The sequence below is a fragment of the Wenzhouxiangella sp. XN79A genome, from assembly GCF_012272825.1.
Taxonomy (GTDB): domain Bacteria; phylum Pseudomonadota; class Gammaproteobacteria; order Xanthomonadales; family Wenzhouxiangellaceae.
In genome coordinates this window covers 1-57,251 of the sequence record NZ_JAAWWS010000157.1, presented here as the reverse complement: position 1 = coordinate 57,251, position 57,251 = coordinate 1, and the positions used below count along the sequence as shown (strand labels likewise).

The 57,251-nt window shown below is 67.6% G+C and carries 48 protein-coding genes, 1 tRNA gene and 1 pseudogene (1 of these 50 running past the window's edge); 16 read left to right on the top strand and 34 right to left on the bottom strand.

Annotation, left to right across the window (positions count from 1 at the left end; genetic code table 11):
• From purF to prmB, 13 genes are all read right to left on the bottom strand, one after another.
• Positions 1-682, bottom strand: partial view of an amidophosphoribosyltransferase gene (purF, locus tag HFP89_RS12180; protein WP_168717937.1) — the start only. It extends 797 nt beyond the left edge of the window; 682 of the gene's 1,479 nt are visible here — the first part of the coding sequence; it begins with the start codon at positions 680-682; its stop codon lies off the left edge, out of view.
• Positions 683-1,249, bottom strand: coding sequence for a CvpA family protein (locus HFP89_RS12175; protein ID WP_168717936.1), 567 nt, complete (start codon positions 1,247-1,249; stop codon positions 683-685).
• A 37-nt stretch (positions 1,250-1,286) separates the two neighbouring features.
• A complete protein-coding gene (locus tag HFP89_RS12170) occupies positions 1,287-2,252 on the bottom strand; it encodes an SPOR domain-containing protein (RefSeq protein WP_168717935.1) in 966 nt (321 codons plus the stop codon).
• Positions 2,253-2,262: 10 nt separating this feature from the next.
• On the bottom strand, positions 2,263-3,537 hold the full coding sequence (locus tag HFP89_RS12165; protein WP_206212357.1) for a folylpolyglutamate synthase/dihydrofolate synthase family protein: 1,275 nt from the start codon (positions 3,535-3,537) through the stop codon (positions 2,263-2,265).
• A gap of 13 nt (positions 3,538-3,550) precedes the next feature.
• Entirely contained in the window at positions 3,551-4,483 is a 933-nt protein-coding gene (gene accD / locus HFP89_RS12160) for an acetyl-CoA carboxylase, carboxyltransferase subunit beta (RefSeq protein WP_168717934.1), read from the bottom strand.
• On the bottom strand, positions 4,480-5,322 hold the full coding sequence (gene trpA / locus HFP89_RS12155) for a tryptophan synthase subunit alpha (RefSeq protein ID WP_168717933.1): 843 nt from the start codon (positions 5,320-5,322) through the stop codon (positions 4,480-4,482). Before trpA ends, accD begins: the two co-directional genes overlap by 4 nt.
• Positions 5,323-5,326: 4 nt before the next feature.
• On the bottom strand, positions 5,327-6,562 hold the full coding sequence (trpB, locus tag HFP89_RS12150; RefSeq protein WP_168717932.1) for a tryptophan synthase subunit beta: 1,236 nt from the start codon (positions 6,560-6,562) through the stop codon (positions 5,327-5,329).
• Complete coding sequence (locus tag HFP89_RS12145; RefSeq protein ID WP_168717931.1) at positions 6,555-7,163, bottom strand: phosphoribosylanthranilate isomerase; 609 nt, start codon at positions 7,161-7,163, stop codon at positions 6,555-6,557. Before HFP89_RS12145 ends, trpB begins: the two co-directional genes overlap by 8 nt.
• A 40-nt stretch (positions 7,164-7,203) precedes the next feature.
• Positions 7,204-8,034: a tRNA pseudouridine(38-40) synthase TruA gene (gene truA / locus HFP89_RS12140; protein ID WP_206212356.1), complete on the bottom strand. Its 831-nt coding sequence runs from the start codon at positions 8,032-8,034 to the stop codon at positions 7,204-7,206.
• Positions 8,024-10,597 carry a FimV/HubP family polar landmark protein gene (locus HFP89_RS15850; protein WP_206212355.1) on the bottom strand — a complete coding sequence of 858 codons (2,574 nt, stop codon included), beginning with the start codon at positions 10,595-10,597 and terminating at the stop codon, positions 8,024-8,026. Before HFP89_RS15850 ends, truA begins: the two co-directional genes overlap by 11 nt.
• A 122-nt stretch (positions 10,598-10,719) precedes the next feature.
• On the bottom strand, positions 10,720-11,745 hold the full coding sequence (locus HFP89_RS12135) for an aspartate-semialdehyde dehydrogenase (protein ID WP_168717929.1): 1,026 nt from the start codon (positions 11,743-11,745) through the stop codon (positions 10,720-10,722).
• Between the two features lie 16 nt (positions 11,746-11,761).
• Positions 11,762-12,853 (bottom strand): chorismate synthase, encoded by a 1,092-nt coding sequence (gene aroC / locus HFP89_RS12130; RefSeq protein ID WP_168717928.1) that lies wholly within the window; start codon positions 12,851-12,853, stop codon positions 11,762-11,764.
• Positions 12,854-12,859: 6 nt separating this feature from the next.
• Positions 12,860-13,810: a 50S ribosomal protein L3 N(5)-glutamine methyltransferase gene (gene prmB / locus HFP89_RS12125; protein WP_168717927.1), complete on the bottom strand. Its 951-nt coding sequence runs from the start codon at positions 13,808-13,810 to the stop codon at positions 12,860-12,862.
• Positions 13,811-13,843: 33 nt separating this feature from the next.
• Between prmB and HFP89_RS12120 the strand changes: the two genes are divergently transcribed.
• The 3 genes from HFP89_RS12120 (at position 13,844) to HFP89_RS12110 (ending at position 16,212) form a co-directional block, all read left to right on the top strand.
• Complete coding sequence (locus tag HFP89_RS12120) at positions 13,844-14,503, top strand: SCO family protein (protein ID WP_168717926.1); 660 nt, start codon at positions 13,844-13,846, stop codon at positions 14,501-14,503.
• Positions 14,496-15,389, top strand: a complete 894-nt coding sequence (asd, locus tag HFP89_RS12115) for an archaetidylserine decarboxylase (RefSeq protein WP_346775240.1) — start codon at positions 14,496-14,498, stop codon at positions 15,387-15,389. The genes HFP89_RS12120 and asd overlap by 8 nt, the downstream gene beginning before the upstream one ends.
• A 76-nt stretch (positions 15,390-15,465) precedes the next feature.
• Positions 15,466-16,212, top strand: coding sequence for a hypothetical protein (locus HFP89_RS12110; RefSeq protein WP_168717925.1), 747 nt, complete (start codon positions 15,466-15,468; stop codon positions 16,210-16,212).
• A gap of 30 nt (positions 16,213-16,242) precedes the next feature.
• On the opposite strand, the gene ppnN is transcribed toward HFP89_RS12110, so the two are convergent.
• Both ppnN and HFP89_RS12100 read right to left on the bottom strand, forming a co-directional pair.
• Positions 16,243-17,646, bottom strand: coding sequence for a nucleotide 5'-monophosphate nucleosidase PpnN (ppnN, locus tag HFP89_RS12105; protein WP_168717924.1), 1,404 nt, complete (start codon positions 17,644-17,646; stop codon positions 16,243-16,245).
• Between the two features lie 520 nt (positions 17,647-18,166).
• Positions 18,167-21,445, bottom strand: coding sequence for a TonB-dependent receptor (locus HFP89_RS12100; RefSeq protein ID WP_168717923.1), 3,279 nt, complete (start codon positions 21,443-21,445; stop codon positions 18,167-18,169).
• Positions 21,446-21,718: 273 nt separating this feature from the next.
• Here HFP89_RS12100 and HFP89_RS12095 point away from each other — a divergent pair.
• A tRNA-Pro gene (locus tag HFP89_RS12095) sits at positions 21,719-21,795 on the top strand.
• 103 nt (positions 21,796-21,898) lie between these two features.
• Here HFP89_RS12095 and pepQ read toward each other — a convergent pair.
• Complete coding sequence (gene pepQ / locus HFP89_RS12090) at positions 21,899-23,245, bottom strand: Xaa-Pro dipeptidase (protein ID WP_168717922.1); 1,347 nt, start codon at positions 23,243-23,245, stop codon at positions 21,899-21,901.
• A 102-nt stretch (positions 23,246-23,347) separates the two neighbouring features.
• On the opposite strand from pepQ, the gene cysS reads away from it, so the two are divergent.
• Both cysS and HFP89_RS12080 read left to right on the top strand, forming a co-directional pair.
• Positions 23,348-24,736, top strand: coding sequence for a cysteine--tRNA ligase (cysS, locus tag HFP89_RS12085; RefSeq protein ID WP_168717921.1), 1,389 nt, complete (start codon positions 23,348-23,350; stop codon positions 24,734-24,736).
• On the top strand, positions 24,733-25,179 hold the full coding sequence (locus tag HFP89_RS12080) for a SufE family protein (protein WP_168717920.1): 447 nt from the start codon (positions 24,733-24,735) through the stop codon (positions 25,177-25,179). Before cysS ends, HFP89_RS12080 begins: the two co-directional genes overlap by 4 nt.
• A 620-nt stretch (positions 25,180-25,799) precedes the next feature.
• Here the strand turns inward: HFP89_RS12080 and HFP89_RS12070 are convergent.
• Positions 25,800-26,813, bottom strand: coding sequence for an OmpA family protein (locus tag HFP89_RS12070; RefSeq protein WP_168717919.1), 1,014 nt, complete (start codon positions 26,811-26,813; stop codon positions 25,800-25,802).
• A gap of 145 nt (positions 26,814-26,958) precedes the next feature.
• Positions 26,959-27,387: an RNA polymerase-binding protein DksA gene (gene dksA / locus HFP89_RS12065; RefSeq protein ID WP_168717918.1), complete on the bottom strand. Its 429-nt coding sequence runs from the start codon at positions 27,385-27,387 to the stop codon at positions 26,959-26,961.
• A 149-nt stretch (positions 27,388-27,536) separates the two neighbouring features.
• Here dksA and yidD point away from each other — a divergent pair.
• Both yidD and HFP89_RS12055 read left to right on the top strand, forming a co-directional pair.
• Positions 27,537-27,743: pseudogene (gene yidD, locus HFP89_RS16050) on the top strand (membrane protein insertion efficiency factor YidD); the annotation flags it as partial.
• A gap of 113 nt (positions 27,744-27,856) precedes the next feature.
• The gene (locus tag HFP89_RS12055; protein ID WP_168717916.1) at positions 27,857-28,429 is read left to right on the top strand and encodes a DUF2937 family protein; all 573 of its coding nucleotides are present in this window, start codon (positions 27,857-27,859) and stop codon (positions 28,427-28,429) included.
• A 374-nt stretch (positions 28,430-28,803) separates the two neighbouring features.
• On the opposite strand, the gene HFP89_RS12050 is transcribed toward HFP89_RS12055, so the two are convergent.
• Genes HFP89_RS12050 through HFP89_RS12040 form a run of 3 tightly spaced genes read right to left on the bottom strand, consistent with a single transcriptional unit; the run spans position 28,804 to position 30,969 of the window.
• Positions 28,804-29,679 carry a DMT family transporter gene (locus HFP89_RS12050; RefSeq protein ID WP_168717915.1) on the bottom strand — a complete coding sequence of 292 codons (876 nt, stop codon included), beginning with the start codon at positions 29,677-29,679 and terminating at the stop codon, positions 28,804-28,806.
• Positions 29,672-30,199 (bottom strand): queuosine precursor transporter, encoded by a 528-nt coding sequence (locus HFP89_RS12045; protein WP_168717914.1) that lies wholly within the window; start codon positions 30,197-30,199, stop codon positions 29,672-29,674. Before HFP89_RS12045 ends, HFP89_RS12050 begins: the two co-directional genes overlap by 8 nt.
• A complete protein-coding gene (locus tag HFP89_RS12040) occupies positions 30,196-30,969 on the bottom strand; it encodes a phytanoyl-CoA dioxygenase family protein (protein ID WP_168717913.1) in 774 nt (257 codons plus the stop codon). Before HFP89_RS12040 ends, HFP89_RS12045 begins: the two co-directional genes overlap by 4 nt.
• A gap of 196 nt (positions 30,970-31,165) precedes the next feature.
• Here HFP89_RS12040 and HFP89_RS12035 point away from each other — a divergent pair, with 196 nt between their 5' ends.
• The 5 genes from HFP89_RS12035 to HFP89_RS12015 all read left to right on the top strand — a co-directional run bounded on the left by HFP89_RS12035 (position 31,166) and on the right by HFP89_RS12015 (position 37,924).
• Positions 31,166-32,104 carry an alpha/beta fold hydrolase gene (locus HFP89_RS12035; RefSeq protein ID WP_168717912.1) on the top strand — a complete coding sequence of 313 codons (939 nt, stop codon included), beginning with the start codon at positions 31,166-31,168 and terminating at the stop codon, positions 32,102-32,104.
• A 256-nt stretch (positions 32,105-32,360) separates the two neighbouring features.
• Positions 32,361-34,658, top strand: coding sequence for an AAA family ATPase (locus HFP89_RS12030; protein WP_168717911.1), 2,298 nt, complete (start codon positions 32,361-32,363; stop codon positions 34,656-34,658).
• A gap of 286 nt (positions 34,659-34,944) precedes the next feature.
• The gene (gene rpsO, locus HFP89_RS12025; RefSeq protein ID WP_168717910.1) at positions 34,945-35,214 is read left to right on the top strand and encodes a 30S ribosomal protein S15; all 270 of its coding nucleotides are present in this window, start codon (positions 34,945-34,947) and stop codon (positions 35,212-35,214) included.
• A gap of 158 nt (positions 35,215-35,372) precedes the next feature.
• Positions 35,373-37,466, top strand: a complete 2,094-nt coding sequence (gene pnp, locus HFP89_RS12020) for a polyribonucleotide nucleotidyltransferase (RefSeq protein WP_168717909.1) — start codon at positions 35,373-35,375, stop codon at positions 37,464-37,466.
• Positions 37,467-37,528: 62 nt separating this feature from the next.
• Positions 37,529-37,924: a DUF6165 family protein gene (locus HFP89_RS12015; protein WP_168717908.1), complete on the top strand. Its 396-nt coding sequence runs from the start codon at positions 37,529-37,531 to the stop codon at positions 37,922-37,924.
• A gap of 237 nt (positions 37,925-38,161) precedes the next feature.
• Here the strand turns inward: HFP89_RS12015 and ubiB are convergent, their stop codons facing one another.
• From ubiB to HFP89_RS11970, 9 genes are all read right to left on the bottom strand, one after another.
• Complete coding sequence (gene ubiB, locus HFP89_RS12010) at positions 38,162-39,805, bottom strand: ubiquinone biosynthesis regulatory protein kinase UbiB (protein WP_168717907.1); 1,644 nt, start codon at positions 39,803-39,805, stop codon at positions 38,162-38,164.
• Positions 39,802-40,419 carry an SCP2 sterol-binding domain-containing protein gene (locus tag HFP89_RS12005; protein WP_168717906.1) on the bottom strand — a complete coding sequence of 206 codons (618 nt, stop codon included), beginning with the start codon at positions 40,417-40,419 and terminating at the stop codon, positions 39,802-39,804. Before HFP89_RS12005 ends, ubiB begins: the two co-directional genes overlap by 4 nt.
• A complete protein-coding gene (ubiE, locus tag HFP89_RS12000) occupies positions 40,419-41,153 on the bottom strand; it encodes a bifunctional demethylmenaquinone methyltransferase/2-methoxy-6-polyprenyl-1,4-benzoquinol methylase UbiE (RefSeq protein ID WP_168717905.1) in 735 nt (244 codons plus the stop codon). The genes HFP89_RS12005 and ubiE overlap by 1 nt, the downstream gene beginning before the upstream one ends.
• Positions 41,154-41,261: 108 nt before the next feature.
• Positions 41,262-42,005: a 4'-phosphopantetheinyl transferase superfamily protein gene (locus tag HFP89_RS11995; RefSeq protein ID WP_168717904.1), complete on the bottom strand. Its 744-nt coding sequence runs from the start codon at positions 42,003-42,005 to the stop codon at positions 41,262-41,264.
• A complete protein-coding gene (locus HFP89_RS11990; protein WP_168717903.1) occupies positions 42,002-42,979 on the bottom strand; it encodes a Nudix family hydrolase in 978 nt (325 codons plus the stop codon). The genes HFP89_RS11995 and HFP89_RS11990 overlap by 4 nt, the downstream gene beginning before the upstream one ends.
• A 1-nt stretch (position 42,980) precedes the next feature.
• Complete coding sequence (gene tgt, locus HFP89_RS11985; RefSeq protein ID WP_168717902.1) at positions 42,981-44,084, bottom strand: tRNA guanosine(34) transglycosylase Tgt; 1,104 nt, start codon at positions 44,082-44,084, stop codon at positions 42,981-42,983.
• Positions 44,081-46,036, bottom strand: a complete 1,956-nt coding sequence (locus HFP89_RS11980) for an ion channel DMI1 (RefSeq protein WP_168717901.1) — start codon at positions 46,034-46,036, stop codon at positions 44,081-44,083. The genes tgt and HFP89_RS11980 overlap by 4 nt, the downstream gene beginning before the upstream one ends.
• Positions 46,033-47,706: a fatty acid CoA ligase family protein gene (locus tag HFP89_RS11975; RefSeq protein WP_168717900.1), complete on the bottom strand. Its 1,674-nt coding sequence runs from the start codon at positions 47,704-47,706 to the stop codon at positions 46,033-46,035. The genes HFP89_RS11980 and HFP89_RS11975 overlap by 4 nt, the downstream gene beginning before the upstream one ends.
• An 82-nt stretch (positions 47,707-47,788) precedes the next feature.
• The gene (locus HFP89_RS11970) at positions 47,789-49,096 is read right to left on the bottom strand and encodes a flavohemoglobin expression-modulating QEGLA motif protein (protein WP_168717899.1); all 1,308 of its coding nucleotides are present in this window, start codon (positions 49,094-49,096) and stop codon (positions 47,789-47,791) included.
• Positions 49,097-49,186: 90 nt separating this feature from the next.
• Between HFP89_RS11970 and HFP89_RS11965 the strand changes: the two genes are divergently transcribed.
• Entirely contained in the window at positions 49,187-50,203 is a 1,017-nt protein-coding gene (locus HFP89_RS11965; RefSeq protein WP_168717898.1) for a 3-oxoacyl-ACP synthase III, read from the top strand.
• A 49-nt stretch (positions 50,204-50,252) separates the two neighbouring features.
• Positions 50,253-51,146 (top strand): alpha/beta fold hydrolase, encoded by an 894-nt coding sequence (locus HFP89_RS11960; protein WP_206212352.1) that lies wholly within the window; start codon positions 50,253-50,255, stop codon positions 51,144-51,146.
• 268 nt (positions 51,147-51,414) lie between these two features.
• Here the strand turns inward: HFP89_RS11960 and HFP89_RS11955 are convergent, their stop codons facing one another.
• From HFP89_RS11955 to HFP89_RS11940, 4 genes are all read right to left on the bottom strand, one after another.
• On the bottom strand, positions 51,415-51,792 hold the full coding sequence (locus HFP89_RS11955; RefSeq protein WP_168717897.1) for a hypothetical protein: 378 nt from the start codon (positions 51,790-51,792) through the stop codon (positions 51,415-51,417).
• 557 nt (positions 51,793-52,349) lie between these two features.
• Positions 52,350-53,591 (bottom strand): IS256 family transposase, encoded by a 1,242-nt coding sequence (locus tag HFP89_RS11950; RefSeq protein WP_168717896.1) that lies wholly within the window; start codon positions 53,589-53,591, stop codon positions 52,350-52,352.
• Between the two features lie 324 nt (positions 53,592-53,915).
• A complete protein-coding gene (locus tag HFP89_RS11945; RefSeq protein WP_168717895.1) occupies positions 53,916-54,572 on the bottom strand; it encodes an ankyrin repeat domain-containing protein in 657 nt (218 codons plus the stop codon).
• Positions 54,573-54,670: 98 nt separating this feature from the next.
• Complete coding sequence (locus tag HFP89_RS11940) at positions 54,671-55,798, bottom strand: hypothetical protein (RefSeq protein WP_206212351.1); 1,128 nt, start codon at positions 55,796-55,798, stop codon at positions 54,671-54,673.
• Positions 55,799-55,940: 142 nt separating this feature from the next.
• Here HFP89_RS11940 and HFP89_RS11935 point away from each other — a divergent pair, with 142 nt between their 5' ends.
• Positions 55,941-57,182 carry an ISL3 family transposase gene (locus HFP89_RS11935; protein ID WP_168715701.1) on the top strand — a complete coding sequence of 414 codons (1,242 nt, stop codon included), beginning with the start codon at positions 55,941-55,943 and terminating at the stop codon, positions 57,180-57,182.
• Positions 57,183-57,251: the final 69 nt, after the last annotated feature.

Sequence of the window (57,251 nt, the reverse complement as noted above, 5' to 3'; positions counted from 1 at the left end):
ACTCGCCGGGCGCGAGATCGTCGATCAGATCGAAGCCGAGGATGTCCAGCACCACCGATTCCGAAGCGATGATGTACTCGTCGCCGGCTTCGGATTCGCGTTTGCCGAGCACCGCCGGGCGGATGCCGTGCGGATCGCGGAAGCCGAGCAGGCCGACCCCGGCGATCAGCGCCACCGCCGCGTAGGCGCCCTGGCAGCGCCGGTGGACGCCATCGACCGCGGCAAACACCGTGGACGGCTTGATGCCTTCGCCGGCATGCACGCTGAGCTCGTGGGCCAGCACGTTCAACAGCACCTCGGAATCGGACTCGGTGTTGACGTGCCGACGGTCCTCGTTGAACAGGTCCTCCGACAGCGATCCATCGTTGACCAGGTTGCCGTTGTGGCCCAGGGCGATCCCCCACGGCGCGTTGACGTACATCGGCTGGGCCTCGTCGGGCCGATCCAGACCGGCCGTCGGGTAGCGGACGTGGCCGATGCCGACGTCTCCGGTCAGCCCTTCCATCAGCCGGGCATCGAACACATCGCGGACCAGGCCGATGCCGCGCGCCGAGCGCATCCGGCGACCGTCCAGGGTGGTCATGCCCGCGGCGTCCTGACCACGGTGCTGCAGGATGGTCAGCGCGTCGTACAGGCGCGCGGCGACCGGGCTACGGCCGAAGATTCCAACGACTCCACACATTCAGATCGGCTCCGCTCGTGATTCGGTGTCCACCGTGAACTCGTCGGTGGACTGCATCTGCTGTTGCCCCGCGTCGAGCAGGTTCTGCACCGACTCGGGAAGAAATCCGGACGTCCAGTCGGCCATCCGTTCGAAGCGCGGGATCAACCGCGAGTCCTGCCACCACGGGTCGTTCGGAAACGGCGTGATCCGCGCCAGCATCACCGCCAGCAGCACGATCACCACACCGCGGGCCAGGCCGAACAGACCGCCGAACATCCGGTCGGTCGGCGACAGCCCGGTCTTTTCGACCACCTGGCCGATCAGGTAACTGATCAGGCCGCCGATGACCAGAACCAGTACGAACACCGCGACGAAGGCGATGATGGTGCGCGCCGACGGCAGATCGATGTGCGGCGCAAGCCCCTCGGCCAGTGCCGGCGCGGCCTGGAATGCCGCAAACGCCGCAGCCACCCAGACCAGGATCGAGAACACTTCCTTGATGAACCCGCGGAACAGGCTGACCAGCACCGACAGGGCCAGGATGCCGAGAATCGCGAGGTCGGCGCCGTTCATCCCGACGCTCATCCCCGGCGCACCCTGAAAACGGCAGTCCGCTTCCCGGTCACGGGTGACTGACGACCAGTCCTTCGACGCCGGCCTGTTCGGCCAGCCGCGCCCGCAGCGCATCGGCCGCCTCGCGGTTCGGCACCGTGCCGACCAGCACCTTCCAGATCGCTCGCCCGGAGGTGTCCTCGCTCATCCGGAACGCCTCGAAACCGAGCCCACGCAGCCGGGTCGTCTCGCGCTCGGCGTTCTCGGGGCTGGCGAAACTGCCGACCTGGACTGCGAAGCCGGGCTCGGCCTCCAGCGCGCCGGGCTCGATCTCGCGCACGATCGGCTCGACGCCGGCGACCGTGGCCTCGATCTGGCCGCGCGCGGTCTGCGCGGCACTGCGGTCCGGATAGGGTCCGGTGCGCAGCCGGTACAGCAGCGTGTCGCCGCGCACCACTTCGTCGGTGATGACCGGGTGGCCGAGTGCTTCGAGCCGTTCGCGGGTCGCCTGCGACGACTCCAGCGAGCCGAAGCTGGCCACCTGGACGACCCAGCGCCCATCGGCCGCCGCGGCCGGCGCGGGTGCAGACGGGGCAGACGATGCGGCCGATTCGTCCTCGGCCGGAGGCGCGGGCTCGGGCACAGGATCGATCTCGGCCGCATCGGCTTCGGCGACGTCCGGTTCGCGGGCAGGCTCGTTCCGGGGCTGGCTCCGGGCATCCGGCGCCGGGTTGACGTTGTTCGGGTTGAGGACGATTTCCTCGGGCAGCTCGCGGCGCGGCGGCTCGACGACCGGCTCCGGCGGCGCGGTTTCGGTCTCGGCCTCGATCTGCGCTTCGGGAACCCGGGCCAGGTCGGGATTCAGCGGAATCCGACGGATCTCGCGGTTCTCGACCGGTCGCTCGGGCAAGGGCTGGCGCAGGCTGCGATCGTCGAGGTCCGGCTCGGGGCCGACCAGCAGCATCGGCAGGAAGATCACGGCCAGCGCGATCAGGATCGAAGCACCGATCAGTCGTCGTTTGAGGACCTTGTCCATAGCGCGGGCATCATCCGGTTCGCAGGGCTCGGCAGGCAGCGGCGGCGGTCAGGAACGATCCGAACACGATGACCTCATCGTCGCCGCGGCACTCGGCGCGCGCCCGTTCGAGCGCGACCGGCACCGATTCTACCGCGTCCAGCGGAGCCGACACACCCGCGTGACGAAGTCGTTGCACCAGCCGCTCGGCCGTCACCGCCCGCGGCCCGTCGAGTTCGGCGACGAACCAGCGATCGATGACCGGCGCGATGGCGCGGGCGATCCCGGCCACGTCCTTGTCGGCCAGGGCCGCGAACACCGCGATCCAGCGCCCCGGGCGCGCCTCCAGCGTGTCGCGCAGCGCGCGTGCGGCCGCGGGGTTGTGCGCCACGTCGGCCCAGGTGGCCGGATCGTCGCCGATGCGCTCGAACCGCCCGGTCAGGCGGGCGGCCGACAGGCCGGCTCGGATCGATGCTTCGTCGACGCCGAGTCGTTCCAGCGCCACCACCGCCGCCGCGGCGTTGTAGCGCTGGTGGCGGCCTGCGAGACCGGGCGTCAGTGCGCGCAGGCGACGATCGCCCGATCGCACCGAAAGTCCGCTCGGCGTCCAGCGCGCGTCGAAGGCCTCGCCCCAGGCCAGCAGCTCGGCCCCGACCGAACGCAGGTGCTCGACCATGCCCTCGGGCGGGTCGGGTTCGGCAACGATCACCGGGCGACCGGGCCGCGCGACGCCGGACTTCTCGCGCGCGATCTTCGCCCGGGTCCGACCCAGCCACTCCTGGTGGTCGAGACCGATCGAGGTGATCACCGCGAGGTCGGCATCGACCACGTTGACCGCATCGAGCCGGCCGCCGAGGCCGACTTCCAGCACCAGGTCGTCGACGCCGGCGCCTGCGGCCAGTTCCAGTGCAGCCAGCGTGACGTGCTCGAAGTAGGTCAGCGGCGTGGCGGCGCGGGCGCGCTCGACCGCCTGCAGCGCCCGCCGGGTCTCGGCCGCGCCGGCCGACTGTCCGTCGATCCGGAACCGTTCGCGGAAATCGAGCAGGTGTGGCGAGGTGTAGGCCAGCGTGCGCCGGCCGGCAGCGCGCAGGCCGGCCTCGATGAAACTGACCGTCGAGCCCTTGCCGTTGGTTCCGGCCACGGTCACCACGCGCCGGCCCGCCAGGTCCGGCGAGAGCGCGTCCAGCACCGTGCGGACGCGTTGAAGACCGAGCTCGATGCGTGCCTCCGGAGTGCGTCGCTCCAGTTCGCGGAGGGTGGCCGCCAGCGCGATCTCGTCGGCCGGCGGATTCGAGCGTCGGGTCACGGTCGAGGTCGGCTCAGTCGACGCCGTCGGCCGGGCTCTCCTCGACCGCCGCGTCGATCGATTCGACCGGGCCCTCGCGCAGTCGCCCGTCGCCCCGGCCGCCCATCAGCAGGCTGAGCAGCTGGTGCAACTTCGCGCGCAGCTCGCGGCGGTCGACGATCAGGTCGATCGCGCCCTTCTCGAGCAGGAACTCGGAGCGCTGGAAACCCTCCGGCAGCTGCTCGCGGACGGTCTGTTCGATGACCCGGGGGCCGGCGAAGCCGATCAGTGCATTCGGCTCGGCCACGTTGATATCGCCAAGCATGCCGAGGCTGGCCGATACACCGCCGGTGGTCGGGTGGGTCAGCACCGAAACGAACGGCAGGCCGGCTTCGGCCATCTTCGCCAGGCCGGCCGAGGTCTTGGCCATCTGCATCAGCGAAAACAGGCCCTCCTGCATCCGGGCGCCGCCGGAGGAGGCAAAACAGACCAGCGGCTGGCGGTGCTCCAGCGCCGAGTTCACGCCAACCATGAAGCGTTCGCCGACGACCGAGCCCATCGAGCCGCCCATGAACTTGAAATCGAACGCGCAGGCGGTCAGCGGCAGCTCCATCAGGGCGCCGCGCATGACGACCATGGCGTCGGTCTCGCCGGTGCTCTTCTGGGCCGCGATCAGGCGGTCTCGGTAGCGCTTGGTATCGCGGAAGCGAAGCGGGTCGGTGGGGCGCAGGTTCTGGCCCAGCTCGATCCGCCCGTCCTCGTCGAGGAAGGCCGCGAGCCGTGCCCGGCCGGTCAGCGCCATGTGGTGGTCGCATTTCGGGCAGACCATCAGCGCGCGCTCCAGTTCCGGCCGGTACAGCACCGCCTCGCAGGCCTTGCACTTGGTCCACAGCCCGTCCGGCACCTTGCGCGACTTGCCGCCCTCGGTACGGATCCGCGACGGCATCAGTTTCTGGAACCAGCTCATGCCCGCGCCACCTGTCCGGTCGACGCCGCGCCGACGGCGTCCAGCGCCGCGCGCATTCCCTCGGCGAACTCGCCGGCCACGGCCACCGCGGCCTCGGCGCTGTCGCAGCCGTCCAGCGCCTTGACCAGCGCCGAGCCGATCACCACCGCATCGGCCACCCGGGCCACGTCAGCGGCCTGGGCCGGGGTCGAGATGCCGAAGCCCACCGCCACCGGCAGCGGCGTGTGCGCGCGCAGCCGCTCGATGGCCGGCGCCAGCGCGTCGGCATCGAGCGCGGCCGAACCGGTCACACCCTTCAGCGAGACGTAGTACACGAAGCCGCCGGCCAGCGGCACCATCCGCTCGATCCGCGAATCGGTGGTGGTCGGCGCGACCAGGAAGATCTGGTGCATCTGCTGTCCGGCCAGCGCAGCGCGGGTGTCCCCGGCCTCGTCGGACGGGCAATCGACGATCAGCAGTCCGTCGACGCCGGCAGCCCTGGCCTGCTCGACGAAGGTGTCCAGGCCGCGCCGCTCGATCGGATTCATGTACCCCATCAGGATGACCGGGGTGTCGCCGTCGTCCTCGCGGAACGCGCGGACCATGTCGAACACGCGGTCCAGCGTCATGCCGGCGTCCAGCGCCCGTTGACAGGCATTCTGGATGACCGGACCGTCGGCCATGACGTCGGAGAACGGCACGCCGAGTTCGAGCAGGTCGGCGCCGCCGGCGACCAGCCGGTGCATGATCTGCACGGTCGCGTCGGGCGCCGGGTGGCCGGCCGTCACGTAAGGGATCAGGCCCGGCCGACCGGCCGCGGCGAGCTCGCCGAAGCGGCGATCGATTCGATTCGCAGTCATGGCGTCAGACCTCGATGCCTTCCAGGTCGGCGACGGTGTGGATGTCCTTGTCGCCGCGGCCGGACATGTTGACCAGCACGGTCTGATCCGGCGACATCGTGGCCGCCAGCTTCAGTCCGTAGGCCACCGCGTGGGCACTTTCGAGCGCCGGCATGATGCCTTCCTTGCGGGTGCACAGGTGGAAGGCTTCGAGTGCTTCGTCATCGGTGATGCCGACGTAATGGGCCCGGTGGATGTCCTTGAGCCACGAATGCTCGGGACCGACGCCGGGGTAATCCAGCCCGGCCGAGACCGAATGGGTATGGCGAATCTGGCCGGCTTCATCGTCGAGCAGGTAGGTGCGGCTGCCGTGCAGCACACCGACCTGGCCCGCGCACAGGCTGGCGGCGTGATCGAGCCCGGACAGCCCGCGGCCGGCGGCCTCGACGCCGTACATCGCCACGCGCTCGTCATCGATGAACGGGTGGAACAGGCCGATCGCGTTCGAACCGCCACCCACGCAGGCCACCAGCGCATCGGGCAGCCCGCCGTATTCCTCCTGGAACTGGCGCCGTGCCTCGCGGCCGACCACCGCATTGAAATCGCGCACCATCGCCGGATACGGGTGCGGACCGGCCACGGTGCCGAGGATATAGAAGGTGTCGTCGACGTTCGTCACCCAGTCGCGCATGGCTTCGTTCAACGCGTCCTTCAGCGTCCGCGAACCAGATTCGACGGGCACCACCTCGGCGCCGAGCAGCTTCATGCGGAACACGTTGATCGCCTGGCGGCGGATGTCCTCGGCGCCCATGTAGACCACGCACTCCATCCCCATCCGCGCCGCCACGGTGGCCGAAGCCACGCCGTGCTGGCCGGCACCGGTCTCGGCGATCACGCGCTTCTTGCCCATGGCCCGGGCCAGCAGTGCCTGGCCGACGGTGGAGTTGACCTTGTGGGCACCGGTGTGGTTCAGGTCTTCGCGCTTGAACACGATCCTGGCGCCGCCGGCGTGCTCGGTCAATCGTTCGCACAGGTACAACGGCGACGGCCGGCCGACGAAATGGGCAAGATCGGAATCGAGCTCGGCCTGGAACTCCGGATCGCTGGAGTAGCGACGCCACGCGGCTTCCAGCTCTTCCAGCGCCGCCATCAGCGTCTCGGAAACGAACCGTCCGCCGAACGGGCCGAAATGCCCGCGCGCGTCCGGCAGCGGGGATCGAACCGGAGCGTCTCCGGTCTGGATCGTCGCTGCATCAGCCATTGCTCACACCTCTCAGGAATTGATTCATCAGATTACCACTCTTGATCCCGGGCGCGGATTCAACCCCGGAAGAAACGTCGACGGCCGGCGGGCCCAGCGCGCGCACCGCTTCGGCCACGTTGTCCGGCGCCAGCCCGCCGGCCAGGATCCACGGCCGATCGGGTGGCGTCAGGACCGACCAGTCCAGTCGCTGACCCGATCCGCCCATCCCCCCGGCGGCATGCGCATCCAGCAACAGCGCCGATGCATCGGGCCAGTCGGCATAGTCCACCGCGTCGGGTGAACCCATTGGCAAGGCCTTGATGTACGGACGATCGAAACTGCGGCAGTACGCCGCCGGTTCATCGCCGTGGAACTGCAGCCAGTTCAGCGGCACCTCGTCGAGCACGGCGCGCACCAGGGCCGGCTCGGCGTTCATGAACAGGCCGACCGCGCCGGTCAGCGGCGGCAGCGCCGCGCAGATCGCGCGCGCCAGCGCGGCGTCGACATTGCGCGGGCTGCGCGGCACGAACACCAGCCCGATCGCGTCGGCACCGAGCTCGGCGGCCTGCCGGCCGTCGTCGGGGCGGGTGATGCCGCAGATCTTGACCCGGGTTCGCATGCACGGTCCTCGCGTTGAATGGGGCGCCGGCGCGGCGCGATCAGCTCAGGTCCCGCCCGCGGGGAAACGCGGCCAGGTCGGCGCTGCGCGACGGCAGTTCGGGATGCTCGGGATAGTCCACGCCCATGAAGCACAGCCCTTCCGGCGGCGCGGTCACCCCGGCCCGTGTCCGGTCGCGCGCGGCCAGCACGTCGCCGACCCAGGCCGGCTCGCGTTCGCCGCAACCGACCGCGATCAGCGTGCCGGCGATGTTGCGGACCATATGGTAGAGGAAGGCGTTGGCGGCCACGTCAAGCACCACTTCATCGCCGTGGCGGCGAACTTCGATCGAATGCAGGTGGCGCCGGGCGTGCCGGGCCTGGCAGCCCAGCGCGCGAAACGACGAAAAGTCATGCTCGCCGACCAGCCGCTGAGCGGCCTCGTGCATCCGCTCGGCGTCCAGCGGCCGGCGTTCCCAGGCGACCCGTCCCGCCTCGAGACCGGGCCGGATCCAGCGATTGAGAATGCGATAGCGGTAGTACCGGCCGCGCGCCGAGAATCGGGCGTGGAAGCGCTCGTCGACGAAGCGCGCCCAGCGCACCGCGACCGCACCGGGCAGGTTGGAATTGACGCCGAGTACCCAGGCGCGCTCACTGCGCCGCGCCGAGGTCTCGATGTGGATCACCTGGCAGGCCGCGTGGACGCCGGTGTCGGTGCGCCCTGCGCAGTGCACCGTGACCGTCTCGTCGGCCACGATGCTCAGCGCGTCCTCGAGCACCTCCTGGACGGTCGGGCGCTGCCGCTGACGCTGGAAGCCGCGAAAGCGGCTGCCGTCGTACTCCAGTCCGAACGCGATTCGCTGGCGGTCGCCCGGCTCCGGCTCAGAGATCATCCAGCAGCTTCTGGGCCTGTTCCTTCTGCTCGTCGTTGCCTTCGCGAACGACCTCCTCGAGCAGGGTCTTCGCCGAGTCGGTGCTGTTCCACGACAGGTAGGCCCGGGCAAGGTCCAGCTTGACATCGACGTCGTCGTCGCTCGGCGCGAAGATGTCGCCCTCGGCGTCCGCTTCGTCGGCCGCCGAGTCCGCCGTGCGGTCCTGGTCGTCGTCGGACTCGGTCCAGTCCATCACCAGCCGGTCGTCGTCCTCGCGCTCAGCGCCGGCTGGTTCGGGCGCAGCCTCGGTCGCATCGCCGGCCCGCCGGACCGCATCGTCCCGCTCGGCGTCGCCGACCAGGTCGTCGGCCAACCAGTCCTGCTCGGCCTCCTCGTCCTCGACCGACGGCACGCTGCGCCTCGCGCTCAGCTCTTCGGCACTGGTCTCGGGCGCGACCGACTCCTCGTCGTCCAGTCCACCGAGCACCAGCGGGGCGCGTTCGTCATCGTCGTCGTGCAGGGTCGGAAGCGCCTCGTCGTCCGGGTCGCGCGGCGCCTCGTCCGGTGAATCGATCCAGTCGTGATCGTCGGTTTCCTCGTCGGGCTCGGATTCCAGCCGCGACATCAGGTCGCCGACCTCGCTTTCCTCGTCGAGATCGTCCAGCGGCGCCCGGTCGTCGTCGCCGCCGACCGTCATCCAGTCGGCGCTGCCCTTGACCAGCACGTGCCCGGGTACCACACGACCGGCCAGTTCCAGCGCTTCGCGCCACGGCGGCTCGGCACCGGTTTCGACGTGCTCGAACATGTCTTCCAGCGCCGTCGAGAAGCGCTCGCTGTCGTCGTCGCCGGCCAGGGCCTCGAGCAGGGCCAGGTGCGCGGTCAGGTCGGTCGGCGCAGCGGTCACCCGGTCGCGGGCTCGCTCGACCGGGTCACCGGCGATCGGCTCGCTGGCGACCACGGCCGGTTCCTTGCGCGGCGGCACGGGCGGCACGCCGCGCACGGCCGGCGCTTCGGCTTCGGCTTCACTGCGGCGACGCTGCAGCGCGAACCAGACCGCGCCGATCAGGATCAGCAGCACCACCAGGCCGGCCAGCGGCAGCAGCAGCGGGCTGGACCACACGCTGCGTTCGCTTCCGACCTGCGTGACGACCGGCGGATCGGCTTCGGCGTCACCCGGTTCGATCGCAGTCGGCTCGGCAGTCGGCTCGGCAGTCGGCTCGGCAGTCGGCTCGGCGGGCACTTCGGCTGCGCCGGCGATCTCCCCGGTTTCGCTGTCGGCCGTGGCCACTTGGCCTTCGGCGGCCTGTTCGAACCGGTTCAGGTAGTCGTCGAGCCGAGCGGTGACGTCCGCGCGAAGCGCGGGATCGGCATCCTCGGCAGCCGCCAGGCGGGCCGCACGCAGCGTCTGCTCCAGGCCCGCCAGCTCGGCATCGGCCAGGCCGACGCCGGTCGGGTTGTCTTCGACCAGGGCCTCCAGATCGCTCAGGCGGGACTGGAACTCCTCGGCCTCCAGCCGGGCCGCGAACAGTTCTTCCTCGGTCCGCGCCAGCTGCTGGCGCAGACGATCGACCTCGGCACCGTCCTCGTCCAGGCCGCTGCCGGTGGATTCCTCACTGGCCGGCACCAGCTCCAGCCGCGCCTCGGGCTCGGGTTCGCGAGCCGTGCTGGCCGCCTCGCGGGGCGGCGTCGGGGTCGGCGCCGCCGGTTCGTCCGCGACGTCATCGCCGGCGCCGCGGGCAGCGTCGGATACCACCGGCACAGCACCGCCCAGGCGCTGGTTGAACGCGCGGTTCTGGGCCTGCACGGTGGCCTGGGCCCGGGCCCGATCGACTGCGCGAGCCTGCCCGGCGTCAGGCAGTTCGAGCCGACTGCCGCGCAGCATCTGGTGGATGTTTCCGTTGCGGAATGCCTGCGGGTTCAGCTCGACGATCGCGACCATCATCTGGTTCATCGAGATGTCGTCGGCCGGCAGGTTCGCCCGCGCGATCGACCACAGTGTGTCGCCGTCGCGCACCAGGCGCTCACCGCCATCGGCGCTCCGGACCGCACGCGCCGCCGGACGGGGTGCCGGCTCGCGCGAGACCGGGCGGGACTCCCGCTCGACTGCAGGTTCGGGCGCGGTCTCGGGTTGCGGCTCGGCGCGCGCCGGCGCCGGCGGCGGAGCGATATCCAGCGTCGGTGGATCCAGGAACAGGGTGTACTCGCGCAGCATGCGCCCGCTGGCCCAGCGCGCATCGACCAGCAACTGCACGATCGGGTCGGCGACCGCCCGCGACGAAGTGATGCGGATGACCGCCGGCGAGCGCGAGCGGTCGACTTCGAACTCGAGGTCCAGCGCCAGCGCGCTGCTGCCCACGCCGAGGCGCTGATAGTCGGCCGGCGTGGCCGGACCCACGGTCAGCGAGTCGAGCTCCGTTTCGCTGGCCTCGAGCAGACGGATTCGGATGTCGAGCGGCTGGTTCAGGTAGGAATCGACCCGCGCTTCACCCAGCCCGAGCGCTCGGGCGGCGTCGGGCGCCGCGATCAACAGCAGCCCGGCCAGAGCCGCGACCCACCCCAATGCTGGTACACGAAACGCGCTCATTGTTGCTCCCCTGCGGAACGTTTCTTGAAGTATCGAAAACCCATCGAACCCGCCTGATCGGACAGACGCTACGCCCGAGTATAACAAGCGCCCCCGTCCATCGATACCCGCGAAACCGCGCTTCAGCGACGTCGCTGGAGCACCGTTTCGGCAATCTGGATTGCGTTCAGTGCCGCACCTTTGCGCAGATTGTCTGCAACGATCCACAGATCGATGCCCCGAGGGTGCGTCGGATCACGCCTCAGCCGTCCGACCACGACCGGGTCGCGACCGGAGGCATGCTCCAGCGGCGTCGGCTCGGCGTCGGGTGGCAGCAACTCCACGCCCGGCGCTGCGGCCAGCAGCTCGCGGACACGCCCCAGTTCGATCGGTTCGCGCGTTTCGAAATGGACCGCCTCGGCATGGCCGTAGAACACCGGCACGCGGACTGCGGTGGCGTTCACGCCCAGCGCGTCGTCATCGAGGATGCGCCGGGTCTCGTTGTGCATCTTGCGCTCCTCCCGGGTGAACCCCTGCTCGTCCAGCACGTCGATCCGCGGAATCACGTTGAATGCGATCGGCGCACTGAACGCTTCGACGGTCGGCTCACGGAAGTTCAGTTTGTCGGCGGTCTGGCGACCGAGCTCTTCCATCGCCTTGCGGCCGGCGCCGGACACGGCCTGGTAGGTCGCGACGTTGATCCGGGCGATGCCGACCTCGCGGTGGATCGGGGCCAGCGCAACGACCATCTGGATCGTCGAGCAGTTCGGGTTGGCGATGATGCCGGCATGGGCCGGATCGTCGAACGCCGCCAGCGCATCGGGGTTGACCTCCGGCACGACCAGCGGAACGGCGGGATCCATCCGGAAGTGCGAGGTGTTGTCGATGACCACCGCGCCGGCGGCCGCGGCGCGAGGCGCGTGCAGCGCCGACACCGAACCGCCGGCCGAGAAGAAGGCGAAATCGATGCCGGCGAAATCGAAGTCGTCGAGGGCCTGCACCCGAACGCTCCTGCGACCGAACGCGACGTCCTCACCGGCCGAGCGCGCGCTGGCCAGCGGCACCAGCCGACCGAGCGGGAAGCCTCGCTCGAGGAGCAGTTCGAGCAGCACCTCGCCGACCGCGCCGGTGGCGCCGACCACGGCGACGTCGTAGGTCCGTTCCGTCATGTGGGAAGACTCCGGTTCATTCCACCCGCGGGCGCTGCGGCGGCACATCGCCGCACTGCGCCCGATGCAGCAGGTAATGGTCCATCAGGGTCAGCGCCAGCATCGCCTCGACGATCGGCACGGCGCGGATGCCGACGCAGGGGTCGTGCCGGCCGGTGGTGATGATCTCGACCGGCTGGCCGTCGACGTCCACGGTGCGGCCCGGGATGCGCAGGCTGGAGGTCGGCTTGAACGCGACCGCCACGGTCACCGGCTGACCCGACGAAATACCGCCGAGCACGCCGCCGGCCTGGTTGCCGAGAAAGCCCTCGGGCGTCATTTCATCCCGGTGTTCGGTGCCCTTCTGGGCCACCGAGCGGAATCCGGCGCCGATCTCCACGCCCTTGACCGCATTGATGCTCATCATGGCAGCGGCCAGGTCGCCGTCGAGCTTGGCATAGACCGGCGCGCCCCAGCCCGGCGGTACGCCGTCGGCCCGGGCCCGGACCAGCGCACCGACCGAGTCGCCGGACTTGCGCAGCGCGTCCATGTAGGTCTCGAGCTCCGGCACCTTCATCGGATCGGGACAGAAGAACGGGTTGTCGTCGATCGAATCGGCGTCGAAGCGTTCGTCGCAGACATGCTCGCCGAGCTGGCCCAGCCAGCTGGTGATGCGGATGCCGAACTGCTGGTCCAGGTACTTCGCGGCCAGCGCGCCGGCCGCCACCCGCATCGCGGTCTCGCGCGCCGAGGACCGCCCGCCGCCGCGGTAGTCGCGCAGGCCGTACTTGTGGTGATAGGTGTAGTCGGCGTGCCCGGGCCGGAACTGGCGTGCGATCGATGCATAGTCCTTGCTGCGCGCATCGGTGTTGTAGACGACCAGCGCAATCGGCGTGCCGGTGGTCCGGCCCTCGAAGGTGCCCGACAGGATCTGCACGTCCTCGGCCTCGTGCCGCTGGGAAGTGTGGCGCGACCGTCCGGTGGCCCGGCGCAGCATCGCCTCGCGGATTTCCTCGGCGGAAATCCCGACCCCCGGCGGAAACCCGTCGATCACGCAGCCGATCGCCGGTCCGTGGCTCTCGCCGAAGGTGGTGATGTTCAGGATGCGTCCGAATCGGTTGTAGCTCATGCGTCCTCAGTCCTCGTCGTGATCGCCGGCCGGGATCGACTCGACCGCCCGCGCGGTATCGACCGCCAGCGCGCCGGCCCGGTCGAGCAGGAACACGCCGTCCCCACCGTGCTCGAAGTCCAGCCAGATCGCCTCGCTGTCGGCCAGCAGGTGCTCGGCGGCCTCGGCCGCCTCACCGACCTCGACCAGCAGGAAGCCGCCGGGCGCCAGGTGATCGGCCGCGCCTGCGATCAGCCGGCGCACGATGGCCAGACCGTCGGCCCCGGCGACCAGCGCTCCGACCGGCTCGTGGCGGTATTCGTCGGGCAGCGCGCGCATCGACGCCTCGGGAACGTACGGCGGATTGCTGACGACCAGGTCGTAGCGGACATCGCCGAGTGCATCGTAGACATCGGAGCAGCTCAGCCGGACACGGTCGGCCACGCCCAGCCGCCGCAGGTTGTCGGCGGCCACCGCCAGTGCGGCCTCGCTGATATCGACCGCCTCGATCTCCAGCGCCGGCCAGTACCAGGCCAGGGCCGCGGCGATGCAGCCCGAACCGGTGCCGACCTCGAGCACCCGCAGCGGACGATTCAGGTCCAGCCACGGCAGCAGCCCGCCGACCACCAGTTCTCCGAGCGGCGAGCGTGGCACCAGGGTGTCGTCGGTGACCCGGAACCGCAGGCCCGCGAACCACGCCTCGCCGATCAGGTAGGCCAACGGGCGACGCGTTTCGATGCGCTGCTCCAGCAGCGACGCCAGCCGGGCGCGTTGTTCGGCGGTCGGCGTCAGGTCGAACCGGTCGTTGTCGAAATCGGGCGGCAGGTCGAGCACGTGCGCGGCCATCCAGCAGGCCTCGTCGATCGCCGCGGCGGTGCCGTGCCCGAAGTGCAGGCCGGCCGAATCCATGGCGTTCGCGGCCCGCCGGACCCAGTCGCCGAGGGTCTCCGACGCGCCGTCTGCAAGAGGCGTCGACATGGCGGCAGTATACGGCATTGGTATACTTGCCCCATGCGAAACCATCCCCGATTCTCCCCGATCCGTAGCGTCTCCGGCCACACCCTGTTGCTGGTCCTGGTGGCCGTCGTCGCGGTCCTTGCCGGCATCATCGTGGCCCGGCCGCTGTTCCAGCCCGGCCCGGAGTATCGCGCCGCCTCGATGTACCCGCAGGCCCGGCCGATCGAACCGTTCGAACTTCACGACGCCGACGGCAGCGCGTTCACCGAGGCCGATTTCACCGGCGGCTGGACCCTGGTGTTCTTCGGCTTCACCAACTGCCCCGACATCTGCCCCGACACGCTCGGCCGGCTGGCCACGGCGATGGAGCGGCTCGACCAGATGCGGGTCGAGAATCCGCCGCGCGTGGTGTTCGTTTCGGTCGATCCCCAGCGCGACGACGGCGAGGCCATGCGCGACTACGTGAAGTGGTTCGATGAGGACTTCCGCGCGATCACCGGCGACGACCAGGCGCTGATGCAGCTGACCCGGCAGCTCGGCGCGCTGTACGTGCGCCAGGCGGCCGACGACACCGGGTTCTACAGCGTCGACCATTCGGGCATGATCGTCATCATCGATCCGCAGGGGCGGATGGTCGGCCGCTTCCCGCAGCCGCTCGACACCGAGGCGATGATCGCCGACCTGTTCGAGCTGAGTCGACGCCGCGGTGCCTGATCCCGGTTCGCCGCTGGCGCGGCTTGGCGTCTCGATCCAGCACCTGCTGCCGCAGCGGGCGCTGACCGCGCTGGCCCACCGGATTTCCACCGCGCGCGCCGGCTGGATCCGGCGACCGCTGATCGCCGGCTTCCGCAGGCTCTACGAGGTCGACCTCGACGAAGCGGTGGTGCCGGCCTCCGGGTTCGACAGCTTCGATTCATTCTTCACCCGGGCCCTGAAACCCGATGCGCGACCGCCGGCCTCGGTCGGCACCGGCCTGCTGTGCCCGTGTGACGGGACGCTGAGCCAGGCCGGCCCGATCTTCGAGGAACCGAGCGGCGGACGGATCGTCCAGGCCAAGGGGCGCGACTACAGCCTGGCCGAACTGCTGGCCGATGAGAAGGCTGCCGAGGCCTTCACCGGCGGCCGCTTCGCCACGGTCTACCTGGCGCCCTACGATTACCACCGCGTGCACGTTCCTTGCGACGCCACGCTGCGGACCGAAATCCGGGTGCCCGGCCGTCTGTTCAGCGTCTCGGATGCGACCAGCCGCCACATCGACCGGCTGTTCGCCCGCAACGAACGCATGGTCGCGCTGTTCGACACCGCCCACGGCCCGATGGCGGTGGTCATGGTTGCAGCGATGCTGGTCGCCGGCATCGAGACGGTCTGGGATGCCGGCCTCCGGCTTCGCCCGGGGCGCGATGTCGCGCGAATCGACTTCGACCCGACGGTCCGGCTGAGCGCGGGCGCCGAACTGGGCCGCTTCCACTGGGGCTCGACGGTGATCGTAGTGACCGGCCGCGATGCGCCGGACTGGGTCGACGGCCTCGTGCCCGGTCGGAGAATGCGGCTCGGCGAGGCCCTGACCGGGCCACGTGCTCCCGGTCGGGCGGAGAATTGAATCGATTCCCCTGCCGGGCGCGGACCTGCGGAGGGCGACAACGGAACTCGCGCGCGCCGTCAACGTCGGAGTGCTTATGAAACGTACCCGTTCATCCCTGCAGTTCGTTCTCGCCGCGATGCTGGCCGTCACGGCCGGGATCGCTGCGGCCCAGCAGCACCCGCTGGCCCAGCGCGCGGCCGAATCCGATGTCGTGGTGCTCGCCCAGCTCGAGCGGACCGACTACGAATACACCCGAGGGTTTCCGATCGACGGGCGGGCCTGGTTCAGCACGCTGCTGGCCTACAAGGCGCCGCGCATCATCGAGCGCTTCATCGTCAAGGAGTCCGGGCTGAAGGACATCGAGTGCTACTTCCCCGAACGGGTCGCCGGTCAGGAAGGCCCGCGGTACCTGCTGTTCCTTCTTCGCGATCCCGAAGACGGCTGGCGCGGGCATCCGGACGGCTGTGCGCTGGAAGTGCTGGTCGGCGCGGACAACCGCTATGCGCTGCGCTGGCCCCAGCCGGGACTCGGCGGCGAGAACGGCCGTGGCGACGAGGCGGTGCAGGCGCTGGTCGAGCCGATGAGCTTCCAGGGGCCGCGCTCCCGGATCGACGCCTCGGATCTGCTGGCTCACCAGCGCGAGGCGCGCGCCGAATCACAGTCGATGCGGGTGGATGGAACCGATCTGGTGCCGACGCGCGGAATCGAGCTCGGCGCATTCCGGGCGTTGATCCGGGATGGCCTGGTCGACGAGGACGGCGCGCTGCAGGCCCGCGAGCGTCGGCGTGCCGCCACGCTGCGCCAGGCGCTGGACGAAGCCGACCGCAGCGGCGACGGCTGAGCCGCCCCGGCCGGGCTCGCGCCCGCTCGTTCAGTCGACGATGCGATAACAGGGTTCGTAGGCGGTCTCGCCCGGAAGCTTCATCCGGTGCTGGCGGACGAAGCGGTTCAGCAGACGGTCCAGCGCCTGCATGATCTCCGGCTCACCGCGAATCTCGAACGGACCGTGCTCGCGGATCCGCCGGATGCCGTCGGCCTTGACGTTGCCCGACACGATGCCGGAAAACACCCGGCGCAGGTTGGCCGCCAGCTGGTGGCGCGGCAGGTCACGCGAGACCGGCAGACCGGCCATGGCCTCGTGGGTCGGATCGAACGGGCGCTGGAACTCCTCGTCGATGTGCAGCAGCCAGTTGTAGTAGAACGCGTCCTGGGTCTCGACCCGGTACTCACGGACCCGATCCAACCCGGCCTTCATCACCGTGGCCACCCGCTCGGGGTCGTCGATGATGATCTCGTAGCGCGCTCTCGCCGCGTCGCCCAGCGTCAGACCGACGAAGGCATCGATCTCCTCGAAATAGTCGGCCGAATCGGCCGGGCCGGTCAGCACCAGCGGGAACGGCTGCGCGTCGTTCTTCGGGTTCAGCAGCACGCCGAGCAGGAACAGGATTTCCTCGGCCGTGCCGACCCCGCCCGGAAACACCACCACACCGTGGCCGAGGCGGACGAAGGCCTCGAGACGTTTTTCGATGTCCGGCAGGATCACCAGCTCGTTGACGATCGGGTTCGGTGATTCGGCGGCGATGATGCCCGGCTCGGTCACACCGACATAGCGCCCCGGCAGCATGCGCTGCTTGGCGTGGCCGATCGTCGCTCCCTTCATCGGCCCCTTCATCGCGCCCGGACCGCAGCCGGTGCAGATATCGACCCCGCGCAGGCCCAGCTGGTAGCCGACCTCCTTGGTGTAGTCGTACTCGAAGCCGGGAATGGAGTGCCCTCCCCAGCAGACAACCAGGTTGGGGTCGCGCCCGGTATCGAGCAGGTGCGCGTTGCGGGCAATCTCGAAGACCGTGTTGGTCAGTCCCTCGGAGGTTTCCTGGTCGAAGTACGGATTCGGCCGGATCTCGGTGTGGAAATAGACGATGTCCCGGACCACCGCCGACAGCTGCTCGCGGATACCGCGGATCATTTCGCCATCGACGAACGCACAGCCCGGCGCATTCTCCAGGTCCAGTCGCATGCCGCGGTTGACCTGGGCGACGCGGATCGAGAAATCGCTGAACCGGGCCAGCATCGCCTCGGCGTCGTCGCCGAGGTTGCCGCTGTTGAGCACCGCCAGCGCGCAGCGGCGCAACAGATCGCCGACTTCCTGGGTGGCGTCGGACAGCCGCGAAACTTCCTCGCGCGACAGGATGTTCAGCGAACCGGCCGGGTAGACGTGAGCGGAATGCTTCTGATCGGCGCAGCCGCCGCGCCGGCGTGTTTCGTTCTGGGTCATTCGTGGTCCTTCGATTCGTTTCGTTCGCGACCCCCGACGCGAGCGGGCCGGACAGTGTACGGATTCGGGGGGAAAAGGGAAGGGGGACAGGGGACAGGGGACTGTTTTCAGTTTTCAGTTTTCAGTTTTCAGTTTTCAGTTTTCAGTTTTCAGGTTTCAGGTTTCAGGTTTCAGGTTTCAGGTTTCAGGGTTTCGGGTTTCAGGTTTCAGGTTTCAGGTTTCAGGGTTTCAGGGTTTCGGGTTTCGGGGTTCGGGGTTCGGGGTTCGGGGTTCGGGGTTCGGGGTTCGGGGTTCGGGGTTGGAGTGGCCGGAAATTCCGGGAGCTCGTTGTCATGCTCCTTGTTGGGCCTCATCAATCGCAGATATCGGGAACTTCGATGCGCCGACGAACCGGGTTTTCCAGTCTGCGTTCATCTGCGGTTCCATGGAACAGAAAAAGGCCCGCCGATCGCTCGGCGGGCCTGGGTCGAACTTTCTGCAATCGCCGGCCGGGGGCCGGCGATTGCCGCTGGGCGTCGACTCAGAAGTCGTAGCGCAGCGTCAGGCGGATTTCGTAGACGGAATTCGGACGGCTGGTGAAGACCGTCGGATCGTCGTCGAAATCGTTGAAGCGGTACAGGCAGTCCGTGGCCTGCAGGCAGGTCGTGCGCGGCGCGTCACCGCGCAGCGCGGACGCGCCATCGATGCCGTTGGCGGCCACGTCGGCAGCCGAGACCAGGTCGGCCTGGACGATGTTGGCCTGGCCGAAGCGCGGGCCGTTGGTGAAGCGACCCCAGTCGTCGTTGAGCAGGTTCAGGAAGTTCTCGATGTCGAGAATCAGCTTGAACCGGTTGTCGCCGACCAGCTTGTCGAAGCCCGGGATGCCCGGCAGTTCCTGCTGGAAGCGCAGGTCCCAGATGTTGTTCCAGTCGTCCGAGGTCAGCGAGTACGGCGCCAGGATGCCGCCGACCGGGATGTCGTTCTCTTCGACGTAGTTGAAGAAGCCGGCGACGTCGAAGTCCGAGCCGTAGACGACGCGCGGGTCGCTGCCCGGGGTCGGGATGTACAGCGGACGGTTGTCGAACGGGTTCTCGCCCTGACCGGCGCGGCCGAACAGCGGGTTGCTGCCGAACACGTCGAAGGTGGCACCGAACACGTCGCCCTTGAACACGCGGCCGAACACGTCGACGCGGGTCAGCAGGTCGCCGAAGAAGTCGTTCTGGTAGCCGAAGTTGAACTTGAACGAGTGCTCGAGCTGGTACGGCGAGGTCCGCGCAGTCGGGTTGTTCTGATCCAGCGTGTACTGACCGCGCCAGTTCGAAATCCCGCGCGAGGAGTTGCCTTCGGAGATCACTTCGGCATCGGTGTAGGCATAGCTGATGTCGAAGTTGAAGCCCGAATCGAAGGCCTTGGCCAGCGCAACGGTGAAGACGCTGCTTTCGGCGCCGTCGGCGTTGCCCAGCTGGGTCAGGTTGTTGATCCCCAGGTCGTCCAGGTCGGCGTAGATGATCCGGCCGTCCGGCGCGACCCCGGTCGGCTGGGTCTCGGCCAGTTCGGTCTGGGCCAGGTTGCGCCAGACGAAGCCGTCGCGGACCTTGGTGTACAGGTACTGGGCGGTAAAGCGATAGTTGCTGCCCCAGTCCATGCCGAACACGTTGTTGAGGTCGAAGCCCTGCTCGAAGCGCAGCGAGGCCTTCCAGTCCGACGGGGTTTCGAAGTCTTCGGCGATGTAGTCGATCGGCACGGCGGTGCCGGTCGCGACCGAGTCCAGCAGTTCCTGCGGAACGTTGCGGATATCGACGCCGGTGGCATCGAAGGTCTGGGCGAAGAACGTGGCGCTCTGGAACGCGTTGGAGACCCAGACTTCCGGGTTGCCGCCGGAGAACAGGCCGAAGCCGCCGGACACCGTGGTGCGTGCCGCCGGCGTCCACAGGAAGCCCACGCGCGGCAGGAACAGCGAGTTGCCGTCCAGGTTGCTGGAGGTGTTCACGCCGTAGGTGTTGTTGATGGCGTTGCTGAACTCCGGCTTGTCGTCCTGCAGGAAGCGCTCGTAGCGAACGCCCGCGCTCAGTTCGAAGTCCGGCGTGATCTGCCAGCGGTCCTGGATGAACAGCGCGATCTGGTCGTAGCCCCAGACCGCAGCGCCGTCGGCGGCGTTGTTGCTGGTGACGTTCTCGTAGCGAACGACACTCGGCGTACGGTTGACGAATTCGTCGTAGTTGTTGAACGTGAACTCGCCGTTCGAACGCGGCACGAACTGGTTGAACAGCTCGTACTGCTCGTAATCGACCCCGAAGGTGATCACGTGGTCGCCGGCGAAGTACTCACCGGACAGCAGGATATCCAGACGCTCGTCGTCGAAGGCGTTGGCGTGGCGGAAGCGATCGCAACCCAGCACGAAGTCGTTCTCGTCATCGCCCAGCAGGCCTTCCAGCGGGCTGCCGGCCACGGCATCGGCGCCCCAGTTGTCCAGGGTGATCTGGCCGAACCCGCTACCGACGCGGCAGTTCTGGCCGCGGACCTTTTCGACGTAGTTCACGCGCAGCTGCGTCGAGAAGTTGTACGACCAGTCGCTGAACAGCTGCAGCGTGTAGGCGTCGATTTCGTTCGGGATGTCGTACCAGGCACCGGTGAATTCGTCGGCGCCCACGCTGGTGTCGTTTTCCTGGGTGTTCTGGTAGGTGAACGACGCGCGGTGATCGTAGTTGATGTTCCAGTCCAGCTTGACCAGGGTGCGCTCGGAGGTTTCCGGCACGTTGGCCACCTGCGGACGGCCGCCCGGGTCGAAACCGTAGACCTGCTGGGTGATTTCGCGAACGGCGTCGAAGAAGGCCGGGTCGATGTCGTTGTTCAGGTCGAACTGCTGGAAATCGGCCGGTGCGGCGTTCTCGTATTCATCGTAGGACAGGAAGAAGAACAGCGTGTCCTTCAGGATCGGACCGCCGAGGGTGAAGCCGTACTCCTCTTCCTCGAAGGTACCCGGATCGAAGGTACCGCCGTCGAAATCGGTCCCGACGAAGCTGTCGTCGTTGTAGGCGTAGTAGATCGAGCCGTCCCATTCGTTGGTGCCGGACTTGGTGACCACATCGATCAGACCGCCGCGGAAGTCGGCGGCGAGCACCGAGTAGTCGGCCGCGACCAGGCTGGCCGACTCGACGGCGTCCAGGTTGATCGGCGAACGTGCCGTGGCATAGGTCCCGGAGCTCAGGCCGAAGTCGTCGGTCTGGGCCGCGCCGTCGATGGTGAAGGCGTTGAAGCGCGGGTTGACACCACCGATCGACAGGTTGCCGACGCCGTCGGACTGGGCCAGCGGGTCGCGCAGCAGCGTGCGGACCACGTCGCGGTCGGTCGCCGGCTGGTTGGCGATGTCGGCCGCGGAATAGGTCGAACCCACGCCGTTGTTCAGCTCGGCGGCCTGGGAAATGACCGCGCCGGTGACCTGGACGCGATCCAGGTCGGCGGCGGCCTCGGCCAGCGTGAAGCGGAACGGATCCTGGGCACCCGGATCCAGGAACACGCCCTCGAGGCGCTGGACCTGGTAACCGTCTGCAGTCACGGTGATGTTGTACGGACCGCCGACGCGAAGGCCGCCCTGGAAGAACTGACCGGTCTCACCGGTTTCGGCCCGCGAAACCGAGTTCGACGGCACGTGGATGATCTCGACGGCCGCGCCCCGGATCGGGTCGCCGTCCTCGGAGACGATCTGGCCGCGCAGGTTGGACGACGTGGTCTGTGCCGTGGCCGTGGAAACGGCCAGGACACTCACGACGGCCAACACGAACAGCGCGCGCAGGCTGTACGTAAGGTTCGTGGGTTTCATGCAGACAAACTCCAGATGTGGTTTTTGAGAATCGTCGGGCGTCCCGGGCGAACACGGATCCGACCGCCCCTTCGGAACAGGTGCAAGTTACGGGTCGTCGATGACATCCCGATTACAGGATTTTAACGAATCCCGGGGCCCGAGCGCACCCCCGAATCGATCGAATTTCGCCCCATCGGCCGATGAGACGTGGTCGGGACGCCACGATATCGTCGAATAGTGCCCCGGCTATTGCCAGGCTCGACGGCAGGGTTTATACTTCCGGGCTTCGTTCGGGGTGTAGCTCAGCCTGGTAGAGCACTGTCTTCGGGAGGCAGGGGCCGGAGGTTCGAATCCTCTCACCCCGACCACGATGATTCCCGGTTCGCGTTCCCGGCGCGAATCACTCGTCAGACGGCACCTTCCACGGGTGCCGTTTTTCGTTGGTTCGGGCAAGCGGTCGCCCCGATGCCGTCACCCGCCTGCGGTGTCGAACGCATCCCGGGTCATGTTTTCGGGCGCCCCGCCGCGACGCACGACCACGTCGTCTTCGATCCGGATCCCGCCGTAGGGGATCAGGGCGTCGATCGCGTCCCAGTCGAACCGATCGCGCAGCCCGCCCTCGCGCAGGTCGGCCAGCAGGCTGGGAATGAAGTACAGCCCCGGCTCCACGGTAATCACGTTGCCCGCCTCCAGCGTCCGCGTGAGGCGCAGGAACGGGTGGGCCTCCGGCGGCGGCAGCGACGATCCGTCCGGCCCCACCCGACCGGCCACGTCGTGGACCTGGACGCCGAGGTGGTGGCCCAGGCCGTGCGGATAGAAGCGGCTGGTCACGCGATCGGCGATCATCGCCTCGATCGACATCTTGACCAGGCCGGCATCGTGCAGGATCCTGGCCACGCCGCGGTGCGCTTCCTCGTGCAGCATGACGTAGTCCATGCCGGGCTGCATCCGGGCGACCAGCCGAAGCTGCAGTGCGTCCATTTCACGCAGCAGGTCGGCGAACAGGCCCTGGTCGGATCGGACCCAGGTCCGGGTGATGTCCGAGGCCAGGCCGTGGCAATCGGCGCCGGCGTCGATCAGGAAGGTCCGATGCCGGTCCGGCGGAGCAGCGTCGCGCAGCTGGTAGTGCAGGATGGCGGCATGCTCGTTCAGGCCGACGATGCTGTTGTACGGCAGGTCGTTCGGGTCGTGCGCGGATGCGGCCAGGTAGGCCAGGTGGATGGCCAGCTCCGACCCGTCGTCTTCGAAGGCTTCGCGAGCGGCGCGATGTCCGGCCACGGCCCTGCGACTGGCCGCGCGCAGGCAGTCGAGCTGCCAGTCGGTCTTGACCGTGCGATCCTCGTCGAGGCCGCGCAGAAGGCGCTCCGGGTTCAGGTCGGCGTGCCGGCCCAGCGCCGGGAAATCGACCGGATCGCCGATCAGCGCGGTGGCCTTCTCGATCTCGAGCACGTGCGCCCAATCGTCCGCGACGGTCACGACTTCGATCTCGTAGTGGTCGGCCCACCACGATTGCGGCGGCGACGGCGGCGCGTGCCAGAAGTCGTCGGGCTCGCACAGCCACAGCTTCGGGCGACTCCCCGGCACGATTTCCAGCAGGCAGTCGGCATGGCTCGGCAACGGCAGCCAGTGAACGAAATGCCCGTGGGCGCGGAACGGTGCGTGGTAGTCGTCCTGGAAGCGGGCGTGCGAACGCCCGCTGTGGATCAACAGCCGGTCGTAGCCGGCCTGGCCGATGCGATGCACGGCCTTGTCCAGCAGGGTGTGCACGTGGTCGGCGTAGTGCCGCGTCGGCGGCAGGAAATCGGAGCGGGACGTCATGGCGTGGAACCGAATTCGTTAGACTCGATCCGGCCAGTGTAGCAAGCGCGCGGCGCGCTTCGGACCCGGCCGGACCTCGAACGACCACGCCAAGGAAACCGCATGGCCCTGACCCTGTACAACACGCTGACCCGGCGCAAGGAAGCCTTCGTCCCGCAGGACCCGGAGCGGGTCACCATGTATGCCTGCGGGCCGACCGTCTACAACTACGCCCACATCGGCAACGCCCGGCCGGCGGTGATCTTCGACCTGCTCTACCGGTTGCTGCAGCGGCAGTACCCGAACGTCGTCTACGCGCGCAACATCACCGACGTGGACGACAAGATCAACGCCGCCGCGCACGAACAGGGCATCGAGATCGGCGTGATCACGAAACGCTTCACCGAGGCCTACCACGCCGACATGGCGGCGCTGGGCGTCGGCCCGCCGACCGTCGAGCCGCGCGCGACCGACCACATCGCCGAGATCGTCGCGATGATCGAGCGGCTGATCGAACGCGGCCACGCCTACGCCGCCGAAGGCCACGTGCTGTTCGACGTCGGCACCTTCGACGACTACGGCGCGCTGTCGCGCCGCGATCGCCGCGAAATGATTGCCGGCGCGCGGGTCGAGGTCGCACCGTACAAGAACAATCCCGGCGACTTCGTGCTCTGGAAGCCCTCCGACGCTACCCAGCCCGGCTGGGACAGCCCCTGGGGCCGCGGCCGGCCCGGCTGGCACATCGAGTGCTCGGCGATGAGCGCGGCCCACCTGGGCGAGGTCATCGACATCCACGCCGGCGGCCAGGACCTGGTCTTCCCGCACCACGAGAACGAAGTGGCCCAGAGCCGCTGCTGCCACGGCCGCGAGACCTTCGCCCGCTACTGGCTGCACAACGGCTTCGTGACGGTCGAGAAGCGCAAGATGTCGAAAAGCCTCGGCAACACCCAGATCGTCCACGACCTGCTCGAGCACTGGCCGGGCGAGGCGATGCGCTACCTGCTGCTGTCGGCCCACTATCGCCAGCCGCTGGACTGGTCGGAGTCAGCGCTGACCCAGGCCGTTACCACCCTGGACCGGCTGTATCGGACCCTGGCCGAAAGCGGCGCCGCCGGCGACACCGGGGCCGAACCCGATCCGGCCGTGCTGGCGGCACTCGAAGACGACCTGAACACCCCGGCCGCGCTGGCCGAGATCAACCGGCTGGCGCGAGAAACCGCCCAGGCCGACGAGGAAACGGTCCGCGCCGGGCTCGGCGCCGTGCTGCGCGCCTCTTCGGCCGTGCTCGGCCTGCTGCAGGACCCGGAGGCCTGGATGGCCGCTCGCCGTGCCGACGACCAGGTCGACGCCGAGGAAATCGAGGCGCTGATCGAACAGCGCAACGCGGCCCGCAAGGCGCGCGACTTCGCCGCGGCCGACCGGATTCGCGACGCGCTGGCCGAACGCGGCATCGAACTCGAAGACGGGCCCGAAGGCACTCGCTGGCAGGTTCGTGCCGGGGGCGGCGCATGACCACGGCGTTCGAGGAACAGCAGGCCATCATCGACGAGTTCGACCTGTTCGACGACTGGCTGGACCGCTACCAGTACATCATCGACCTGGGCAGGAAGCTTCCGCCGCTGGCCCCGGAAGAACAGCGCGACGAGGCCCTGCTCGACGGCTGCCAGTCACAGGTCTGGCTCATCAGCGAGGGCGACGCCGACCGGATGATCTTCCGCGCCAACAGCGACGCGGCCATCGTCTCGGGCCTGATCTTCCTCGTCCTGCGGGTCTATTCCGACCGCAGCGCCAAGGAGATTCTCGCCACCCCGCCCGACTTCGTCGACGCCATCGGCCTGAGCCAGCACCTTTCGCAGACCCGCGCGAACGGACTGGCCAGCATGCTGGCGGCGATCCGGGAACGGGCGCGCGAGGCGATCCTCGACAGGGACGAGGGGCAAGGGCCGAGGGACTAGCCCGCATTATTCATGAATGAGCTCGCGCCCTTGCTTGGTCCTTGTCCGCACAGCGAATCTTCCTCGCTCGGAAATACAGCATGGTATTCCGCTCGCTCGGAAAATCCCCCGTGCGAACGATTCCCGGCGCAATCATCGCGGCGATTCATGAATACTGCGGGCTAGTGGGCCATGCGCCTGAATCGACAGTGCAAGGCGCGGCCCGCAGTGGATGGCCAGCCCTTGACAAGGGACGCAAGGCCGCACGGTCGGTCCGGGCGCGCTCCTTAGAAGGGCGAGCCGGAGCGCCTTCATCCGCGGCGTTCCGTCGCCTGGAAAGGACGCTGCCATTCCCCGCGAGACAGGCCTTGCAGCCAAACGCTCTCCGACTCGCTATACGGTACACAATGAGTGGTGGGGTACCCCAGTGCACCACCCGGCTCCCCGCTCGCCTCTCGTCCCCGCCCCTGCCTGGTCCCTGGTCCCTGGTCCCTGGTCCCTGGTCCCTGGTCCCTGGTCCCTGGTCCCTGGTCCCTGGTCCCTGGTCCCTGGTCCCTGGCGGGATGCTCGACCCTCTTCCCTGAAAAGAAAAGGGCCCGCACGCTGGCGGGCCCTCGGTTTCTTGCAGCAGCGATCGAAGGTCAGAGACGCTCGATCACCGAGATGACCACGCGCCGGTTCATGCGGCGATTCTCGGGGGTGGTGTTCGGCACCTTCGGGCGCGATTCACCGTAGCCCATCACCTGCATGCGGTCGCGTGCAACGCCCTGCGAGGCCAGGTAATCGGCCACCGACCGGGCGCGGCGCTCGGACAGGCCCTGGTTGTAGGCTTCCGGGCCGACGCTGTCGGTGTGGCCGGCGATTTCGACCAGGAGAATGTCCTCGGCTTCGTCCATGATGTCGACGACCCGGTCCAGTTCACGCTCGGCGGCGGCGAGCAGCACCGCGGAATCGAATTCGAACGTGACTTCGGCGTCCAGTTCCAGGATGACCTCCGGCTCCGGCTCCGGCGGCGGCGGCGGCGCCGGGGTCGGCTCGGGTTCCGGCGCGACGCGCGGCTCCGGTGCAGGCGGCGGCGCGGGCGGGGCCGGCGGCTGGCCGAACTTGTAGCTCAGGCCGACCGACAGGATGCCGTCGACGAAACCGCTGCCGCTGTCGAAGGTGGCGCGGTCGTTGTCGTAGCGCGCTTCGAACTGCGTGCGCAGGGCCCAGTGGTCACCGAAACCGGCGGTGGCGCCGATTCCGACCGAGGCGAATGCATCGCGGCCGTCATCGAGGAAGTTGTCGTGTTCCTGAATGCCGACGCCGGCCAGCACGTACGGCCTCCAGTTCTCGAAATCGCCCCAGTGGTAGCGCCCGAACAGGCCGTAACCGGTGTTCTCGAACGCGCCATCGGCGCCGGCCGGCACGGTCAGGCCGTCGAAGTCGGACTCGTAGCGGTCCAGCTGCAGCTCGAGGCTGAAGTTCGGCGAGAAGAAGCGGCCGAACGATACGCCGTAGTACGGCCAGTCATCGGCGGCGAGTCGGTCCTCGTCGACGAAGGCGGCGCCGCCCGATACGGTGACGTACCAGCGATCGTCGTAGTGATCATCCTGCGCCAGCGCGTTCGTGCTCGCGAGCAGCGCGGCGGAAACAGCCAGGGCCAGACGTTTCATGGGTGTTCTCCCGAATGCGAAAAAAGGCGGTCCAACGCTCCTGATCATAAACCAAAAGCCGGCCCGTACGCGACCGTCGGCCGCGACGCGCGGTCGACCAGGATCCTCAACGGCCATCGTCAACGGCCATCGTCAACGGCTATCGTCAACGGCTATCGCGCATCTGCTTCTGCTTCAGCTCCCAGCGCTCCTGGGCGTCCAGGCACAGGGTCGCGATCGGTCGGGCCTCGAGCCGCGCCAGGCCGATTTCCTCGCCGGTCTCCTCGCAGTAGCCGTAGCTGCCGTCGTCGATCCGGGCCAGCGCCTGGTCGATCTTGCCGAGCAGTTTGCGGTACCGGTCGCGAGTACGCAGTTCCAGGCTGTTCTCGGTCTCGCGCGAGGCGCGCTCGGCCTCGTCACCGACGTCCCGGACCTCGCCGCGCAGGTTGTTGATCGTCTCCTGCGACTCGTCGATCAGGTCCTGACGCCAGGCCAGCAGCTTCTGGCGGAAATACTCCAGCTGCTTGGCGTTCATGTATTCTTCTTTCTCGGTCGGCCGATAGTTCTTCGGCAGTTTCACTCGATCGGTTGGCATGGATTCATCCCGCTAGGTCAGCCCGCTGGTTCAGCGATGGGTCAGCCCGCTGGTTCAGCGATGGGTCAGCGATTGGTCAGCGCAAGGCCAGTCAGCGCGTCGACAAACCCGCGATTATATACCTCGTTTCGCACTCGGACACAATGGTCATGCAACGGCTCCTGATCGGCCTCATCCACGTCTATCGCCGGGTCCTGTCGCCGCTGATCGGACAGCAGTGCCGATTCACGCCCAGCTGCTCGCGCTACACCGAGGAAGCGATCGAGCTCTACGGCGCCGGCCGCGGCAGCTGGATGGGCTTCAAGCGCATCCTGCGCTGCCAGCCGTTCTGCGCCGGTGGACACGACCCCGTGCCGGGCAGCGAGGCCGAAGCCGAGCTGGCCGGCACCGATGACGCCGCGATCGGCACCCAGCGCGCGCAACCCCACGGGTCCCCCGCCGATCCGGACCACCGGCCCGGCCCGGGTTCATGAGCTGGCTGACGCGACGCCTGGACCACCTGGCCAGCGCCGCCTTCGGGGGCGCCGGCGGGATCACGTTCTCGCAGGCCCCGGCCTTCACCCAGGCCTACCTTCAGCGGCTCGGCGGCCACGTCGACGAGGCCCGCCGCACCGTCGAGCAGGTCACGGCCGGTGAGCTGCTGCCGTGGCTGGCGCCGGAAGGCCGGGCAACCGCGGTCGCCGAACTCCAGCTCCGGCTCGACGAGCTTGCCGCGCTGCAGCAGCGCATCCAGGACGCACCGGACCTGCTCCGCCCGCTCGCACTGCTGCGGCACGGCGAGTGGTCGATCGCCGAGCGCGCCGCCGGAATATTCGTGCCGGCGATCCCGCTCGACATCGCGTCGCTGACCTGGACCGGGCTCGGCATCGTTTTCGCGGTGCTGCTCTACGAACTGCTGTGCCGGGCACCGATCGGCGCCGTCCAGTGGCGGAAGCGCCGGCGCGAAGCGGCCGCCGGGGGCGCCGACGGCCCCGCGAAACCGGCCGACCGACCGGGCAGACGCTCCCCGACGACCGGACCCGATCGACCACGCAAGCCCTGAACGCCTCGGATCGGAGCTGCCTCGGGCGAGGCCACTGGTGCACCCCGTCATCACTCCTGGACCGTTCAGCGAGTCGGATCGTGACGACGAGCCCGCTTGGCTGCAAGGCAGGGCGCGCCGGGAATGCGTAGCGCCTTTCCAGGACCCCTGACGCGGCGGATGAGCACGTTCCGACTCGCTGAACGGTCCAGGAGTGATGACGGGGCTCACTAGCCCGCAGTATTCATGAATCGCCGCGATGATTGCGCCGGGAATCGTTCGCACAGGGGATTTTCCGACCGAGCGGACTACCATGCTGTATTTCCGAGCGAGGACGATTCGCTGTGCGGACAAGGACCAGGCAAGGGCGCGAGCTCATTCATGAATAATGCGGGCTAGACCGAAACGATCACCAGCACGCCGGCAAAGGTCAGCACCACGCCGCCGATCCGGCGCCCGCTCAGCGGCTCCTTCAGCACCCACCAGGAAAACAGCACGATGAAGGCCGCCGCGGTCTCGTTGAGCACCGAGGCGATCGATGCATCGGTCAGGCGGTACCCGGCCAGCCACAGGATCATCGAAAGGTAGGTGCCGAGAAACGAGGCCAGCACCACGGTCGGCCAGGGCTGCGGCTCGCGGTATCGGGCCATCACCCGCCGACCGCTGCCGGCGATCGCGACCAGCGCCAGCATCGCGGCGGTCCCTGCGCCGAGCCTGAGCGCCACGGTCCAGAAGAAGTCGTCGCCCTCCAGCACCGGCTTGACCATCACCACGCCGATCGCCATCAGCAGCACCGAACCGGCGCCGTAGGCCACGCCCAGCTTCAGCGCCCGCATCGTGATGTCCATCCGGTTCGTCCGCCAGGTGACCAGCAGGATGCCGGCGAGGACCAGCGCGAAGCCGGCCAGCTGCCACAACGCCATGACCTCGCCCAGGAACAGGATCGACAGCAGGATCACGAACGGGCTGTACAGGCTGGCCGTCACCCCGGTCCGGGCCGCGCCCATCAGGTTCAGCGCCTTCAGGTACCAGGTGTCGGCCACGGCGATGCCGATCACGCCGGACACCGCCACGACCAGCCACTGCGAGGCCGTGTAGCCGGGCAGGCCGAGCCCCTCGGTCAGCAGCACGGTCGGCACCAGCAGGGCCAGCCCGAGCAGGTTCTTGAACAGGTTGAGCTCGAACGCCGGCAGGGTTTCGCCGGAGCGCCGGAACAGCACCACCGCCATCGCCCAGGCCGCCGCGCAGGCGACCGAGAAGAACTCACCCATGGCGGTCGCCCGGCGTCCGCCGCGCCCGTCGGGCCAGCCACCACCACGGTGCCAGCATGACCAGCGCGATCGCGACCTTGACCGCGTAGTCGCCGAGCGCGAGCGTCATCCAGGGCATCGTCGTGCCGGCGAAGGCCAGCGCGAAGAACAGCGCGGTATCCAGCGCCGATCCAATCACCGAGGAAAACAGCGGCGGCTGCCACCAGGCCCGTCCGCGCAGGCGGTCGAACACCGCCACGTCGAGCAGCTGCGAGGCCAGGAACGCGGCACCGGAAGCCAGTGCGATACGGGGGGTGGCCAGCACCGCCGACAGCAGCACCGCCAGCGCGAAGCCCGCCCAGACCACGCGACGGGCCACTGCCGGGCCGCGCAGTCGATTGGTCAGGTCGGTCACGAAATAACTGACCGGGTAGGTCAGCGCGCCCCAGGTCAGCCAGTCGTTGACCGGGTACTGGACCAGCACGTTGGCGCTGGCGACGATGACCATCATCGCCGCGATCATGCCCAGCACCAGGTTCATTCCTCGAAGTCCGCCGGCCGGTCCGGATCGAGATCGGGACGCGCCGCGGACCGGCTGCCCGGCCGCGGCGGGTTGTCGGTGGCGCGGTAGGAAAACACCACCGACAGCTTGCGCCGGTCGGTGCGATTGGCGCCGGCGGCATGGAGCAGGCCGGCATGGAAGAACAGCACGTCGCCGGGTTCGAGATCGACCTGGACGGCGCGCTCCAGCCAATCGCGATTGGCCGGCAGGTCGGTGCGGAAGAAGCGCTGCGCATCGAAGCGCTCGGGCTCCAACCCGGCCCGGTGCGAACCGGGAATCACCCGCATGCCGCCATTGCCTTCGGCCTCGAACCCCAGAGCCGTCCATGCAGTGATCAATTCGGGGCGCTCGAAGGCCCAGTAGCGCAGGTCCTGGTGCCAGCCGGTGGCGCTGGAGAATTCCGGCAGTTTGGTCATCACGCAGTTGTGATGGGCGCGGACCACGCGGATCGACCCTGCGTCGAGCAGCTTGCGCACCCGCCCGACCAGCTGCGGATCGCAGGCCCAGTCGAAGAACAGTGGATCCAGCGCCAGCGCATCGAGCAAGCGCCGGATGGTGTCGCTGCCCGGCGCGTCGATGCTCGGCGCGCCGGGGTAACCGACCTCGCTTTCGAGTTCGAAAGGCGGCCTGCGGCGGGCCAGCGCCGCTTCGGCGGCGGCGCGCATCGCGGCCACGCGGTCGGCCGGACACAGTCCGCGCGCCACCCAGTAGCCGTCCTGGCCGAACTGCTGCGAAATCGAATCGTCCATGCGTGCTGCGGCCTCGAAATCCGATCGGGGTCGGGGGATGATGCGAGGAACGTCGTGTGGCGGGCGTCGGGACCGGCGCGCCGATCCCGATCCGCAGCAGCGATCCAGCCAGGCCGCGAACGGGCTCGGAAACGGCGTCTGGACACCGGGTCGAATCCCACTACACTAGGAGCCGGCATTCTACCATCGGGGACCCATGACACCGCTGCTGACGCTGGGAATCGCGCTGCTGATCGCCGTGGTGCTGTGGCGGATCTGGACGGCACCGATCGCGATCACCTTCCGCGCGCTGGATCGACGCCACGGCCGGCTGCGCTCCTGTCGCGTGACCACCGGGCCGATCGACTGGCACGTGCTCGAGGGCGGGCGCGGCGAAACCCTGGTGCTGCTCCACGGCTTCAACGCCGACGCCGACCACTTCAACCGGGTCGCCCGCCACCTGAGCCGGCACTTCCGGATTCTCGCGCCCGATCTGCCCGGTTTCGGCGAAACGCGGGTCGATGGACCACCCGACTATCGGATCAGTGCCCAGGCCGAGCGCGTGCTGGCCTGGATGGATGCCGTCGGCATTCAGCACTGCTACCTCGGGGGCAGCTCGATGGGCGGCTACATCGCCACCGAGATCGCCCGACGAGCCCCCGGGCGGGTCCGGGCGCTCTGGCTGCTTGCCCCGGGCGGGGTGCTCGAGGTGCCGCATTCGCCGCTGTTCCAGGAAATCGCCGAGGAGCGCCACAATCCGCTGGTGATCCGCGATCTCGACGATTTCCGCCGCCTGATCGACTACTGCTTCGTCCACCCCCCGTGGATTCCCGGCCCACTGATGCGCCACCTTGCCCGCCGGGCCACCGACAGGACCCTCGAGCACCAGCGCGCCTTCGACGCGATCCGCTACGACTCCGAACCGCTGGAGAGCATCGCCGACGGCCTGGCCACGCCGGCGCTGGTGGTCTGGGGACGCTCCGACCAGGTGCTGAACCCGGCCGGGGCCGCCGTACTCGAGCGCGTGATGCCGAACGCCGAGGTCCTGCTGCTGCCCGACACCGGCCACCTGCCGATGCTGGAAAACCCCTGCACCGTGGCCGAGTCCTGGATCAGCTACACGGAGAAGCGTGCCCGGGACCGCCTCGAGCCGTGAGGACCGGGCGGCCGCCGCCCGATGGCGACGACTCGGCACGCGCGATGTTCCGCGCCAGGGTACCCCGCCACTCATTGTGTGACGTACAGCGAGCCGGAGCGCATTCATCTGCGGCGTTCTGTCGCCTGGAAAGGACGCTGCCATTCCCTGCCAGACAGGCCTTGCAGCCAAACGCGCTCCGACTCGCTGTACGTTGCACAATGAGTGACGGGGTGCACTAGAATGGCATCGGGCACTGCGAGAGGATCGGGGGACGATGGCCAACACCAGACTGTCCGCCGGCCAGCTCCGCTGGAATGTCCGACCGGACCTGCTCGAGAACCTCGACACCGCCGAGGCGCCGATCGCGATCGGCAGTGATGCCGCGATCGACGCGCTGGCCAGCGCGCTGCGCGGCAGCGACGGCGACCAGCCCCACCTGTTCCTGCGCGGGCGCCCCGGCAGCGGCCGCCGCCGGCTGATCGAGCGCGTCCTCGACCAGCGCCAGACACCCCGGGCCGACGGCACCGACCGGGTCTACGTGTTCAACTTCGACCACCCGCACCAGCCCCGGCTGCTCGAACTGCCCGCCGGCCAGGGCCGTCGTTTGCGGGCCGAAATGCGCCAGGTGATCCGCTTCCTGCGCGACCAGCTCGAACCGGCGCTGGAGGCCCGGCCGATCCGCAACCGGCTGCAGGCACTGACCGACCGCGCCGATGCCGAGATGCGCAAGATCACCGACCCGCTCGACGAACGCTTCAGGCCGCACGGCCTGGTGCTGGTCCGCGAAGAGGTCGGCCGGCTGGTCCGGCTGACCGTCCACGTCAAGCAGACCGGCCGGGTGATTTCGCAGGACGACCTGGCCAACCTGGTCGCCAAGGGCCAGGTCGATCGCGAGGAGTACCGCAGCATTCGCGAGGTGATCCACACCGAACAGGACGAACTCGCCCGCATCACCACCCGGGTCAACGAGATCTGGCGACGGGTCCAGGACCTGGGTACCCGGCTGGTCCAGACCGAGGCGCGCCGGCTGCTGGCCGGCCTGATGCGCAGCGTCGACGAGAGCTTCGAACTGCCCGCCGTGTCGCACTACCTGAACGCCGTCATGGACGACGTGCTCGAACACGGCGTCGGCGGCGGCCGGATCGGCGAGCTGGACCTGGAGGGCCGGTATTCGGTGAACCTGGTGATGGCCGTGGACCCGAACGGCACCGCCCCGGTGGTCGTCGAACCCCACCCGAACGCCCGCAACCTGTTCGGCTCGATCGACGCCGACGCGACCGGCCGCGCCTCGTTCCGCGGCCTGCGCGCCGGCCGGTTGCTGCAGGCCAGCGGCGGCCTGCTGGTGCTCGATGCCGACGTGCTGCTCGAACACCCGGACTGCGTCCACCGGCTGCAGCGCACGCTGGTCGGCGGCGAATTGACGCTGGAGGCGCTGGACCGCGGCGCCCCCGGGGCGTCGCTGAAGCCCGACCCCATTCCGGTCGAGTTCCAGCTGGCCCTGATCGGCTCGGCCGAAGCCTGGCGGACGCTGAACCAGCGCCACCCGGAGCTGGCCCGCAGCATCGACCAGGTCATCGACCTGCCCGATCGTGTCGAGCGCGACCAGGCGCATGTCCGCGCCCTGGGCGCCCTGCTGCAGGCCGAGTGCGCGCGCTACGAACTGCCCCCGCCCCGACCCGAGGCGCTGGCCCGGCTGGTCGAGGAAGCGGCCCGGCTCGATGGCCGGGGCGGCCTGTCGACATCGATCGATCGGCTGGTCGCCCGGGCCCGTGCCGCCTCGCGGATCGCCCGGGAGCGCGGCGAAACGCGGCTCGATGCCGATCATGTCGAAGCCGCCATCGAGCGCGCCATGGTCAGCACCACGCGGCTGTTCGGCGCCGGCCCTGCGACCGGACCCGGACGGTTTCCCGCCCGCCAGCCGCTGCCCGGACAGGCCTGGACCGTCGCGCTGCGCGAGGACGGTGCGCGCGGCTCCGGGCGACTGGTCCGCATCCAGGCGGCGGTGACGCGCGCCGACGACACCCGCATCACGCTGCCGGACCGGGTCGACGAAGGGCCCGACCGGATCGAAGCGCTGCTCGGCACGCTGCTCGAGCTCGACCGCCCGCCGCGGCTGCACGCGGTGCTGGACGCGCACGCCGCCGACCCCCACGACCGCGATCCCGCGCCCGGCGACGGATTCGCGCTGACCGGCTTGTGCGCGCTGGTCAGCCGACTGACCGGCGATGGGCTGCGCCAGGACGTCGCGCTGATCGGGCGGGTCGACCTGTTCGGCCGGATCCTGCCGGTCGACGGCCTGAACGACCGGATCGAGACGCTGTTCGAGCTGACCCGCCTCGACGATCGCGGCGTGCCGCCGACCGTGGTGATCCCGGCCGCGCAGCGCGACGAACTGATGCTGAGCCCGCGGCTGGTCCAGGCGGCCGCCAACGACCTGTTCCAGGTCCAGGCCATCGGCACGGTGGCCCAGGCGCTGGACCTGCTGGCCGGTCACCACCCCGGTAAATCGCTGGACGGCCGGTTCCCGGACGGCTCGATGTTCGCCCGGGCTCGTCAGCGGCTGGGCGCCTGACGGTCCGGCCCTGCCGTCGGCCGGCCGACGGGCGCTTTCACGATTGCCTCTTGCTCTTGCCCCACCCGGTCGAATCGCCGTATAATGGCCAGCTTGATTGGTGGTGATCGGGGCTTTTGCACAAAGCCCGCCTTCGGATGTACACCGGATCCGGCCCTAGCGCCGCCCGCCGAGGGGGTTTTCTGGAAAAGCCCGGTCGCCGTTTGAAACCATGATTCGAAACCACGAGCGAAGCACCAGTCGCTACCGACAAACGCAAGCCATTGCATCTGGAGTTAAGACGAACATGTCTTTGAGCGCAGAACAGAAACAGCAGATCGTTTCGGAGTATCAGCTCTCGAGTGGCGATACCGGGTCGCCGGAAGTGCAGATCGCGCTGCTGACCGCACGCATCAAGCACCTGACCGGCCATTTCAAGGACCACAAGGGTGATCACCACTCCCGTCGCGGATTGATCAAGCTGGTCAACCAGCGTCGCTCGCTGCTCGACTACGTCCGCAACAAGGACGTTCAGCGGTACCGCGACATCGTCCAGCGCCTCGGCCTGCGCCGTTAAGCGCCCCTCGCGACGCATGTGATTCAGAAGCACCGGTTGTTGTTGATTCAACGACCGGTGCTTCGTCGTATCTGGCGCTCGCGTTCGTTCGCTTGTTCGGACCGAGCCCCGGAGCGCGATGTTCGAGTGTCCCCTTCCGTCCCTTGGAGTAATTCTCAGTGTTCAACAAAGTCACCAAATCCTTCCAGTACGGCGAGCACACCGTCACGCTGGAAACCGGCCACCTGGCCCGCCAGGCCACCGGCGCCGTCCTCGTCACCATGGGCGACACCGTGGTGCTGGTTACCGCCGTCGCCCGGCCCGAAGCCAAGCCCGGCCAGCACTTCTTCCCGCTCACGGTCAACTATCAGGAGAAGTTCTACTCCGCCGGCAAGATTCCGGGCGGCTTCTTCAAGCGTGAAGGCCGCCCGACCGAGAAGGAAACCCTGACCTCGCGGCTGATCGATCGCCCGATCCGTCCGCTGTTCCCGAAGGGTTTCCTGAATGAAGTCCAGGTCATCGCGACCGTCATGTCGCTGAACCCGGAAGTCGACGGCGACATCCCGGCCCTGATCGGCGCCTCGGCCGCGCTGGCCCTGTCCGGCGCCCCGTTCCAGGGCCCGATCGGCGGCGCCCGCGTCGGCTTCGTCAACGGCGAGTACGTGCTGAACCCGTCGGCCAGCCAGCTGAAGGAATCGCGCCTCGACCTGATCGTGGCCGGTACCGATCAGGCCGTGCTGATGGTCGAATCCGAAGCCGACCTGCTGACCGAAGAAGAAATGCTCGGCGCCGTCACCTTCGGCCATGACCAGATGCAGACCGCGATCCAGGCGATCAACGAACTGGCTGCCGAGGCCGGCAAGCCGAAGTGGGCCTGGGAAGCCCCGGCCAAGCCGGAAGGCCTGGACGACAAGGTCCGCGAACTGGGCCTGGCCGGTCTGGAAGCCGCCTACCGGAACACCGACAAGATGCAGCGCCACGAAGCGATCTCCGAGGTCCGCGGCAAGGTCGTCGAAACCCTGTGCCCGGAAGGCGAAGACACCGCCTGGACCGTCGACGAGGTCAAGAGCGCGTTCGGCGCGATGGAAAAGAACTACGTTCGCAGCCAGATCATCGACGGCAAGCCGCGCATCGACGGCCGCGACCTGACCACCGTGCGTCCGATCGACGTGCAGGTCGGCACGCTGCCGCGCACGCACGGCTCGGCGATCTTCACCCGCGGCGAAACCCAGGCCATGGTCGTGGCCACGCTGGGCACCGGCCGCGACGCGCAGATCATCGACGCGATCGAAGGGGAGTACAAGGACCCCTTCATGCTGCACTACAACTTCCCGCCGTTCTGCGTCGGCGAGACCAACCACATGCTGGCGCCGAAGCGCCGCGAGATCGGCCACGGCCGGCTGGCCAAGCGCGGCGTGATGGCCGTGGTGCCGAGCCCGGAAGAGTTCCCGTACGTGCTGCGCGTGGTCTCGGAGATCACCGAGTCGAACGGCTCGAGCTCGATGGCTTCGGTCTGCGGCACCTCGCTGGCCCTGATGGACGCCGGCGTGCCGGTCAAGGCCCCGGTCGCGGGCATCGCGATGGGCCTGATCAAGGAAGGCGACAAGTTCGCGGTCCTGACCGACATCCTCGGCGACGAGGACCACCTCGGCGACATGGACTTCAAGGTCGCAGGCTCCGCCGAGGGCGTGACCGCCCTGCAGATGGACATCAAGATCGATGGCATCACCCGCGAGATCATGCACGCCGCGCTGGAGCAGGCCAAGGCCGGCCGTCTGCACATCCTCGGTGAAATGAACAAGGTGCTGGACAAGCCGCGCGAAGAAATGAGCGAGTATGCGCCGCGCCTGTTCACGATGAAGGTCCACCCGGACAAGATCCGTGACGTGATCGGCAAGGGCGGTTCGACCATCCGCGCGATCACCGAAGAAACGGGCACCCAGATCGACATCGCCGATGACGGCACGATCACCATCGCTTCGGCCAACAAGGACGCCGCAGACGATGCGCGTCGCCGGATCGAGCAGATCACCGCCGACGTCGAAGTCGGCACGATCTACGAAGGCACGGTGCAGAAGATCATGAACTTCGGCGCCTTCGTCCAGATCCTGCCCGGCAAGGACGGCCTGGTCCACATCTCGCAGATCTCCAATGACCGCGTCGAGAATGTGACCGATGAACTTTCCGAAGGCCAGAAGGTCAAGGTCAAGGTGCTCGAAGTCGACAAGCAGGGCCGGATCCGGCTCAGCATGAAGGACGTCGAGCAGGGCTGATCCATTCTCCGTTTCCGGCCCGGGGCGCCCCGCGCCCCGGGCCTTTTGCTATCCGGACACCCATGACAAAGACCCTATCCGTACCCGTCTCCCCCGGTGAGTTGCTCGACAAGATCTCGATCCTCGAGATCAAGGCCGAGCGCATCGCCGATCCCGACAAGCGGCACAACGTCGAGCGCGAGCTCGACCTGCTGACCGGCCTGTGGCACGCCACGTCGCTGGAAACCGCCGAGGTCACCGCCAAGCGCACCGAACTGAAGCGGATCAACGAATCGCTGTGGGACATCGAGGACGCGATCCGCGACTGCGAGCGCAGCGGCGACTTCGGTGAGCGCTTCGTCGAACTGGCCCGCTCGGTCTACCGGACCAACGACCGCCGTGCCGAAGTCAAGCGAGATCTCAACCACCTGCTCGGCTCGAACATCCTCGAAGAAAAGAGCTACAGACCCTACGCCTGAGCCGGCGGACCGCTCACCGCCACGAACGTCCCGGATCGGGCCGTCGATCGCGATCGAACCGCGCCTGCCGTTCGAGTCCATGACGGTGCTGCGGGTCCGCACCCAGCCGGTTCGGCGGGTTGCGCGCTTGCCGTTCCTCCCGCCCCGGAGCTGCCGGTCGATCTCGACCCGAAAGGCGTTCGGAACACCCGAGGTCAGGCCTGATGACTCCGATCCGGTACCGATGCCGGCCAGCGGTCAGCGCATCGCCTGCCACGCGATCAGGGCGCTGAACGCAAAGCCGATCATCGCCGGCACCGAGTGGCCCTCGAGAAACGGGCCGACTTCGTTGGCCGCCAGCAGCGCCGAGGCGACCAGCAGGCCGGCGGTCAACACCGCGCCGGGCGTCCGCCGGTTGTGCGTACCGACGCGGTCGGCGATCGACTCGAGATCGCGGCTGTCCAGCTCGGCGCGAATCCGGCCGCGGGCCGCGAATTTCAGCGCTTCGTGGATGAGGTTCGGGATCTCCGGGCCGCGCGCCACCCAGGCCGGCAACTCCCGGCCGACCTTGCGCGCGGTTCGCCGGAAGCCGTAGCGCTCGCGGAAGATCGATTCGAGTTCGGGCTTGGCGACCTCCCAGATGTTGATCTTCGGATACAGGTCGCGACCCATGCCCTCGATGTTGAGCAGCGTCTTCTGCAGCATGATCAGCTGCGGCTGCAGGGTCAGCTTGAAGCGGCGCGCGACCTCGAACAGGCTGATGACCAGCTCGGCGAAGGAGACTTCCTCCAGCGGCCGGGTGAAGCTCGGCTCGCAGACGGTCCGCGCGGCGGCTTCCATCTCGTCGATCCGGGTGTCGGCCGGCACCCAGCCGGCCTCGACGTGCAGCTCGGCCACACGCCGGTAGTCACGGTTGAAGATGGCGAGGAAATTCTCGCCGATGTAGTACAGGTCGATCGGCGTCAGGCTGGCGACGATGCCGAAGTCCAGCGCGATGAAACTGGCGTCGTCGGGGTTGCTGGTGTCGACCCGGATATTGCCCGGATGCATGTCGGCGTGGAACAGGTTGTCGCGGAAGACCTGCTGATAGAACACCCGGATGCCGCGGCGCGCGAGCCGTTCCATGTTCACGCCCTGACGCTTGAGTTCCTCGATGTCGCGCACCGGCACGCCGCCGATCCGCTCCATCGTCAGCACGCGGTCGGCGGTATGCGACCAGTGGATCTCCGGGATGTACAGCTCGTCGGACTCCTCGAAGTTGCGGCGCAGCAGACTGGCGTTGGCGCCTTCGCGCTGCATGTCCAGTTCGTCGACGATCACCCGCTCGAATTCGGCCACCACTTCGTTCGGCCGGATGCGCTCGCCCTCGGGGTGGTAGCGGCGAGCCAGGCGGGCCAGCGCGCCGAGCAGCTCCAGGTCCTCGCGGACCCGCCCCTCGATGCCCGGTCGGACGACCTTGACGACCACCTCGCGGCCATCGTGAAAGCGCGCGCCGTGGACCTGGGCGATCGAGGCCGAGGCCATCGGCTCGGCGTCGAAGTGCGCGAACAGCTGGTCGATGGGCTTGCCGAGCTCCTGCTCGACGATCGCACGAGCCTGGTCGCCCGGAAACGGCGGCACCGCGTCCTGCAGCTCGGCCAGTTCATCGGCGATGTCGGCCGGCAGCAGGTCGCGCCGGGTCGACAGGATCTGTCCGAACTTCACGTAGATCGGGCCGAGCTCTTCCAGTGCCAGCCGCAGCCGCGCCCCGCGCGACAGCTCGCGCACCCGGCGGCGGCCCCACGGGATCAGGCGAACGGCTCGCGCCATCTTCAGCGGCGGCAGTTCGACCAGCAGCTCATCGAGCCGGTAGCGCGCCAGCACCACGGCAATGCCGAAGATCCGAACGCCCCGGCGGATCATGCGTCCAGGCTCCGGCGGACCTTGCCTTCGAAGCGATCGACCGCCTCGCGCAATTCGTCGACGCCGTCGGAAAAGGCCCGCCACTCGTCGGGCGTGGGCACCAGGTCGCTCTCGTCGCGGAACCAGTGGGTGAACTGGTCGGCGCCGGCGCGCGCAGCGTGGCGGCCGAACTCGGTCAGTTCGCGGACCACGCGGAACATCTGCGGGCCGAGCAGCGGGCCGAACAGGTCGCTCAGGCCCTGCTCGAGGTCCGGATCGATGCGCTTCATCGCCTGCTGGAACTGCTGGGCCAGCCGGGCGTCGCCCTCGATGTGCACGCCGCCGGGGCCGCCGAGCGCCGGCAGCGCCATGGCCAGCAGCGCGCCCGGGCTGCCGCGCACGGTCGTATCGGCCTCGAGGTCGGGATCATCCTGCTCGGACAGCACCCGCAGCCGGTCGTCCTCGGCGCCGATCCACAGGTCGATCTCCAGGCCCTCGAGCTCGAACTTCAGCCAGCGTCCGTCGAGCGGCGCAAGGTGGTCGGCCGCGGCCGGATCCAGCGCAGCGGCGCGGTTGGCGATCTGCTCGCAGGCATCGGCCAGCAGGCCCGGGAGCGGCGTGCGATAGCGCGACATCAGGTCCGCACGCCCCGGTGGATGGCCGCGATGCCGGCCGACAGGTTCTCGTAGCGGACCCGTTCGAACCCGGCCTCGCGCAGTTGGCCGGCCAAGGTGTCCTGGTCGGGAAAACGTCGGATCGATTCGGCCAGGTACTGGTAGCTTTCGCGATCGCCGGCGACCATCGCACCGAGCCGCGGCAGGACCTGGAAGGACCACAGGTCGTAGGCCCTGGCCACCGGTTCCGGCGCGACGTGCGAGAACTCGAGGATGTGGACCCGCCCGCCGGGTTTCAGGACCCGGAACATCTCGGCCAGCGCGGCGGTCTTGTCGGTGATGTTGCGCAGGCCGAAGGCGATGGTCAGGTGGTCGAAACTGCGATCGGCGAAGGGCAGCGCCTCACCGTTGACCTGCAGCCATTCGAGTCCGGCCACTTCGCCGCGATCGTCCATCCGGCGGCGGCCGGCCTCCAGCATCGCGCGGTTGATGTCGGCGACCAGCACCTGGCCGCCGGGCCGGATGCGCCGGCGGATCAGGTCGGCGATGTCGCCGGTGCCGCCGGCGAGATCCAGCGCACGCTGACCCGGCCGCAGCCCGCAGCCGGCCACGAAGTGGCGCTTCCAGAGCCGGTGGATGCCCACCGACATCAGATCGTTCATTACGTCGTAGCGATCGGCCACCGACGAGAACACCCGGCCGACCAGCCGTGTCTTCTCCTCGGGCTCGACCTCCCGGTATCCGAAATCCGTCATGCAGGTCCTCGCTTGGAACGCGCCGGATCGGCGTGCGTGGGCACGCACCGACAATCGCGGACAAGGGTACTTGATTTGGTGGCCGAACCGCGCGAAACCGCGGCCCGGTCAGCCCGGTGCGGCGAGCTCGAAGCGCGCGAGCCCGGGCCGGCGATCGCCGCGCACAGCAACGTGTCCGATCAATTCATCGGGCACGTCCTGGTCGAGTCCGACCAGCTGCCAGTGCTGCGGCTCCGGCCAGTCCTCCGGCAGCGCCGCCAGCGTCAGCCGCCCGGCCGGTTCGACCTCGGCCAGGCCGATGGCGCCGACGTTGCCGGCCAGCGTCCGCCCGGCGGCCTTGACCAGGGCCTCGCGGGCGGTCCAGTGGGCCAGGAAGCGACGACCGCCCTCGTCGCCGCAGGCGCACAGGCGTTCGGCCTCGTCGGCCGGGAAGTAGCGCCGGGCCAGCCGCTGCCAGCGCGGCCGGCGGTCGGCCGGTTCGATGTCGATGCCGACCGGCTCGCCGGCGCTGATCGCCACGGCCAGCCAGGGCCCGGTGTGCGACAGGCTGAAGGCCAGGCGCCCGGCATCGTCGCCGGCCAGTTCGGGTTTGCCGGCCGGGCCGCGCTCGATGACCACGTCGCGGCCCGGCTTGTCGAGGTAGGCGCCGAGCAGCAGGCGGAGCAGGAAGCGCTGCTGCATCCGGAGCATCCGCCGGCCCTCGATGCCCTCGGTGGTCGCGGCCAGCATTCCGAGCCCGGCCAGCGGCAGTCGATCCTGGCGAACCTGCCAGACATCGACCACGCCGTCATCCGGCCGGGCCAGGCCGCGCAGCGGCAGTGTCCGTCGCTTCAGTCCCGGCGATGCGCTCATGCGTCGTTGCCCCAACCGAACGCGCGCACGCCGGCCACGCCGAACGCGCCGGCGGCCCGGGCGTGGCCCCAGTCGTCGGGCTCCAGGCCGCCGAGCGCCAGCACCGGCAGCGGCGAGTGCCGCACGACGCGTTCGAAGTCGTGCCAGCCCAACGGCAGCACGCCGGGTCGGCGCGCGCTGGCGGCCACCGGCGCCAGCGTCACGAAATCGGCGTCCAGGTCGGCGGCCATGCGGATCTCCTCGAGGTCGTGGCAGGACGCGGCCAGCAGCCTGTCGGCGTCGATCGGGCGACGGTGGCTCTCGACCAGCTGGCGGGTGCTCAGGTGCACACCGTCGGCCGGCCAGTCGCATACCCGGTCGAGCGCGCCGGAGACCAGCCAGCGGGCGCCGGCCGCGCGGGTCCGCTCGGCAATCGCTTCGACCAGCGATTCGGCCACGTGCTCGTCGGCCTCGAGCCTGAGCCGCAGCAGCCGGAAGCCCGCATCCAGGCAGGCCTGCCAGCCGGCCAGGAAACGCTCGGGGTCGGCGAAAGTGCCCGGTGACGGCGAGATCGAATAGTGCGCGTCGAGCTGAAGCAGGCGGACCAGCGGGCGATCGGCAGCCGGCATGTCGAGCTCGCGCAGCCGGTCGACGTCGACCCACTGGAGGGCCTGGCCCTCGCGGCCCTCGGGCGTTCCGGCGTAGGAGTGCAGCTCGAACAGGCGCAGCCGCACGGTCGTTGCGGGATACTCGTGGGTGACGCTGACCAACGGCCGCATCGGTCCGGCCTCGATGCCCAGCTCCTCGGCCAGTTCGCGGGCCAGCGCGCGGTTCGGCGCCTCGCCCGGTTCGATCTTGCCGCCCGGAAACTCCCACTGCCCGGCCAGGTGCCGGCCCGGCAGCCGCTGGGTGACCAGGACCCGGCCCTCGGCGTCGCGGATCACCGCTGCGGCCACGTCGATGCGGGGCGGCGGTGGATCGTTCGAACCCGCCACTTCAGACGCCCTCCCGTCGTTCGGCCAGGAAGGCGTCGGCCCAGGCATCGAGCCGGTCGTCCTCGATCGCCGCGCGCATTTCGCGCATGACCCACTGGTAGAAATACAGGTTGTGGATGGTCGCCAGCCGCGCGCCCTGGATCTCGTTGCAGCGATGCAGGTGCTTGATGTAGGCGCGCGAGTAATTGCGGCAGGTGTAGCAATCGCACTCGGGATCGATTGCCTGGGTGTCGGCGGTGTAGCGGGCGTTGCGGATCCTGACGTCGCCGGTGCGGGTGAACAGATGACCGTTGCGCGCGTTGCGGGTCGGCATCACGCAGTCGAACAGATCGACCCCGCGCTGCACCGAGCGGACCAGGTCCTCGGGCCGGCCGACGCCCATCAGGTAGCGCGGCCGGTCGTCGGGCAGCACCGGGCAGGTCGATTCCAGCACCGCCAGCCGCTCGGCCTCCGGCTCGCCGACGCTCAAGCCGCCGATCGCGTAGCCGTCGAACCCGATCGCCTGCAGGCCCTCGGCCGAGCGCACCCGCAGGTCGTCGTACATGCCGCCCTGGACGATGCCGAACAGTGCAGAGGGGTTGTCGCCGTGCGCGGCCTTCGAACGCTCGGCCCAGCGCAGCGAGCGCTCCATCGATTCTGCCGCCTCGGCGTGGGTCGCCGGATACGCGGTGCACTCGTCGAAGATCATCACCACGTCCGAGCCCAGCTCGCGCTGGACCTGCATCGATTCTTCCGGGCCCATGAAGATGCGGCTGCCGTCGACCGGCGAGGCGAAGGTCACACCGTCTTCGGTCAATTTCCGCAGCTCCGACAGGCTCCAGACCTGGAAGCCGCCGGAGTCGGTCAGGATCGGCCCGTTCCAGTGCATGAAATCATGCAGATCGCCGTGCGCACGGATCACCTCGGTGCCCGGACGCAGCATCAGGTGGAAGGTGTTGCCGAGGATCATTTCCGCACCGATCCCGCGCAACTCCTCCGGTGTCATGCCCTTGACCGTACCGTAGGTGCCGACCGGCATGAACGCCGGCGTCTCGACCGATCCGCGCTCGAAGGTCAGCCGACCGCGGCGCGCCCGGCCGTCGCTCTTGAGATGTTCGAATTTCATGTCCCGTCCCCGGTCAGCACGCACAGCGCGTGCACCTCTTCGGCGGTGTAGCTCCGCTCGCGCGGCGGGTTCAGGTCGAGCGTGATGGCGCCGTCGGCGGCGCGCCGCTGGACGCCGAGCAGCAGATCGCCGTGTGCGGCCACGGCGCGGTCCATGTCGTCGAAGTTCATCGGTTTGCGGATCCGGTAGGTTCGCGGCGCACGGAAGGCAACCTCGGCGCCGATCGGGGCGAACAACTCGTCGAACACCACGCCCAGTTCCGGGCGCAGCGCCAGCTGGGCCAGCACGTGGCTCATCAGCAGCGGCGGGATCAGCGTCTCGGCCTCGGCGCCGCGCACCAGGCCCTCGTTGACCGCGTCGGCCAGTTCGATCAGAACGTGCGGGCGATGGGCACGGTTTTCCAGCGCGCCCTCGAGCATCCGGTGACCGACGATCGCCCGGGCGTCGGCTTCTTCCGAACTGGCCAGCCGGTCGCTGGTCAGCAGCACGATGCTGCGATAGCGCTCCAGCGGCAGCGCATCGAGCACGCCCTCGTTCAGGTAGTCGCCGTCGAGCAGGTTCAACGCCAGCCGCTCCCCGGCCGCCTCGGCGATGCCGCGCGCGCTCAGGACGCGCTGGCGCTCGGCCAGGGGCACGAACGACATCAGGTCGACCGACCAGTGCGAACCCGGGCGCTGGGCCAGCGTGACCAGCAGCTCCGGCACCCGGTCGTTCCAGCCCAGCACCAGCAGGCGATGGTCGTCGACCGGCGCGCGCGCCGCCGGCGTTCGCGCAGCGCGATCGATGACCGGCACGCGCCGGGCGTCGGCCCGTTCGAACTCGGCGTCGGCCGGATCGGCGCACAGCAGCACGACCCGGTCGTCGGCGCGCAGCACGGTGTCGGTCGGCGCATTCAGCAGCACCTTCGGCTCGTCCTCGCCGGCGCGGATCAGGCCCAGCACGCGGGCCTTCGGGCAGCGCGCGGCGACATCCTTCAGCGGCGCGCCGGCCAGCTTGCCGGCCGGGCGCAGATGAAACTCGTTGCCCTCGAGCGACGAAAGCGCCTCGCGCAGGAACCGGGACAGCCCCGGATGAATCAGGGTCTGCATCATCAGCCGGCTGATCGTGCGGTCCGAGGCCACGATTTCCAGCGGGCCGGCATAGGCGCGCCGGACCATGTCCATGCGGCGGGCATCCTGGACTTCGGCCACGACCCGCGGCGCACGGGTGCCGGTGGCGGCGGCGCGTGCATCCATCGACAGCAGCGCGCGAATGGTCTCGACATCGGGATCCAGGCCTTCGACGCGGTGGCCGAAATCGCTGGGCAGCAGCACCACGGCCGCGTTCAGGCAGGCCGCGCGCTGGATCGCTTCTTCCTCCAGCGCCGAGCCGTAGCGCAGGATCACCCGGCCGGCCCCGGCGCCGATCACCGGATCGGCGCGCAGCTCCTGGGCGTGCAGTGCCGAAACGTCCTCCGAGAGCACCACCGGGGTGAGCCGCCGGGCCTCGAACAGCCGCAGGAAGCGGCGCGCGGTGTGCTCGGAGCCGACCAGCTCACGCAGCAGCGGCAGGGTGCGGTTGGTCCAGCCGACGATGACCACGTGGTTGCTCAGCGAGACCGGAGTCAGGCCGCGCTCGAACTCGCGCATCCGGGCGATCAGCCACTGGGTCATGATCGCGACCAGCGCGCCGAGAAACACCACGTAGCCGCTGATGGTCAGCAGCGTGGAAACGAAGCGTCGCCAGCCGCCGACGTCGTCGCCGAGGTAGCCCGGATCGGTCAGGCGCAGGAACGCCCACCAGATCGCCTCGGGCAGCGTGGCCTCGCCACCGGCCAGCAGCAGTGCCGCGCCCCCGGCCAGCGAGATCAGCCCGATCAGAGCGGCCACCAGCAGCAGCTGGAAGCCGGCGCCCTTGACGAACTGGCGTTCGACGAAGAACTTGACCCGGTCGACCAGCGGCAGCTTGATCATTCGCCGTTCCGAGGCTTCGCCGCGCGCTTGCGACCCAGCCTGGCGGTGGCCCACGCCGCCAGCCAGGGCCGGCGGATCTTGGCGTTGTGGCGGATGTCGGTGGGCAGCTCGCGGTAGGTCAGCACGTCGCGAATGCCGGCGGTCGCGGCATGCATCTCGAGCTGGTCGCGGACGCTGGCGACCAATGCATCGATCCGCATGCCGGGTTCGGGCTCGACGATCACCACCGGCCGCTTGCGCTCGCCGTCGCCGGCGCCGACCAGCGCCGAGCGGGCCACGCCATGGATCGCATTGACGCGGCCCTCGACGCACTCGGTGAACAGCGTTCCGGTCTCGGTGATCACCCGCTCGGACTTGCGACCGCAGTACCAGAGCCGGCCGTCGTCATCCATCCAGCCCAGATCGCCCATGCGGTGCCAGACCGTACCGTCCTCGTCGGTCATCTTGGCCAGCCGGGTCTGGGCCTCACGCTGCCAGTAGGCATCGGTCACGGTCGGGCCGGACACGCAGATCTCGCCGATCTCGTCCTTGCCGGCGCGCGAGGAGTCCGACAGCTTTTCGATCGGCCGGTCGGTGATCCGGATGATGCGGATGGTGTTGGCGGCCAGCGGCCGGCCGACGCAGACCCCCTGCCCGTTGCGGTTGCCGTCCGACGGGCCGTCGAGCAGCTCGCGTCCGGAAATCGTGGCCACCGGCAGGCACTCGGTGGCGCCGTAGGGCGTGTGCAGGTCGGCGTGCGGCGCCAGGGCGGCGAGCATGCGCTCGACCACGCGCGGCGAGACCGGGGCGCCGGCCGACAGCGCGCGCCGGATCGTCGGCAGCGTCAGATCGTGGGCTTCGAGGTGGCGCGACAGGGTGTTCATCAGCGCCGGCGAGCCGAACAGGTTGGTCACCGCGTACTGCCGGATCATGCTCTCGAGCATGTCCGGATCGGCCCGGGCCGGCCGGGTGAAGTCCATCTTCGGAATCACCGTGGTCATGCCCAGCGCCGGGTCGAACAGCGCAAACGGCGGGAAGGTCGGCAGGTCGACTTCGCCCGGGCTCATGCCGAAGGTCTCGCGCATCAGGCGCACCTGGGCGACGAAATGGCGGTGGCGATAGACCACGCCCTTCGGAATCCCGGTGCTGCCCGAGGTGAACAGGATCGCCGCCATGTCGTCGGGCCGGACCTCGGGCGGGCGGAAATCGGTGGCGTTGCCGCCGAGCAGGTCGCGGTAGCGCAGGCCCTGCCCGAACGGCCGCGGTCCGACGGTGACGGTCTGCTTGATCGAGCCGCGTCCCCAGCCGAGCAGCATCCGGGCCAGCTGCGCCCGGGTGATGCCGATGAACACCTCCGGCCGCGCCTCGCCGAGACAGGCCTTCAGCGGTTTCAAACCGATGCCGGGATCGACCAGCACCGGGACCAGGCCGGCCTTGAACAGTGCGAAGAACAGCGCGAAGAATTCCAGCGAGGGCGGCACCATGAACGCCACCCGCGTGCCCGGCGGATAGCCCTGCGCCTGCAGCCCGGCGGCCAGTCGATCGCTGAGATCGTCGAGCTGGCGGTAGCTGTAGCGGCGATCGGCCCAGCGGCCGTCGATCCGTCGGGTCGGCAGGATCAGCGCCACGGCGTCGGGCTGGGAGCGGGCCTGGCGGGTCAGCGCCTCGGCGATGTTGACGAGTTCGGTCACGGCATCGGTGGCCGGATTCCGGCCGAAAGGAAGGACAGGGGCCGAAGTGTAGTACGTCCTCGCCCGGCCGGCCGCGACTCGGTCACCCGCCCCCGGCGACCGGCCCGGTGAAGCGCACCGGCGGGACCTCGTGCAGCAACCGGGCCAGCCGGCGGTGCACATCGCCGAGCCGAACCCGGCCGAGAAAGCCCGAATAGGCCAGGTAGCTGACCAGGAAGCGGCGGTCGGCCGCCCACGGCGGCAGGAACTTCGGCGCCTCGACCAGGCCCAGGTCGGCCAGTTCGCACAGCACCGGCACATCCTCGAGATCCAGCTTGCCGCAGAACAGCAGCAGCAACAGGTCGGCGCGACCGCCGGCGACCACCGAGCGCAGGAAATCGTGCACCCGGAGCAGGCCGTCGAGATAGACCACGTCCTTGGTGAACGGCGCGCCGCCGGACAGCACGCCGCCCCGGAATACCCGTCGGGCCTGCTCGAAGGCCTCGCGCTCGCTCGATCCGCGCTCGCGGAAATAGCCGAACACCTCGACGAAGTCCGCGCCGTCGATCGCCATCTGGATCGCCAGCACCCGATCGGTCAGCCGGCTCAGCCGATCGACGTCCATGTGGCCGGTGATGAATTCGGCGAACACCGCCAGCCCCTCCTGGGTGCGGGTGGTGCCCGGATGGGCCGCGGCCAGGATCGGCAGCGCGGCCTGGTGACGCCCGTTCAGCGCCGTGGTCACATGGATACCGGCCTCGTGGTGGATCAACTGGCCGACATCGCGGTCGGTGAAGCGCGCCGCGCGCCGGATCTTGATCACGCTCGGCCCGGCCGTGGCGTTGGCCGACAGCTGGTCGACCAGCTCCACCGCCGGCGCCTCGTCGCCGAAGAACTGCGCGACCGCCGGGCGCATCCGTGCGGCCAGTTCCTCGGCGGTCAGGTGCGGGTCGTCCGGCGCGCCGAGATCGATGTGCGAAAGCCGGTCGAGAATCCGGCGCATCCGCTGGGCCAGCTTCAGCGGCGTGGCGCGTGCATCGGCCAGCGTCTGGCCGGGCGCGCCGTAGAGCCTGCGCGAATGCTCGAAAAACGGCGCGCTGCCCAGGTGCGTCATCATTGCCGCGGCGGTCTCCAGCCGATCGGCGATCCGCTCGAACCACGGCCGGGCCGGACCGCAGTCCGGGAACCGCCGGCGCGCGTCGGCCAGCGCCTCGCGGACCGGCGCCGGATCGACCTTCGGATAGACCACTTCCGGCAGTCGCCGGGCGCCGCCGTCGAGAAAGGCCCGGCGCACCTCCTGCGGCCAGGCCAGCAGACCGAGGATGCGAAGGGGCTGCTCGGCCGCGCGCAGCGCGGCAGCGGCCCGGGTGATCGATTCGGCGGTGCTCGAGTGCTCGGGCGGCGGGGGCATGGTCGATGGTGAAGCGGACCGGGAGCGGAAGACCGTATAATACGAGGTTGGTCGACCTGAAAGTCCCGCCTTGCGGGCCGGAATCAACGCATGCTGTTCGAGAATGTCGCTATCCAGTCCGTGGTCTCCGTCGACCCGCCGAACAAGGTCTCCAGCGAGGAGGTCTATGCACGTCTCGAGCCCGCGCTGAAGCGCCTCAAGGTTCGCGGCAACCCGCTGATCGACCTGGCCGGCATCGAGGAACGCCGCTACTGGGACGACGGCACGCAGCCGTCCGATGCCGCCACGCTGGCCGGCCGGAAGGCGCTGGAACGCGCCGACATCGATCCGAAACAGGTCGGCATCCTGATCAATACCTCGGTTTCGCGCGATTTCCTCGAGCCGTCGACGGCCTGCCTGGTGCACAACAACCTGAAGCTGGCCGACACCTGCGAGAGCTTCGACGTCGGCAACGCCTGCCTGGCCTTCATCAACGGCATGAACATCGCCGGCCGGATGCTCGAGCGCGGCGAGATCGACTACGCGCTGATCGTCAACGGCGAGTCGAGCAGGGAGCTCAACGAGACCACGATCGCGCGGCTGCTGAAGCCGTCGGTCACCCGGAATCAATTCAAGAGCGAGTTCGCCTCGCTGACGCTGGGCTCGGGCGCCGCGGCCATGGTCCTGACCCGCCGCGACCTGCTGCCCGACGGCCCGGCCTACAAGGGCGGCGTGACCCGCGCGGCGACCCAGTTCAACAACCTGTGCCGCGGCTGGAACCACCAGATGTGGACCGACACCCGCACCCTGCTGACCGAAGGCATGAAACTGGCCGGCCTGACCTACACCGCGGCACGCACGGTGCTGGGCTGGGTGGCCAACGACCTCGACCACATCGTCATCCACCAGGTCTCGAAGGCGCACACCGAGATGTTCATCCGCATGTTCCGCGTCGACCCGGCGCGCGTCTACCGGATCTTCCCGTTCCTCGGCAACATCGGGCCGGCCTCGATCCCGACCGTGCTGTCGCGGATCGTCGACGAAGACCGCGTCAACCGCGGCGACAAGATCGCGTTGATGGGCATCGGCTCGGGCCTGAACTGCTCGATGGCCGAAGTCGTCTGGTAAACCCCATTTGCCGGGGCAATGTCCCCCGGCCCCGGACCGGAGATCGACGGTGACCGACCTGCCCGGCCTCGACCGTAGCCTGTATCCGTTCGACAGCCACTACCACGCGCTGCCCGGCGGCCACGCCCTGCACTTCGTCGATGAGGGACCGGCCAGCGGCGCGCCGGTGGTCATGGTCCACGGCAATCCGACCTGGTCGTTCTACTACCGCAACGTCATCCGCGCCCTTTCCGGCGAGCGCCGCTGCCTGGCCCCCGACCACATCGGCATGGGCCTGTCCGACCGCCCGACCGACGCCGAGTACGACTACACGCTGGGCCAGCGGATCGAGGACCTCGGCCACTGGCTGGACAGCGTCGAACCCGACCGCACCATCGACCTGGTCGTCCACGACTGGGGCGGCGCGATCGGCCTCGGCTGGGCGGCGCGCAACCCCGAACGCGTCGGCAAGCTGGTGATCCTGAACACCTGGGCCTTCACCATCCCCGACGACGCCAACCTGCCGAAATCGCTGGCCTTTGCCCGCACCGGCCTCGGCGCGTTCCTGATCAAGGGCTTCAACGCCTTCTCGGGCCTGGCCACCCGCATGGCCACCGCTTCGAAGCTGCCGAAGAACGTCGCCCGGGGCCTCACCGCCCCCTACCGCGGCGGCGCCCACCGCCGGCTGGCCACGCTGCGCTTCGTCCAGGACATCCCGCTGACCGAGTCCGACCCGGCCTGGCCCGTGCTGGCCGAAACCGAAGCGCTGCTGCCGAACCTCGCCGACAAACCGATGCTGTTCGGCTGGGGCGCCAAGGACTTCGTGTTCAACGACGAAGTGCTCGATAAGTGGCGCGAGATCTTCCCCGACCCGAAGATCGAATACTTCGAGGACGCCGGGCACTACGTACTGGAAGATGCAGCGGATCGCCTGGTGCCGATGATTCGGGAGTTTCTTGCCTGACTCCCGGCAAAGCGTCGCCGGAACGCGACCCGGATTCCGAGGTTGGTCGGCCACACTTGCCGACTCATAATCGGTAGGTCGCAGGTTCAAGTCCTGCAGGGCCCACCAATTCCCTGAATCCTATGGGGTTTTGGGGCGGTGACTCATTGATTTCTGGGTCGGGTGGTCGTGGGCATAAGGGAGACCGGTACGCTGCGACAGGTCGTCATTGATCTTGCCGCTGGAGAAAACCCTGGGCGGCTACCCCGCGTTGCCAACTCCAAGCAGCCTAATCTGTTTTCTCCAGCCCCAGCGCATCCACAATAGCGCGATGGCCATATGCCCAGTTAAAAATCATGACGAGGCCGTATGTAAAAGCCATGACTTCTAAGCGATAGTCAGGCCTAAACAGCGCTAAAGTGGCCATAAGCAATGCGAAAAGGAGACTGATCAAATAGATCAGAAAGAGCTTTCTTGAGCTCAAAAGCAGGGAGAAATTTCTCTTAAAGATAAATAGCGCGCCTATTGAAACAGCACACGCGATCAGAAGTAGCGGCAGTTGACCTGTCGCAACTGATGCACTAATCATCACGATTACCGCGAAGTAGCCGCTTTCGAGTAAAGCTGCTTCGCTCCTAGCATCTAAGTTACTGCTGACGCGCTTCATATAACACCCCCCCCAACATGCTGAATCGTGTCATAGAAAAGAAGTCCCGCTTGCACCCCTGCATTGACAGGAGCTGGCACTAATCGACTGTAATTGCGCGCCCATACCTCGAGCGGCAGGAACCTATTGGACACCCACGTTGTAAGAGAAAAGCCTACGCGATTCGGGACGGAATTCCCGATGGTCTGAGTGCTGCATGGGTGTCCGGGTTCCTATGTGGAACGGCTGATCTGGCCCTGACACAGTGATAAATCCCTATTTGTCGAACGACGACAGCATTTTCAGAGGATGGGTGTCCAGGTTCCTCGTCCCAGCTCTTTCGTCTATTGCCTTGTCTCCTTGCAAATTCGTAGCAAAAACACAGACACCCATCTTGTAGGAAATCAGAAACGACGCGAAACACGTGGACACCTATCTGCTAGGAAATCCTGTAGGCCCCTCTATGGGTGTCCGTGTTTCTTATCTCCGGGCGACTACAGAACCAAGGATCAAATTGAAGAAGCAGTTAGGTCCAATCGTCGAGCTACTGTCAAGTCTGGTGTATGACCACTGGTTGATCAAGCGGCGGCCCTGCTGATTTTTCGCTCGTCGATTCCGTCGATGAACTCCACGCCGGCAATGACATCGGCCAGTTGCCGGAACCCTCGAAGTCGGCGCCAGCGTTTCTGGGCACTCATCGCCAGTTGGTGCAACAACGCCAGGCCGGTATCAACGCTGTAGCAGTTTCTTGTCTTCTTTGTTCGCAGTCGGATTGTGGCGAACGTCGACTCGATCGGATTGGTCGTTCTGAGGTGCTGCCAATGGGCGGCCGGGAAGTCGTAGAACGCCAGGAGCCGATCACGGTCGGATTCGAGGTTCTCAGTGGCCTTTGGGTATTTGTCACCGAACGTGGCCAGGAACCGGTCGAAGGCTTGTTCGGCCGAGTCTCGTGCATCGGCCTGCCAGATCTCGTGGATCATCGACTTGGCCTGAGGTTGAACGCGCTTGGGTAGCTTGTCGAGCACGTTGGCTGTTTTGTGGACCCAGCACCGCTGCTGACGCGTCTCGGGATAGACCTCATTCAATGCGGCCCAAAAGCCCATCGCGCCATCGCCGACGGCCAGCTTCGGCGGCTTGCTCAGGCCTCGATCACGCAGGCTCAGCAACAGTGCTTTCCAGCTCTCCGTCGACTCGCGGAAGCCCTCGTCAATGGCCAGAAAGTGCTTGTTGCCGTGGGCATCACAGCCGATCAGCACCAGCACGCAGCGGCGGTCGGCCTCGCGGGCGTTGATGTAGATCCCGTCGGCCCAGAGATAGACCATCTCGTGGCCACGCCAGTCTCGTTGGCAGAATGCGCTGTAGTCTTTCGTCCAGACCGACTTCAGGCGGCTGATGGTCGCCGGCGACAGGCCCCGGACCGACTCGCCGAACAGGGCGGTCAGCGCCTCGTCAAAATCGTTGGTCGACACGCCCTTCAGGTACAACCAGGGCAGGACGGCTTCCAGGCGCCGGGTTTTCTTCAGATACGGAGGCAGAACCAGTGACCGGAAGCAGCGGCCCCGACGCGCCCGATCGCGCGTCTTGGGGAGTCGAACCGAAACCGGACCGACGCCGGTCAGTACCTCACGCTCGGGCTGATAGCCGTTGCGAACTACATTTCGGCGACCCTGGCCGTCGGTGTCGTCATACTTGCCCAGGAAGGCCTCCAGCTCCGCAGCGATCGCCTGCCGGATGGCAGTCTGGGCGTGGGCACGGATCAGGTCGGTCATCTCGTCGCGGAAGGCTGGATTGAGAAACGGAACTGTCGTATCGTTGCTCATGGCGGCATGCTCCTTGTCTGAAATCAGTGGATTTGGTCATCTCTAATTTCAGCAGGGCTTGCCGCCGCTTTCAACTCAGCTCATACACCAGATCTGATCGTAGCTCCCAATCGTCGAACTTCCAAGCTATAGGAAGCCTTCCTGCCCATGACGATAGGGGCTTAACCGCTTTTGTCCTTGGATACTATGGCAATTCTCGCCTCCAGGGCCAACTATATAGCTGAAATTTATCAGCCTAGCAGCTGTGATTTGTTGACTTTCCGCTGGGTTTTGCCGCAATTCGGCGGAGAGGCGATCCACAATTGGAAATCAGAGCTTATTGGATCAGCAGTCTGCTAGTTTTCTCTTCAAACCTTCGATGAAGTGTTGGATCTCGCTAGACGCCTTGCTCCAATCATAGACGTCAAGGTAATGCGATAAGGTCCTACCGGCCGAGTCTCTTGCGCAAATATCGGCGCCGTGGTCCAGCAAATAAGAAAGAATATCAGGGTTCTGAATGGCAGCCGATGTCATGATCGCCGTCATTCCCTCCATCGGGAACATCTCCGTCTCTACTGTGCTCATTACTTCGACGTTAGGATCACCACCATACTCTAGGAGTAGTTCAACGTTCCGCTGGCCTCCCATAACAGCGGAAAAAAGGGCAGGCCTGCCTGTTACACGCGAGCGAGAATTTGGGTTAGCACCTCCAGCAAGGAGCGCCTCAAGAAAAGCTGTATCTTGCTGGGAAGCAGCAATTGAAATCAAAGGGGTCTGATCCAAATATTGATCGACATCAGCTCCCAGCTCTATGAGACAGCGAAAAGCACTGACGTAGCCTTCTCTTAAAGCGTAGTAGAGGAGACCAGCCCCCCCATGCCCCTTTGCATCGATGTTTGCACCCTCGCTCTTCGCCGTTCGGAGACCAGCACAATCCTCTCTTTCGACAAAGTGAACAAGGTAGAGGGGACTCTCGCCATTAAAGAGTTCCGATGCTGTCATTTCTGCCGGATCGGGACCAGTCGGACTAGTCTCTACGCTCGAACAGGCGGCTAGCAAGATACTCAATAGCACAAGCTTAAAATGCCTAGTCATAAGATTCAACATCCGATTGCCTTACACATCTGCCCCATCGGATGCCACCCTGCAGCACCGACTCTGACCTGTTCCCCATAGATTCTTCCAGCCGTCAAGATGTTTACAGGCTGCAATACATCGTATGTACTATAGATATGTGTGATTTGAGCACTAGATACCTTCGCTAATGGAACTGATGAAATAGTCTTTGGGTGCACTCCGGCTGCATTGAATATAGTGGCCCGACCGCCCGCTGCGAGCGCCGCGGCGGCCGCCAAGCCTCCGCCGAGCGACTGCCCAACAAATCTGGTCCCAGGCTGCGCATTACTGCCAATATCCAGTGCGTGTTGATATTGCGAAGAATGTTTTCCTAGGCCCTGCGCAAAGTTGTGAGGCCAATCATTCATCTCGTTTGTTCCCGAAAATATGTATACAGAATCACCTGTTTCAGAGTTGACTGCAAGCGCGAATTCAAGTTCTGTGTCTCGGTCCTTGCTCCATGGAAGAGCATACTCGTATCCTTCAGGAAGAGCGCCACCATAAGCGGTGTTTGCAAGTGCGCCATCAACGACTTCCTGCGAGGACAAGGCCCGTGTTTGAGTCAAACCCAATCGCACTGAGGACTGTAATGCTGCGGTTAATGCGCCATTAGCGAACTTACCTCCAGTGATCTCGGAAGCCGTGCCCCCAGCAATCACTTCGATAGTGAACTGCTCGAACGCCGAAGAGTCAAGTGCAATAGCCCCTTCTCCTGCCGCAAATGATACGGCTGACGAGGCGAAGCCATGTCCGAATTTTCCACCTTGAAGCTCAGATGCAACTCCTGAGGCAACGCCAGTTGATGCCGCGGATATGGCTCTCCCAGTCGCATTGAGACCTCCCGATGCTGCTTTGAAGTGACCAGACGCCTTAAGCCCTCGGCCAACTCCAAAGGTTACAGCTCCTGTAAAGGCGCCGGTGAGCGCCCCTTCCCAAGTGCCGGTTGACACTGCACCGGCTAGAGCGCCCCCGACCGCTCCAATCGCTGCTGCACTAGCAATCGACTCGGCAGCTAGTGCCCAGTTTCCTGTGTAGAAGCTGATGGTGACTGAGAATGCGAGTCTCGCAAAGTCCTTAAAACTAAAGTATCCACTCGGATCCGAATACGACAACGGGTTGTTGTGGACATAGGTATATCGGGGTCTATCCGAATCTCGCAACGGATTTCAGACTTGATCCGGTCTGATTTGAGAGGTCATGGGGCCTCCTGTAAAGTTTTGTTTTCCAGAACAAACAGTACAGAAAGGAACCCCCATGACCGTCTACAAGCTTATCGCAAAGCTGCTCAAGTTCAAGGATTTCCGGTGCAATGGACTGGCCTTTCGGCGCGGCAACCGGCTCGAGGTATTGGTCAAGCCCTACAAGAACGGCTGCCGCTGTCCGGAGTGCGGCCGGCGGGGACGTATCGTTCGCCAGCGCTCCGAGGTGCGCTACTGGCGTGATATTCCGGTCGGACCCTGGTCGATCTGGCTGATGTACTGGCCGCGTGAGATCTGTTGTGACACCCACGGCCGGGTGACCGAGCAGCTACCTTGGTCTGAGGCGGGCAGCCGGGTGAGTCACCGCTTTGAATACCTGATGCTGCGCTACTGCCAGATCATGCCGCAAAAGGCCGCCGCCCAGCTGCTGCGGTTGCCCGCCTCGACCCTTTCGGATCTGCTCCATCGCACCATTGGCCGGTTGCGCGAGGGCCATCGCATCCGAGGCCTCAAGACCATCGGCGTTGACGAAATCTCCTATCACAAGGGTCACAAGTACGCCACGCTGGTCTATGACCTGGAGCGCTCCTGCGTGGTCTGGATCGGCCAGGGCAAGGCCCGAGCGGCGATCGACCGGTTCTTCAACGAAGCGCTCAGCGACTACCAGAAGGCCAGGATCCAGACCGCCTGCTGCGACATGAGCCAGGCCTACATCGGGGCCATCCAGACACACTGCCCGAACGCCACCCTGGTGCTGGACCGCTTCCACATCGTTAAGGCGCTCAACGAGGCCGTCGACGAGGTTCGCAAAGAGCAGTGGCGGGAGGCTACCCGGGATGAACGCAAGGCGCTCAAAGGGCTGCGCTGGCTGCTCTCACGCCATTCGTCGACCCGAAGCCGGCGCGATACCCAAAACCTCAATGCGCTCGACAAACACAACCGGCGAATCTATCGCGCCTGGCGCCTGAAAGAAGAGTTCGAGCACTTCTGGACCTACCAGGCACCCTGGGCGGCAGAGCGGTTCCTGAAGCAGTGGACCAAAAGTGCATTGCTCAGCCGCCTGGAGCCGCTGCGAAAGTTCGTCCATACCCTCCGACGCCACCAGGATGCCGTGCTGGCCTTCATCGGCACCCGCGTGACCAACGCTATTGCTGAAGGACTCAATCGCATCGTCAAGATCGTCAAGAATCGCGCCAGTGGCTTCCGCCATCTCGATGCGTTCTCCGACATGATCTACCTGACCGTTGGAGACCTCGATCTGCCTGGGCAAATTCCAGTGCGGTTCCGCACACTATGAAAACGCCGGCAAAGACAGTCAGATCAGGCGCTGCGGGCGATCAGAGCTTTGCGAGATCCGGATATAGCC

Coding starts and splice junctions, on each gene's coding strand:
- HFP89_RS12175 (WP_168717936.1), bottom strand. CDS start 1,249: ATGAGCGTCGGGATGAACGGCGCCGACCTCGCGATTCTCGGCATCCTG.
- HFP89_RS12170 (WP_168717935.1), bottom strand. CDS start 2,252: ATGGACAAGGTCCTCAAACGACGACTGATCGGTGCTTCGATCCTGATC.
- accD (WP_168717934.1), bottom strand. CDS start 4,483: ATGAGCTGGTTCCAGAAACTGATGCCGTCGCGGATCCGTACCGAGGGC.
- trpA (WP_168717933.1), bottom strand. CDS start 5,322: ATGACTGCGAATCGAATCGATCGCCGCTTCGGCGAGCTCGCCGCGGCC.
- trpB (WP_168717932.1), bottom strand. CDS start 6,562: ATGGCTGATGCAGCGACGATCCAGACCGGAGACGCTCCGGTTCGATCC.
- HFP89_RS12145 (WP_168717931.1), bottom strand. CDS start 7,163: ATGCGAACCCGGGTCAAGATCTGCGGCATCACCCGCCCCGACGACGGC.
- truA (WP_206212356.1), bottom strand. CDS start 8,034: ATGATCTCTGAGCCGGAGCCGGGCGACCGCCAGCGAATCGCGTTCGGA.
- HFP89_RS15850 (WP_206212355.1), bottom strand. CDS start 10,597: ATGAGCGCGTTTCGTGTACCAGCATTGGGGTGGGTCGCGGCTCTGGCC.
- HFP89_RS12135 (WP_168717929.1), bottom strand. CDS start 11,745: ATGACGGAACGGACCTACGACGTCGCCGTGGTCGGCGCCACCGGCGCG.
- aroC (WP_168717928.1), bottom strand. CDS start 12,853: ATGAGCTACAACCGATTCGGACGCATCCTGAACATCACCACCTTCGGC.
- prmB (WP_168717927.1), bottom strand. CDS start 13,810: ATGTCGACGCCTCTTGCAGACGGCGCGTCGGAGACCCTCGGCGACTGG.
- HFP89_RS12120 (WP_168717926.1), top strand. CDS start 13,844: ATGCGAAACCATCCCCGATTCTCCCCGATCCGTAGCGTCTCCGGCCAC.
- HFP89_RS12110 (WP_168717925.1), top strand. CDS start 15,466: ATGAAACGTACCCGTTCATCCCTGCAGTTCGTTCTCGCCGCGATGCTG.
- ppnN (WP_168717924.1), bottom strand. CDS start 17,646: ATGACCCAGAACGAAACACGCCGGCGCGGCGGCTGCGCCGATCAGAAG.
- HFP89_RS12100 (WP_168717923.1), bottom strand. CDS start 21,445: ATGAAACCCACGAACCTTACGTACAGCCTGCGCGCGCTGTTCGTGTTG.
- pepQ (WP_168717922.1), bottom strand. CDS start 23,245: ATGACGTCCCGCTCCGATTTCCTGCCGCCGACGCGGCACTACGCCGAC.
- cysS (WP_168717921.1), top strand. CDS start 23,348: ATGGCCCTGACCCTGTACAACACGCTGACCCGGCGCAAGGAAGCCTTC.
- HFP89_RS12080 (WP_168717920.1), top strand. CDS start 24,733: ATGACCACGGCGTTCGAGGAACAGCAGGCCATCATCGACGAGTTCGAC.
- HFP89_RS12070 (WP_168717919.1), bottom strand. CDS start 26,813: ATGAAACGTCTGGCCCTGGCTGTTTCCGCCGCGCTGCTCGCGAGCACG.
- dksA (WP_168717918.1), bottom strand. CDS start 27,387: ATGCCAACCGATCGAGTGAAACTGCCGAAGAACTATCGGCCGACCGAG.
- HFP89_RS12055 (WP_168717916.1), top strand. CDS start 27,857: ATGAGCTGGCTGACGCGACGCCTGGACCACCTGGCCAGCGCCGCCTTC.
- HFP89_RS12050 (WP_168717915.1), bottom strand. CDS start 29,679: ATGGGTGAGTTCTTCTCGGTCGCCTGCGCGGCGGCCTGGGCGATGGCG.
- HFP89_RS12045 (WP_168717914.1), bottom strand. CDS start 30,199: ATGAACCTGGTGCTGGGCATGATCGCGGCGATGATGGTCATCGTCGCC.
- HFP89_RS12040 (WP_168717913.1), bottom strand. CDS start 30,969: ATGGACGATTCGATTTCGCAGCAGTTCGGCCAGGACGGCTACTGGGTG.
- HFP89_RS12035 (WP_168717912.1), top strand. CDS start 31,166: ATGACACCGCTGCTGACGCTGGGAATCGCGCTGCTGATCGCCGTGGTG.
- HFP89_RS12030 (WP_168717911.1), top strand. CDS start 32,361: ATGGCCAACACCAGACTGTCCGCCGGCCAGCTCCGCTGGAATGTCCGA.
- rpsO (WP_168717910.1), top strand. CDS start 34,945: ATGTCTTTGAGCGCAGAACAGAAACAGCAGATCGTTTCGGAGTATCAG.
- HFP89_RS12015 (WP_168717908.1), top strand. CDS start 37,529: ATGACAAAGACCCTATCCGTACCCGTCTCCCCCGGTGAGTTGCTCGAC.
- ubiB (WP_168717907.1), bottom strand. CDS start 39,805: ATGATCCGCCGGGGCGTTCGGATCTTCGGCATTGCCGTGGTGCTGGCG.
- HFP89_RS12005 (WP_168717906.1), bottom strand. CDS start 40,419: ATGTCGCGCTATCGCACGCCGCTCCCGGGCCTGCTGGCCGATGCCTGC.
- ubiE (WP_168717905.1), bottom strand. CDS start 41,153: ATGACGGATTTCGGATACCGGGAGGTCGAGCCCGAGGAGAAGACACGG.
- HFP89_RS11995 (WP_168717904.1), bottom strand. CDS start 42,005: ATGAGCGCATCGCCGGGACTGAAGCGACGGACACTGCCGCTGCGCGGC.
- tgt (WP_168717902.1), bottom strand. CDS start 44,084: ATGAAATTCGAACATCTCAAGAGCGACGGCCGGGCGCGCCGCGGTCGG.
- HFP89_RS11980 (WP_168717901.1), bottom strand. CDS start 46,036: ATGATCAAGCTGCCGCTGGTCGACCGGGTCAAGTTCTTCGTCGAACGC.
- HFP89_RS11970 (WP_168717899.1), bottom strand. CDS start 49,096: ATGCCCCCGCCGCCCGAGCACTCGAGCACCGCCGAATCGATCACCCGG.
- HFP89_RS11965 (WP_168717898.1), top strand. CDS start 49,187: ATGCTGTTCGAGAATGTCGCTATCCAGTCCGTGGTCTCCGTCGACCCG.
- HFP89_RS11955 (WP_168717897.1), bottom strand. CDS start 51,792: ATGAAGCGCGTCAGCAGTAACTTAGATGCTAGGAGCGAAGCAGCTTTA.
- HFP89_RS11950 (WP_168717896.1), bottom strand. CDS start 53,591: ATGAGCAACGATACGACAGTTCCGTTTCTCAATCCAGCCTTCCGCGAC.
- HFP89_RS11945 (WP_168717895.1), bottom strand. CDS start 54,572: ATGACAGCATCGGAACTCTTTAATGGCGAGAGTCCCCTCTACCTTGTT.
- HFP89_RS11935 (WP_168715701.1), top strand. CDS start 55,941: ATGACCGTCTACAAGCTTATCGCAAAGCTGCTCAAGTTCAAGGATTTC.